The sequence below is a fragment of the Alkalihalobacterium chitinilyticum genome (assembly GCF_029028005.1).
Taxonomy (GTDB): domain Bacteria; phylum Bacillota; class Bacilli; order Bacillales; family Bacillaceae_F; genus Alkalihalobacterium; species Alkalihalobacterium chitinilyticum.
The window spans coordinates 1-45,029 of the sequence record NZ_JAOTPO010000028.1 but is presented as its reverse complement, the minus strand read 5'-3'; the positions used below and the strand labels follow the sequence as shown (position 1 = coordinate 45,029).

The following is a 45,029-nucleotide window of genomic DNA, read 5'->3' as shown; positions in this document are numbered from 1 at the left end:
GACACCATGTGGTGTCACTGATTATCCGGTATTAGCTCCGGTTTCCCGAAGTTATCCCAGTCTACAGGGCAGGTTGCCCACGTGTTACTCACCCGTCCGCCGCTAACCTCATAAGAGCAAGCTCTTAATTGGTCCGCTCGACTTGCATGTATTAGGCACGCCGCCAGCGTTCGTCCTGAGCCAGGATCAAACTCTCCATAAAAGTGTTTGATATAGCTCATTGTCACAAACGTGACGTTTTTAAAACATTGACGAGATATCATGTATCTCATTTATTTCGCTTGGCTTTTTGTTCAGTTTTCAAAGAACTTTTTTCGTCGCTTGTTGTTGGCGACTTTTATAGTATATCAAGTGTCTCTCTTTGTGTCAACAACTTTTTTTAATGTTTTTTTCTTAAAGCTTGTTTCATTGACAACGAATATAAATATACCAAGTTACCGAGCAAAGATCAACAACTTTTTTAAGGAAATCATTTCCTTTATAAGAAGTATCCTCTACTTCATTCAAACCAACAAAACATTAAGTTTTACAAATAAACATCTTCTTTCTATATTACCAGAAACAAAATCAAGGGAGGCCACTAAGCGGCCTCCCTTGATTTTTTATTATTAATGTAAGAAAGCAAAGAATAGAACGAAGATAACGAATAACACGTACATAATCGGATGAACTTCTTTACCCTTACCTTTTACGATCATTGTTATTGGATAGAAGATAAATCCTAACGCAATCCCGTGAGCAATACTATATGTTAACGGCATTGCTACTACCGTTAAAAATGCAGGAACTGCAATCTCAAATCGCTTCCAATCAATTAACCCCAGCGATGATGCCATTAAGATACCAACAATGATTAAAGCCGGCGCTGTAACTTGCGGTGTTACAACTGTAAGTAACGGCGAGAAGAACAATGCTATTAAAAACAAGCCCGCTGTAACAACTGATGTAAATCCTGTACGCCCTCCTGCTGCAACACCTGATGAAGACTCAATGTAAGCTGTCGTTGTTGATGTTCCTAGGATCGCACCAATTGATGTTGCACTTGAGTCAGCAAGTAACGCTCTATTTGCACGTGGAAGTTTATTATCTTTTACAAACCCAGCTTGGTTCGCAACCGCATATAATGTTCCAGCTGTATCGAAGAAATCAACGAATAAGAAAGTTAAAATAACTACTAATAATTGAATAGTTAAGACTTGACCCCAGCCTACTTCACCGATATAAGTAAACGCCTGCCCAAATGTAGGAGCTAAACTCGGAACTGAAGAAACAATTTGTTGTGGCATGTCAATTAACCCAACAATGATCCCAGCAATAGCTGTTAAGATCATTCCGTAGAAAATTCCACCTTTAACACCACGAACCATAAAAATAACTGTAACAACTAATCCAAAGATCGCAAGTAATGTAGTACTTGCTGTCATATCGCCTAGCGTTACTGCTGTAGCTTCATACGGCACAACAATACCCGCACTTTTTAATCCAATAAAAGCAATGAACAAACCGATACCGGCACCAGCTGCATATTTCAATTCAGCCGGAATGGCATTAATAATTATTTCACGAATACCTGATAATGTAATAATAATAAAGATAATACCGGAAACAAATACACCGAACAACGCAATTTGCCAATCAATCCCCATACCAATAACAACGGAAAATGCAAAGAATGCATTTAGACCCATACCTGGTGCTAAAGCAATTGGGTAGTTTGCAACTAGACCCATAATTAAAGTACCGATTGCTGCAGCCAATGCTGTAGCAACAAAGACAGCTCCGATATCCATCCCTGTAGCACTTAAAAGGTCTGGATTAACAAATAAAATGTAAGCCATTGATAAGAACGTTGTTACCCCCGCAATTGTCTCTCGCTTGTAACTCGTTCCGTTTTCCTTAAAACGAAAAAAACGATCCATTGAAAATTACCCTCCTCATTATTGTCTAAAATTATCGTTCCCAGATTTTCAACAAATCATTTGAGACTATCTCAAAGTCAGAAAAGCGCAAGCATCCGTTCGCTACTTATGGACTGGAGTCCTCCGTATGAGATAAAGGAAACACGGTGAACGTTAGTAAACCGATGTTGACTTATCTTAAGGAGGAGACGAAGTCCACTAGCCGCTGGGCGCTGGAGCTAAACAAAAAAGCTCTAGGATTTCTACCTAGAGCTTTAACGACAAAAAATCTGGAAGTCACATACAAGACACTTCATATCTCGCCTGCGTTGACATCCGATCTTTCGTAGTTAAGCTATTTACGGTAGCTTGGTAGAGACTCACGGGCCATATTCCCATGATTATACGATCGATGGTTCTATTGCTATTTCAATAGCATTAGTTTATCAACATAGTAATGAAGTGTCAATATCATTTCCGAACGTTTTTATATATATTTTTTATATTGTTCGTGTTATTCCCATTCAATGGTAGCTGGTGGTTTAGACGTAATATCATAAACAACACGATTCACATGTTTAACCTCATTAACGATACGCGTAGAGATAATTTCTAACACATCATAAGGAATTCTTGCCCAGTCTGATGTCATTCCATCTATTGAAGTAACCGCACGAATACCTACTGTATAGTCATACGTTCTAGCATCACCCATAACACCAACACTTCTCATGTCAGGAAGTGCTGTGAAGTATTGCCAAATTTCACGATCCAACCCAGCTTTTTTAATTTCATCTCTTAAGATTGCATCTGATTCACGAACAATCTCCAATTTTTCTTCTGTAATTTCTCCTAGTACGCGAATTCCTAAGCCCGGTCCTGGGAATGGTTGTCTCCATACGATTTCATCCTTAATCCCTAACTCCGAACCTAACTTACGTACTTCATCTTTAAACAACGTATTTAATGGCTCAATTAACTTGAAGCTCATATCTTCAGGTAATCCACCTACGTTATGGTGAGATTTAATCGTTTGAGCAGTAGCCGTACCACTCTCAATAATGTCGGTGTAAAGTGTACCTTGAGCTAGGAAGTCCATATCAGTTAATTGAGAAGCTTCTTCTTCAAAGACATAAATAAATTCATTTCCGATGATCTTACGCTTTTGTTCAGGATCTTTAACGCCTGCTAGTTTAGAAAGGAAGCGCTCTTGAGCATCGATTTTGATTACGTTCATATTGAAGCCTTCGCTGAAAGTTTCCATAACACTCTCTGCTTCACCTTTACGAAGAAGGCCGTGGTCAATGAACATACACGTTAGTTGGTCACCGATTGCTTTATGAATTAATACTGCAACTACTGATGAGTCTACACCGCCACTAAGCGCACATAGCACTTTTTTATCGCCTACTAGATCACGAATTTTTTGCATTTCTAGTTCAATGAAGTTTTCCATTGACCAGTTTCCTTCACATTCACATACTTTGTAGACAAAGTTTTCTAACAGTTGGTTTCCATACTGCGAATGACGAACTTCTGGGTGGAATTGTACCCCATAGTACTTTCTTGCAACATCACTCATCGCAGCTACAGGACAAGATGGGTTTTGAGCGTCAACTACGAAACCTTCAGGAGGAGCGATAATCTTGTCTCCGTGACTCATCCATACTGTTTGCTCAAGCGGTAGTCCATCATATAACTTTGAAGGATTTTCAATTTTAATCGCAGCTTTACCATATTCACGATGTTCAGCTGCTTCTACTTTTCCACCAAAGTGTTGTGTCATTAATTGCATACCATAACAAATTCCTAAGATTGGAACACCTAAATCATAAATAGCTTCATCACATTTAGGGGCCCCTTCAACATAAGCACTGTTAGGTCCACCTGAGAAAATGATCCCTTTTGGATTCATTTTCTTAATTTCTTCCGCTGTAATTGTATTCGGGTGTAGTTCACTGTATACACCTAAGTCACGAATACGTCTCGCAATAAGTTGGTTATATTGACCACCAAAGTCTAGTACAACAATCATTTCGTTGATGTTCTCCATCATTCATCCACCTTCTATTATGATTTAACTCATAGACAAAATTACGCCTACTCGCCGACTACGAGAATTTCAGTTCTCTTATGTAGTAAAAGTATAGAAAAAGCTAGAATTCCTTCGTTCCTATGCTGCGAAGACAGAATCCTAGCTTATACTCTAATATCCCGCCTTCATAGTCAGATCATTTACGGTAATCTGGTAGAAACACTTAGGCCTTATTCCTAAGAATATATGAAGGATTAAATTAATAAAATCACGGATATATTTTATCAATGACCTGCAGCATGGTCAAGAACCGATCTTTTTAATTAAATTTTCCCACAACTTCTGGTTTTCTTTCCAAACCTCTTTTGCTTGACTGTTACCATAAGATACTTTTTCATAGTTTAACGTAATTTCCGTCATATCATTCATCGAATAAAAAGAATCAATTCGAGCCGCAAATTCACGTAACGTTTCACTACGTCTTTTTACTATGCCATTGTTTCCTAAAAGCCAAATGAGCGAATGAAAGGCTAATTCAAAAGATCGCTGATTGTTAAGTTTTCCGTAACGATAAAGTAAAAATTGAACGAGTATTTTTTTCCGGAACACAAAGGCTATAATCGCTAGCATTAATAACGTTGTGGCCACAACCATCCAAAAGGCAAACTGAAAGACCAATCCATCCCGGTTAAAAGAAACTCCTGCTGCCGCCTCTTCTTCTTGAACTTCAGCTAGTGTCTCTTCTACTTCTGGTTCAACGGTTGGGTTTTCCATCTCACGTTCCCACTGAGCTTCTAATTCAGGTGTTTCAAAAACAAAGTTCGAAGCATTATTAAAGCCTTGAGTCGGCTCAAACGGTATCCATCCATGGCCTGGAAAATAAACTTCAACCCATGAGTGTGCATTGGCATTCGTAATTTGGTATAAACGGTTACCATCTGTTAAATTCTCAATTCTTTCCCCTTGAGTAAAGCCTTTGACCCATCGAGCCGGAATTCCAAGCGTCCGTAACATGACAACCATGGACGTCGAGTAATTATCACAATACCCTTGTTTCGTTTCAAATAAGAACTGATCCACATAGTCTTCATCTGGTCCTGGTACTGCGACATCCTTCGTTTCATAACGGAACCCCGCCATACGATAGTAACGCTCGATCGCTTTTACTTGGTCGTAACGATTACTAAAGTTCGCCGTGATATCTGCAGCAAGCTCTCCTACTCGCTCTGGTAATGTATCCGGAAGCTGTAAATATATATTTTGGATAGCTTCAGGGTCACCACCTGTCACTTGTCTTAACTTCGAAACCGAAAAATGCGGTTCTAAAAACGTTAGATTATACGCCTCAAGATGAATCGGATCATTACCATAATACGTATTTGCTCTACCTGTATGAGCGTCGAAGAAAACGGAAATATCGATAATCGATCCAATCGAAATATCAGTTGGTTCACCAGCATAAAATACATGTTGGAAGTTTTGATACGGTTCAAACGAAATAGAAGCTTCTACTGTTTTCACTTCTACTTCTTGTTCGAATAATGGATAGCGCATCTCGACTTGTTCTTCCGGCGTCGTTACTTCCCAGCCTTTTCCTGTATAGAAATCTTTAGATTCACCGCGCCAATACTGTGCTTGGGGAGTAACAGCTTGGAAGACAGGTGTATCATCATCCTCAAAGCCGCCTCCAAGCCTTCCATCATTCTCACCGTAACCAATTCGTTGCCGGAGCGTACCAGTTCCTTGACCCGTGTCCATTCCAATGGCAGCTTTCATAAACGGTACAGGGTCCGCCCACTGAGGTTCATACTTAGGAGCCGCATAGCCGAAACTGCTTGCTACTAAAAGGACAACACATAATGAGGCGATCAAACGGATCGGCAAGATATTAGAAAATGTCTTTACGTTTTCACGTTCAATCGTCCGATACAAGGTCATTAATCCGAGAAGTAAAAAACCAACCATAAATATACGCACAATGGAATAAGTCGCATCATACGGTGTAAACGTATCAATCACTGTAATATATATAATGGTAAAAAGCAGGAAGAATAGAATTCTCTTCGCATACACTGTCCAAAAAAACAGTAAATAGCTCATGACAGCTAGAAGAATAAAGAACAGTAAACTTCTAAACATATCTGTAAGAGCAACCCAATTTCCAGCAACCATCATCATCACATTCTGTGACAAGTCATTCAGAAACAATTCAAACCAATGCAAGGAAAGAAAAGATCCTTCTAAAAACATTAAATGAAGACCGTATAAAATAATTCCTAATTTTAAAGGTAATGAAATCCAAACTTTCACTTGCATGAAGGTCAATAAGAAGAAAAATAACGTAACTCCTATAAAAAACGTAATATATCCAGTATCTGTTATATATGGTAGAGGCAATAACCATTCTAATAATAGGATATAGCTTAACATATAAAGGAAGAAGTGCCTCCCTTTATGAGCTTTCATATTAGCTGCAACCATAGTCATCACCTGCTTTTCATCAGTTCCGAATTAAACTTTTCATCGGTAAATTGATACACCTTGACTCTTTGCATACGAAGGGACTGTACATACTGTTGATCTTCAACTTGTCCAGAAACCCAGCAAACAATCACTTGAATATTCATAGCTCTTAAATATTGGAGCCATTCGTAATCTTTTTGATTGAGCGAAACAGTTACAAATATAATCGTGCCATTACGGTAAGGTTCTAATAAACTAGTTTCAGTCGGTAAAAACTGTTCTTTTCCTCCTTGAACCTTTGCTAGATGAAAATACAGCATTTGATAATGTTCTAGCGTTGTGTCCGGAATTAATACTTCAGTATCGGTTCCAACACTCACAAAACTTAGAGCATTTTGATTTTCATAACAATGTTCAGCTATGGAAGCCGTAAGTTCAACTGCTCTTTCAAACGTTTCCTCCGCACTCTTTCCAACATACCGATTAAAGAATAAGTGAAACGCTTCTCCTTGTGACGTTTCAAATTCCTTCGTCATCAGTTTCTCACTACGAGCGGAGTGTTTCCAATCAATACTAGTTAAGCGATCACCTGGAATATAGTGACGAACACCTGCTATAGACAACTCTTCTTCTAACGAATGGGCAAAAGAAACACTTTCTCCAAACCCGCCGCCCGAATTCACGCTCCAACTTTTCAAAGATTGATAGTGAGGAAATACGAGAACCGTTGTTTCAACTTTCACCGTCTTCTTCCGCTCAAAGAAACCAAACATATCGCCAATGACGACTTCTATCTCACGAAAGCAATGCTCACCCCTGGGCAGCTTTTCAATCGTATATTTGAAATCAAGCGTTCTTTTAAAAGACAGAAAGAAAAGAGCACTATTATTTACGTCATGACTCGCTTCTAGACCTTGGGGGAGTTGGTCTTTTACTCTGACAAAGCAAAACGGATGTATAAGTTTATTTTTTACAAACACTTCAACCTCAACATCATCATAAGCTCTTAAGGTATCTGCACTTAATGTCCGGTAGGCGTCAATGCGCTGAAATGTAAACAAGAAAACACTAATCGATAACAAACTAATAACGACGATACTATAAAATAAAAACCAACTAACAAAACCACCCTGGAACATTGCATAGGCAAAAAGAGTTATGTTTAACAGTAATAAAAATAAAGGTTTTACACCCTTTTTAAGAGAAGAAAAAATCAGTTTCATCGACGAGCTGCTTCCTTTTTAGCCGTAGGAACCGGAATTTTATCTAACATATTTTTAATGAGCTGTTCTGAGGTCATTTTTGCCATGCTCATATCTGTTTTTAAGAGAATTCGATGTGAGAATGTATATGGCGCTAGTAGTTTAATATCATCAGGAATGACATAATCTCTGCCTTGTAAGAATGCATACGCTTGAGACGCTTTCATGATGGCTATCGAGCCGCGCGGACTCACCCCTAGACGAATCCCGCGGTTCTCACGCGTTTCACTGACTATAGTTAAAATATAATTTTTTACTAATTCATCAACATAGATGTCTTTTACTTTTTGTTGGATCTCAATCACTTCTTCCAGTGATAAAACCGTTTCTAGCTTTTCAATCGGATGCCCTTTTTCAATTCGTTCTAGAACATCAAGCTCTTCTGCAAACGAAGGGTAACCCAGTTTTAATTTAAATAGAAACCGATCTAGTTGTGCTTCTGGCAAAGGATACGTCCCCGCATATTCAATTGGGTTTTGAGTCGCCATTACAAAGAACGGTTGTTTTAAGCGAATCGTTTCCCCATCGATAGTCACATGACCTTCTTCAAGTGACTCAAGCAGGGCTGCTTGAGTTTTCGGCGACGTACGGTTAATTTCATCCGCTAAGACGATATTGGCCATAATTGGACCTGGACGAAACTCAAAACTCATTGTTTTTTGGTTGTATATTGAAACCCCTGTCACATCAGAAGGGAGCAAATCTGGTGTAAATTGGATTCTTTTAAATTCAGCACCTAAAGTTTTGGCGATTGCTTTAACCATCATGGTTTTTCCAACACCAGGAACATCTTCTAATAGAACATGTCCGCCAGAAAGTAAGGCAACCATACTTAATTCAACTTCTTTTCGTTTACCGACTACTACTCTCTCAATATTATCTAATGCTTCCACAAGCCGATCTCTTACGTTAGCCATAACAGAAAACCTCCAATTTTCAATAACAACCTATCAATCTTATCTTAGCATGTTCAAATCCTCACGCTACTATCTTTCATTTCCAATTTTACTATAGTCTTAATCATATAGGCGAATAATATTAGGGAATTTATTATAAATTTAAAATTAAAAAACAACTTAATTATTAAGCGCAGCCTCTGAGAAGCGAAGGAGGAACCTGGCGAGCTGCCACAGAGTGTGGCGACTTTAACATTCCCACAGGACGAGGGACGGCTCATACTCTTTCTTAGTCGAAGGTCCTCTGCCGTCAGCTATTTCGGATTTTTGAATATCCTCTTATAAAGTTTAGAGTATAAGCTTTGTACTGGGAGTACTTGTTCTTCTCATACAAAGAAAAAAAGCCGTTGATACACAACAGCTTACGAAAAGTTAAGAAGAACGGATCCCTGATGAAGCATAACTTTGAATCATCTTTTGTAAATTTTTATGTGACTCTCTTAATTTAACCGTTTCGTCCATTATTCTTTGAAAACCTTCCAAATCTTTATCAGATGCATTTAACACAGACTTTGGAATACCTTCTGCAATTTGTTGTAAAGATAAATCCCGACTCACGACAATGACCACCTTCCTGTTCTTTTCTTGGACCTGTGATTTTGCCCTGTTAATTTATTTATAGATGGCTCATTTTTTTTCCTGCCAACAATGCCTAATATTTATCTACACTTACCACCACAATCACTGAAATATAGTAAAGATCATTCCTCATTTAACAAAAATCGACGGAAATCCATGCATGAAAAAGCTATATGTAGAAAAAAATTTTCTTATGGGGTAGCAGGTACCTTTAATACAATGCAGTATTAAAGGTACCTGCTACCCCGATGACAAAAGCCCCTGCCTTGGATTTGCAAAGCAGGGGCTTTATTGACACTTGATCGGTTTATTAGAATATGAATGATTAATACTAACCCATAAATAGAGAGATGGATAGAACTAGAACCAGTTGATAGGTTGAGGTTTAAGGTTTTGGAATATATGCTTTGTTTCTGTATACTCTTCAATACCTATTCTTCCTAGTTCGCGTCCAATACCAGATTGCTTATATCCACCCCATGGTGCGTGCGGGAAGTAAGTGTTGTAGTCATTAATCCAAACCGTACCCATACGCATTTTTGCTACACAGCGGTCTGCTTTTACAATATCGGTTGTCCAAACCCCACCAGCAAGCCCGTAGATAGAGTCATTAGCAAGCTTAACTGCTTCATCTTCTGTACGGAATTTCTCCACTGTAATAACAGGTCCAAAGGCTTCATCTTGAACAACCTTCATGTCTGTTGTACAGTCTGTAAAAATAGTAGGTAGGTAGAAAAAACCATTTTGTAGTTCTGGATTTTTTGGACGGCTACCACCAACTGCTAGTGTAGCACCTTCTTTAATACCTGTTTCTACATACTTTTCTACTTTTTCAAGGTGCTCAGCTGAAATAAGCGGGCCCATTTGTGTATCTTCGTCAAATCCGTTTCCAAGCTTAAATTTTTTCACTCGTTCAACAAGTGCGTTAACGAACTCATCGTGAATACTTTCTTCTACAATCAGCCTTGTACCTGCTGAACAAATTTGTCCTGCATGGAAGAACACACCGTTTAATGCTTGGTCAACAGCTGTCTCAAAATCAGCATCCGCAAAGATAATATTAGGGTTTTTTCCCCCAAGTTCAAGTGCAAGCTTTTTCACATTTACGCTTGCGGCTTGCATAATCTTCTTTCCTGTTACAAGTCCACCAGTAAAGGAAATAAGGTCAACATCAACGTTGCTAGCAAGCTCAGCACCAACTGTATGGCCCGCACCTAATACTAGGTTAGCAACTCCAGCAGGCACTCCTGCCTCTTCCATTAATTCGAATACTTTAATCGTAGTAAGAGGTGTTATTTCACTTGGCTTCATAATAAGTGTGTTACCTGTAGCTAATGCTGGAGCCAACTTCCACGATGCCTGTAATAATGGGTAATTCCAAGGTGTAATTTGACCACACACTCCAACAGGTTCGTGAATTACCTTACTAATAGAGTTAGGAATTGGAGAATCAATTAGGTCTCCGCCATCTTTATCTGCAAGATCTGCATAATAGCGAAATACTCCAGCGATATCATCCATGTCCGCACGGCTTTCCTCCACTGTCTTACCAGTATCTAAAGATTCCAATGTAGCAAGTTCTTCTTTATCTCTTTCTATTAACTCAGCAATTCTCCTTACGACAGCCCCTCGCTCTATTGCTGGAGTAGATGACCATTCTCCTTTATCAAAAACTTCTCTTGCTGCAGCAACCGCAAGCTTTGTATCCACCTCATTCCCTTCTGTTACTTTAGCAATGACTTCCTGATTAAATGGGTTTATGATCTCTCGAACTTCATTTGTTTGAGATTCAACCCATATCCCATTAATAAACATCTTTTTTACATTCATTTATTTGAACCTCCCCTACAAAGATTAACTTTGTTTTAAAAAAATTTAACGTTTTGAATGGTTTTAACTCTATCACAACCAATTAAAAATTGTAAACTAAAAAACTATTGAGGTTTTCAAACAAACCAATTCTTTCTTAAATATAGAAAGTTTTTTAATAAGCAAGTAAATGTGACAACAAATTGAACCTTTCCATTTGACATAATTTTTATTTACGATATGCTAGTAATTATAAAACAATAAAAACGTTCAGAATAAATTTAACAAATTTAATTAATTAAACAGTTAACCTTGAAGGGATTTGATAAATGTGACAGATAAAAATATAGAAGAAAAACTAGAATATGCAAAAGATTTAGTAATCAATTCTATCTCAGAGACAATGGATTTATATGGCGTAACCCCTTCTGTCGGCAGGTTATATGGAGCAATGTTTTTTCATCAACATCCTATGACACTAGATGAAATGAAGGATGAATTGGGAATGAGTAAGCCGAGTATGAGTACCGCAGTTCGAAACCTGCAGGAAAATGAAATGGTTCAGAAATCCTGGAAAAAAGGTTCAAGAAAAGATATGTATACTGCTGAAAAAGATTTCTTTAAGAACTTTATTCATTTCTTTTGTAAGAAGTGGGAAAAGGAAGTCCATGTAAACGAAGAGGCTTCCTACAAAGCACAAAAACTGCTTATGGAAATCATAGAAGATCCAGAGGCCTCCTTAGAAGCTAGAGAAACGGCACAGTCTTATTATGATTCAGTTGAAGAATCACTAGTTTACTACAAATGGCTCGAACGACTTGTGAATTCCTGCCGCTCAGGTGATATTTTTGAATTTTTACCGAAGGAAGAGACAAACGAGGAAAAAAAATAAAAAGAATTTCATTCTTATAAGGAGGTGGTAGTTAAATACCACATCACCAATGGTTTTTTCTTAATATTGCGACAAGAGACGAGCAGAAAAGAAGAACACAAAGGAGATTATTCTATGAATTTATTAATTAGAAATAGGATTAAAAGAATTTTATTAACATTGATAGTATCAGGTTTATTTATTTTTACTGCAGCATGTGGAATTGAAGAGAGTGGCTCAAATGCTTCTGGCAATAATCAAACGATTACGTTTGCAGATGCAGGTTGGGATAGTATCCGTATTCATAACGCTATCGCTAGTACAATTATAGAAAATGGATTTGGCTATAACACAGAAGTAATTCCAGGATCTGAGACTGGTTCCTTATTAGGAATTAGTAATGGAAGTATCGACGTTTACATGGAAATTTGGACTGGTAATTTCTATGATCAGTACAGAGATGCAATTGATCAAGGGGATATTATAGAGCTTTCCGTTAACTTCAGTGATACAAGTGAAGGTCTCTATGTACCTACCTATGTGATTGAAGGAGATCCTGAAAGAGGTATTGAGCCAATGGCTCCAGACCTAAAGTCTATTCATGACCTTCCAAAATATTGGGAGATATTTGAAGATGAAGAAAACCCGAGTAAAGGAAGAATTTATGGTTCAATTCCTGGTTGGGCAGCAGATACGGTATTAGAGGCAAAAATGGTCAATTATGGTTTAGATGAGTATTTTAATTACTTTCAACCAGGCTCTGATACTGCATTAAATACTTCACTTATCCGTGCGTATGAAAGAGGAGAACCTTGGGTTGGGTATTATTGGGAGCCGACTTGGATTTCTGGCCTGTATGATATTACCCTATTAGAAGATGCGCCGTATAACGAAGAAGAATGGTCAAATGGGTATCGAACAGAATTCCCATCTCAAAGATTAACTATCGCTGTGAATAATGAATTTACAGAACAAACACCAGATGTAACTAATTTCTTAAGTAACTATGAAACTAGCAGTGAGATCACAAGTAATTTGTTAGCACACATGGAACAATATGATGCAACAGATAGAGAGGTTGCTATTTGGTTCCTGGGTGAATATGAAGACTTATGGACGACTTGGGTAGACGAAGAAGTCGTCGAAAAAGTGAAGACAGCAATTCAGTAATCTTGAAATCACCTGACTAATTAAGTTTAGTTAGGTGATCTCATACAACAAAGAGTTATTAATTCTATTGAGGAGGTGCAGGTTGCATCTTTCTACCTTGCAACTATAAAAAATGAACAATTTCCCTGAATTTCTTGAGTTTAGCTTAGGTAAATATATTGAGCTATTTGTTAAATGGTTAGATACTAATTTCTCAGCATTTTTTGATGGCATTGGTGCTCCGTTATTGTGGATAATGGTTAACATCGAAAGCTTTTTATTATGGATGCCATGGTGGTCATTCTTAATTATTATTATTCTTTTAGGATGGCGTTTTACCTCACTTGGTGCAGGTATCATTTATGCACTTTTACTTATCCTTGTGGGCTCGTTTGGTTATTGGGATTTCATGATGATGACCTTAGCTATTGTTCTTGCTTCTGTCTTTATATCGTTACTTATTGGCATTCCAATTGGAATACTCATGGCCTATAGTAAAATAACTGAAACTATTATGAAACCGATTTTAGATGCAATGCAAACCATGCCAAGTTTCGTGTATTTAATTCCAGCCATGATCTTATTTGGTTTAGGAAAGGTTCCCGCCGTGTTTGCCACTATTATCTATGCTATTCCTCCTGTAATCCGATTAACAAACCTAGCCATTAGACATGTATCTAAAGACATGGTCGAAGCAGCATATTCTTTCGGTTCTTCCCCCTGGAAGGTTCTAACAAAGGTTCAATTACCACAAGCACTCCCTACAATTATGACAGGAATAAACCAAACTACAATGATGGCATTAGCAATGGTAGTTATTGCTTCTATGATTGGTGCACAAGGTTTAGGTATGGAAGTTTTAATCTCCATTAACCGAGTCGATATTGCAAGAGGTTTTGAAGCAGGTCTAGGTATTGTTATTTTAGCAATTATAATGGATCGAATTTCACAAGGCATCGCAAAGAATTCAAAGGTACCAGAATAAAATGAAAGTAGGAGTTCGATTATGACTGAAAAGGTAAAAGTTGAAAATTTAACGAAAATATTCGGACGAAATCCGAAATCGGTAATAAAGAAATTAAAACAAGGTGTGTCAAAAGAACAGATATTAAAAGAATCAAACCATACTGTTGGAATTAACGACGTCTCCTTTTCCGTGAATGAGGGAGAAATCTTCGTTATTATGGGGTTGTCCGGAAGTGGTAAATCAACCTTGATAAGATGTTTAAATCTATTAAACAAGCCTACGGATGGGAAGATTTTTGTTGATGGCGAGAATATTATGGATTACTCCAAACAGAAGTTAAGGGAGTTTAGACAATCCAAAATAGCCATGGTATTTCAGCACTTTGGGTTATTTAGTCACCGTAATGTGATTGATAATGTGGAATATGGTTTAGAGATCAAGAACATAAGTAAAGAAGACAGATTGAAGAAGGCAAAACAAGCTCTGGTTAATGTAGGTCTAGCAGGATGGGAAGATAAAATGCCCCATGAGTTAAGTGGAGGAATGCAGCAACGCGTAGGGTTAGCAAGAGCACTAGCTACTGAACCAGACATTCTTTTAATGGATGAACCATTTAGTGCCTTAGATCCTCTTATTAAAAGAGATATGCAGTTAGAATTGATGGAGCTCCAATCAAAATTAAAGAAAACGATTATTTTTATTACGCATGATATTAATGAAGCGTTTAAAATTGGAGACCGCGTTGCCGTAATGAAAGATGGACAAATGGAACAAATCGGTACCCCCGAAGAAATCATTGAGAAGCCAAAGAGTGAGTACATTAAAGATTTCGTAAAAGATATTGACCGTTCCAAGGTTTTACAGGCACAGCATGTAATGTTTAAAACAAACGCTGTCGTGTATCTAAAGGAAGGACTCAAAGCAGCTGTAAACGAAATGCGTACAAATGGTATATCCAGTGTATTTGTTCTTGATAATTCTCGTAAACTCCAAGGACTGATTACGATCGATGATACCATTAAAGCGATTAAGGAAAATAAATTAATAAAAGATATTCTCATCGAAGACTATTTTACAACTAATACAGAAACTTATTTACAAGAACTAATTCCTAAAGCAACTCAATCAAAATACCCTATTGCTGTAGTTGACGATGAAAACCGTTTTGAAGGAATTATATCCCGAGTTTCCGTGTTATCTGCTCTAGTTTAATAGGGATAATAAAATTTCAAACTCAATGTAACTTATAAAAGACAATCAGTTGTTAAAAAAATGTTAACACCTCAAAACGAAGTTATGTTAAGTTAAACTAGAACAACGCCTGTAATTTCTTAATTACAGGCGTTGTTCTAGTTTAGAAAATTATCAAAATGTTAGTTAATATTTTATCTCCAATTGGTTATAATCACATGTTATCCATTGACATTTAGTCTGAACCTATATTATAAAGTTTGTAATGAAGGTTAAACTAATTTTTAACACGCTTTACTTTTAAATTGAAGGAGAAGCTATATGAGTGAATCTACTGAAAATTCTAGAATGAAAATAGAACAAGCACAAGATAAAGTCATTGGTGCCATTGCAGAAACAATGGATTTATATGGTGTAACACCAGCTGTTGCTAATCTGTATGCAACGATGTACTTTAAAGATCAGATGACTCTTGATGAAATGCGTACTGAGCTTGAAATGAGCAAACCTAGTATGAGTACTAGTGTCCGTAAGCTACAAGAAATAGGAATGGTGAAAAAAACTTTTACACGAGGTTCTAGGAAACATACTTATGTTGCTGAGAAAGATTTCTTTCGTTCATTTATGATATTTTATTGTCAAATGTGGGAACGTGAAGTTAAGACAAATTTGAAAGCAATTGAGGAAGCACAAGAAGATTTAACAAATGTCATAAAAGATCCCGCCAGTGCACCAGAGATTGTTACAGAAGCTAACAAATCCTACGATCAATTAGAAGATTCTAAAACATACTATCACTGGTTAGAAGACTTAGTTGTAAATATAAGAAGTGGTAAAATTTATGAGTTTATACCTAAAGATCGTCGAGGTTAATTCGAATAAAATAGGTGAAAAAAATAAAGAAGTTGGTCCCTCCTATTTGGAGAGACTAACTTCTTTTGTATTTAAAAAACAATTAAACAATATTTAAATTCGTTTAGTACATATACATTTAATAGAGATTCTCTTGTGGAAGCATTGCTTAGCCTATACTTTTACTGTCCCTGCCTCAGGTGAATGAACTCCATGACGGTAGAAATCAGCAGTAATAGGCTCTAGCGGTGTACGTCCAAGGATGATGTCGGCTGCCTTTTCTGCTAACATCAATACCGGTGCATGGATATTGCCGTTAGTTACATAAGGCATGGCAGACGCATCAACCACACGTACATTTTCCAGCCCATGAACCTTCATGGTTAGCGGATCTACCACGGCCATTGGATCAGATGCTGGACCCATCTTTGCCGTGCAACTCGGATGAAGTGCAGTCTCAGCATCATTCTTCACCCATTCTAAAATCTCTTCATCTGTACGAACAGAAGGACCAGGTGAGATTTCTCCCGAATTATACGGTGCTATAGCGGGTTGAGACATAATTTCACGTGAGATTTTTACCGCTTCAATCCACTCACGGCGGTCCTGTTCAGTTGAAAGATAGTTGTAGACCATGCTCGGATGTTCTTTAGGATCTTTCGAACGAATTTTTAATGAACCTCTAGCATCCGAGTACATCGGTCCGACGTGTACCTGGAATCCGTGAGCTGTGTCTGCTTTTTGTCCATCATACCGCACAGCTACCGGAAGGAAATGGAACATCAAGTTTGGATATTCAACGTCATCGTTCGAACGAACAAAGCCTCCCCCCTCAAAATGGTTGGTTGCCGCTGGACCTTTGCGACCTAGTAACCATTGTAAACCAATCCATGGCATCTTCAATTTATTTAAGTTAGGCTGCTCAGAAACCGGTAACGGACAAGCGTATTGAATATAGGCTTCAAGATGATCCTGAAGATTTTCACCTACACCTGGTAGGTTCACTACCGGTTCAATGCCAAGTGAGCGCAGGTGATCTGCATCACCTACTCCTGAAAGTTGAAGTAACTGAGGGGTATTGATGGCACCTCCTGAAAGTATTACTTCACCTGCAGTGACTTGATGAGTCTTTCCGTTTCGTTGATATGTCACACCGTTTGCGCGTGTTCCGTCGAAATCAATACTTGTCACAAAAGCTCGTGTTATTACAGTTAGATTTTCACGTTCCATAGCCGGATGAAGATATGCACGAGAAGGCCCAAACCGTCTACCCTTGTACACATGCTTATCAAATGGAGCAAAGCCCTCTTGCCTGAAGCCATTGACATCAGGTGTCTTAGAGTAACCAGCCTCTACAGCTGCGTCGAAGAAAGCTTGGAATAAAGGATTCGTAGCTGGACCTCGCTCCAATTTAAGCGGTCCATCATGACCACGCAATTCATCATTCGGATCCGCAGCTAAAGCATTTTCCATTCGCTTAAAATACGGCAGGCAATGAGCAAAATCCCATGTTTCCATCCCTGGATCTTTTCCCCACCGTTCATAATCTAATGGATTTCCTCTTTGGAAAATCATCCCGTTGATTGAGCCTGAGCCTCCAAGCACTTTTCCACGCGCATGTTTGATACGTCGTCCATTCATATGCGGCTCCGGTTCAGATGCGTATCTCCAATCATACATCGGTTTCCCTGCTGGGAAGGGTAAAGCTGCTGGCATCTGAATCAGTAAATCCCATGAAAAATCCTTACGTCCTGCCTCTAGTACAAGAACATTACGTGTCCCATCTGCACTTAGACGGTCACCAAGTACAGATCCCGCACTACCTCCACCAATGATAACAATGTCATATGTTTTATTCATTTTTTGTACCTCCTTAGATGTTGAGAAATGAATGAATTGTTCGAAATTTTATTAATAGTATTCACTCAAATTCTTCCTTCAGTTATTAAAAACAGTTAATAGTTTTATAGTTTTTTAATAAAATTTACTTAACCCATTTAGTGCCTAAGGGTTGAGATTCAATAATACCCTTAACCTCTAAGTCCTCCACCAATCCAATTTTGCGAAATTTATATCAGTTCCGACATTTTACTCTACCCTTTACCTGAGTAAAATGTAGTTGATGTAATATGGAAATCAACCCCAATTCATTCATGTGGATTTAACATTTCACCTTAGTGTTAATTTTGTTAAATTTTTATTTAACATATTTAATGTTTTTAATTTATCATATTATCATTTTTTTGTAAACTAATGTCTATCCTTAATTACATATCTTTTACATTCACTTATGTATGAAGGAAAATACAATCGTGTAATTTAAGCAGTCGTTCATAAATTATAAGACACCATAACTTAAATATTAGTTCACATAAGTACTAAGTTTTCACCCACGTAAGCTTTATTTGCGGATCCAAGAGGTCATGATAACAAATAGACATTTACCAAAACCAAAGGAATACATGTTGAATAAACTACATGTCATCAAATAGAACACCTGAGTAGGCGTTCACGAAAGTACACAATCACCTATCGTCATATAACAAAAGAAACGAAAAAGAAGCTTCCCAAAAGATTTTTATCCTTTGAGAAGCTTCTAATGTTTTGTACTTGTTAGCAAATTAATTAAAAATCCTTATAAATCAAGGAGTGAAGCGACTTATTACATCATGCCACCCATACCGCCCATGCCAGCCATGTCTGGCATTCCGCCGCCGCCATTTTCGTCTGGTTGGTCAGCGATTACAGCTTCAGTTGTTAAGAACATTGCAGAAACTGATGCAGCGTTTTGTAGCGCAGAACGTGTAACTTTAGCAGGGTCAACGATACCAGCTTCAACCATGTTTACCCACTCGCCAGTTGCAGCGTTAAATCCAACGCCAACACCTTCACCTTTTAGACGCTCAACAACAACAGATCCTTCAAGTCCTGCATTGTGTGCGATTTGGCGAACTGGCTCTTCAAGAGCACGTAGAACAATGTTTACACCTGTTTGCTCATCGCCATCAGCTTGAATAGTAGCTACTGCTTTGTAAACGTTCATTAATGCAGTACCACCACCAGCTACGATACCTTCTTCAACTGCTGCACGAGTTGAGTTAAGAGCATCTTCAATGCGAAGTTTACGCTCTTTCATTTCTGTTTCAGTAGCCGCACCAACTTTAAGAACCGCTACACCACCAGCTAATTTAGCTAGGCGCTCTTGTAATTTTTCTTTATCGAAATCAGAAGTAGTTTCTTCTACTTGTGCTTTAATTTGGTTTACACGAGCAGCAATTCTATCTGACTCGCCAGCACCTTCAACGATTGTAGTTGTTTCTTTCGTTACAACTACTTTCGCAGCGCGACCAAGTTGAGTAATGTCAGCAGATTTAAGATCTAATCCTAAGTCTTCTGTAATTACTTCTCCACCAGTTAAGATTGCGATATCTTCTAACATTGCTTTACGACGGTCACCAAAGCCAGGAGCTTTAACTGCTACCGCGTTAAATGTACCACGAAGTTTGTTAACAACTAATGTTGCTAAAGCTTCACCTTCAACATCTTCAGCAATGATTAAGATCGGACGGCCTTGTTGAACAACTTGCTCAAGTACAGGCAGTACTTCTTGGATGCTTGCAATTTTCTTATCTGTGATAAGAACATAAGGGTTATCTAATACAGCTTCCATTTTATCAGAGTCTGTTACCATGTAAGGAGAAGCATATCCACGGTCGAATTGCATACCTTCAACCACTTCTAGCTCAGTTGTAAATCCTTTAGACTCTTCGATTGTGATAACACCATCGTTACCAACGCGCTCCATTGCTTCAGCAATAATCTTACCTACTTCATCATCAGCAGAAGAAATTGCAGCTACTTGAGCGATAGACTCTTTACCTTCGATCGGTTTAGAGATGTTTTGTAATTCTTCAATAGCCACTCGAGTTGCTTTTTCGATACCTTTACGAATAACCATCGGGTTAGCACCAGATGTTACGTTCTTTAAACCTTCACGGATCATAGCTTGAGCAAGAACCGTTGCAGTTGTCGTACCGTCACCAGCAATATCATTTGTTTTGCTAGCTACTTCAGCAACTAATTTTGCACCCATATTTTCAAATGGATCTTCAAGTTCGATTTCCTTAGCGATTGTTACACCGTCGTTTGTAATTAATGGAGAACCGAATTTCTTTTCAAGAACCACGTTACGTCCTTTTGGACCAAGAGTTACTTTTACAGCATTCGCTAATGCATCTACACCGCGTAACATTGAGCGACGAGCATCTTCACTGAATTTAATATCTTTTGCCATCGTTTCAACCTCCTAAAATTTTGTTCAATATGTTATCGTTTCGTCATTTATTAACCGATTACAGCTAAAATGTCGCTTTCACGTAAAACTAAGTATTCGCTACCTTCGTACTTCACTTCAGTACCTGCATATTTAGAGAAAATTACTGTGTCGCCTTCCTTCACTTCAAGAGCAACACGCTCACCATTCTCAAGTACGCGACCAGTACCAACTGCTACGATTTTTCCTTCTTGTGGTTTTTCCTTCGCAGAATCTGGAAGAACGATACCACTTGCAGTTTTTTCTTCAGTCTCAACTAACTCAATTACAACACGATCACCTAATGGCTTTAACAAGGAAAACAACCTCCTTAAAATATTGTTATTTCTCCCCGAGATTATGTAAAAGTTTAGGGTGAGGAGATTTGTTAGCACTCGATGTGGTTGAGTGCTAATTTCAATTATTATAATAATCACTCACATTTTTTTTTGCAAGTATTTTATAAGAATTTTTTTCTAAAATTAATAATACAACTTGTATTAATGACCAAAAGCCTTCAATAGAATAACCATTTGCGTTATTTTATAAACTATTTGTAAAGAAATTATTATTTGTATTTGTGAGCTAGACTTTCTTCGGGATGGAGGAGGGCCATTCCTTCTAGTTTTTTAAATAAATATGATAGAATGTAAAATACATGTCCGAATTAAAAACATAACATTTAATACAAAGGGGATTTCTATTGTGTCTAAACGCTATTGGTGGGTATTAATAACATATATCGCCATGCACCTTTCCGCTTTTATCGGTGTTCCATTACTCAAGCTATACGATGTACCTTTAGAAAGAATACCTGGCATTTGGAGTACGATTAGCTTTTCTGCAGCATTATTGATCATTATCGTCTTGCTTTTGCCTGATATTCGAAACCGTCATGAAGTACGTGGTCGTTCCTCGAAGGCAGATGCTGCGATGTGGTCGATCCTTGGTGTGTTCCTTGCATTTGTCGCACAGTACATTTCCATTTACATTTCGGTGTTTATTTTAGGTGTAGAACCTGGTTCTGAAAACACGGAGCGAATATCAGAATATGCTCGAATTTTTCCGTTATTCATCATCGTTATGGCTGTAATTGGTCCTATTCTTGAAGAAATTATTTTTAGAAAAGTAATTTTTGGTTCACTCTATAAGAAATACAACTTTATTATTGCTGCGTTAATTAGTTCATTAATATTTGCAGTTGTGCACGCAGATTTAGATTACTTATTAGTTTACACTGCTCTTGCTTTTGTTTTCTCTTATCTATATGTAAAAACCAAGCGAATTCTCGTACCGATCATTGCACATGTTGCGATGAATACATTGGCTGTCTTAGTTCACGTTGTATATGGAGAACGCCTTGATGAATTACGACAACAACTAGATCAAATACAATCATTTATTGGAGGATTTTTAGTATGAGGACGTCTCCTACGTTTATGGCGGTCGTATACGCCTTAATCGGTGTTATGTTCACCTATTTAGCTATTCAAAATGTCCAAGTGGCAGGCTGGAACTTTTGGACTTACTTATTTATCGGTTTAGCTGCTGTCGACTTTATGATGGCGTATCGTTTTTTTCAAATGCGGAAATACATTCGAAAATCAAAATAAAACAGAACACAGTACTTAATCAAACGTTTAATTAAGTACTATGTTCGTTCAATTCAAGAGGCTGGTTCATATAGATGCCCCTACTCCGGGGTAATGTTATGAACCAGCCTCTTTTTGTGTTCTATTCTTTACTTCAGCAAATAACGCATGACGTTTTCATTTTTATTAGAATGTATAGATTGTAAAAGTCCTGTAAGAAAATTGTAAATCGAAAGGAAAGACGAGATAAAGATCGGAATATAATAGAACATTAACTAACTATTATAGGAGCTATTTATGAACAGAAAACATTCATTTTCTTACGGTAAAATTGCAGTAATTGGCAGTGGATTTCTTGCTTTAACGCTCGTTTGGACGATCTATAATACATTTATGCCACTCATTCTTGGAGATTATATTGAAAGCAGTGCGATCCGCGGAGCCATTATGGGGTTTGATAATTTACTCGCCGTTTTATTAATTCCTGTTATTGGGGCCTGGTCTGACCGGGTTAAATCTCCACTTGGGCAACGTCTCCCATTTATCGCTGTCGGGATGCCTCTGGCTGCAATTACTTTCGCCCTGCTGCCGTTTGTTTCAGGCATTGGTCTTTTCATCCTTTTAGCTATTGATATTGTTTTTCTATTAGCAATGACCGTCTACCGTGCACCGGTTATTTCGCTTATGCCTGACCACACACCATCAACGAACCGTTCTACTGCAAATGGGGTTATTAATTTTATGGGCGGTGTTGGTGCGATTATCGCCTTATTTGTACTTTCTCCTCTATTTGACTTAGACCGCATCTTTCCCTTTGTCATTGGTGGTTGCATTTTATTCGTTGCTTTTATCTTATTGTATTTAGTGATTGACCGTAACCCGCCGTTCACAGAGAATACAGCAGCAGACCAAGAGGAAACGCAAGCATTGAAAACATTAAAGGATGGAATTAAAAATTTATTTATCAAAGAAAACCGTGGCAAGCTGTTTATTTTTTATGCTATTTTCTTATACTTTATTGGGTACACAGGTGTTGAAGCACTTTTTTCAATTTGGGCCACTGAGCAATTAGGGCTGACAGGGGGCGAAGCCGGGGTAACACTTGGATTTTTCAGCTTATCATTTGTTTTATTTGCTATTCCCGCTGGTTTACTTGGAACACGTTTTGGTAAAAAGCCCTTAATGTTAATTGGTCTTATCTTTTTACCGCTCTTGTTTGCAGTTATTCCCTTTTTAGAGGGCTTACTATTTATCCGAGTCGTTCTGTTCCTAGCAGGGATCGCTTGGGCATGTATAAATGTGCAAGCTTATGCTTTAGTTAGTGATTTAGGTGGAACATCAAAAATTGGTCTATATACTGGTTTATATTATTTATTTTCGATGTCATCAGCGATTATTGCACCGTTTCTGCTAGGCACCATGATGGATCTCTTCGGAAGAGACAGCTTATTTTTTACAGCAGCCATCACTATGGTCATTGCATTTCTATTTTTAAGAGCGGGTAATGCTCAGAGTGCACATGTCGTGAATGACTCTAAGAAGAGCATGTAAACAATTCCTGTCTGTGCATTGACGAACTAATACTATAAAAAGCACTCCCTATAACAAGGAGTGCTTTATCGTAGAATAAATTAAGATACACTTTTTTCTTGAACAGGTGCTTCTTTTGACGTTTTTCCGAGTAAGTAACCAACCGGTATTGTAATTGCAGTAAGAACAGCTAGAATGATAAAGCCTTCATTAATGGCTTGTAAGTTCGCCATCTCAACTGAACCTTCTACCCCGTAAAGTTGTGCTTTTCTTACTTCATAATAAATAGAAATGAACACAATTCCTAAAGCGGAACTCATTTGCCTCAATACATTATTCATCGCTGAACCTCGAGAAACGATTTGTTCAGGTATCGCGTTCATACCTGCTGTCGTTGCAGGCATACTGCATAGCCCAAAACCAATTCCTCTGATCGCCATAATGATAATAATGAAAGCGAGTGACGTTTCCATCGTCATAATACCTAATAAAAATGTACTTATGGTGGATATAATTAACCCTGCCGTTACAACGCCTGTTGCCCCTCTTTTATCGAGCATTCTTCCGCCGACGGTCATGAAAATCCCAGTTAATAACGCAGCAGGCAAGAATACAAGACCAGTCGTAATGGCGTTGTAGCCATACACATTTTGTAAAAGAAGCGGCAGAAGGAAAATACCTCCAAATAGCCCGATTGACGTAATTCCAGAAATCCATACGCTTAACGAGTACGTCGTAATTTTAAATATAGACAAATCTAATAGTGGAAACTTATGCCTTTTCTCAATCATTACAAATAAAACTAAACTAATCAATCCGACGATAATTAAAACGATATTTGATACGTATGTTAAATGCTCAAGACTAGACGTTCGTCCTAAGGCAAGGAGGATCAATCCAACCCCAAGTGTTACTGTAATAAAACCCCAGCGATCAAACGTAATGGACTTGTTCAATTCCGTTTCTTTTAAATATTTAGATGCAAACCAAATGCCTAATAATCCTACTGGTACATTACATAAAAATAAGTAATGCCAGCTCCCTGTCTCGATAATAATTCCGCCAATCGTCGGCCCAATCGTCGGCGCCATCATCGCTGCTACCCCGTAAACACCTGTTGCAAGACCTCTTTCCTTACGTGGAAAATTAGCAAAGATAAGTGCCATCGATAAAGGCATCATGATGCCCCCGCCAATTCCTTGAAGTCCTCTAAAAAAGATGAGTGACGATAAATTCCACGAAAAAGAACCTAAGATAGAACCTATTACAAAGATACTTAACCCGATGATGTATAACCGTTTTTTCCCCCACTTATCACCTAAAAACCCAGTAACCGGCATAATCATACCCATAGTTACCATAAAAATAGTAATTACCCAACCAGTCGAAACCGCATCTGTATTAAATACGTTCATTAGCTGCGGTACTGCTGGATTGAGCATACTATTATTTAAAATTAACGTGAAGGTCCCGATCAAAACAGCTATTACGACCATCCATTTATCCGATATTTTTCCCATACAACCCACCATTTCGTCTGTCGAAATAAATTACTATAACTATACCACGGATGAAGTTGTTTCGGGTACTAATTTGTTTTCCAGTTGTTAGGGGGCTTGGCTAGGAGACGAGCCTTGTCCGGTAAGAGGATATAACAGGAGTTAAGTGTTCGTGAAGAAGTACCAGCTAATTCCTTTGAAGAAAGACGAAATGGCTTACATGGCCTGAGCCTAATATTTCATTAGTGCAGTGTAGAGGTTATAGGAAAATAAAATCAATAAAAAAAGAAGCTGCCTTCTTTTTGTTAGTCTAATGACTCGCACACATTTTATAAGAAGCAGCTTCCAAGATGTTTATTTTTTTGAGGGGTAAAGCGATAGTCAAGATTGAATATAGATTTGATTATGACCGTTAAGCAACTTTGATGACTTTCTTTTCCTGATCTAACATTGAATTTCCTGACTTTTTCATAAACAGGTGGCGTAAATACGGTAATACCCAACGGTCTCCACCGTAACGGCCTGCATTGGCACCTGCCGCTAAGATAAACATTGAGATTAGTAACATCCAAGGATTAGTTGAAATAGTTCCAGCAAACATAAAGGCAAAGTTCATCATAACTCCAAAGAATGCAGCTGCACTAGTTAAAACTCCAAGAATAAGTCCTAAACCTACGAGAACTTCTCCCCATGCTACCATAAAACTAAATAGTTCAGCATTCGGTATAGCAAACCTCTCTAGAAATGCTACATAATTTGGATAGATCATTGCCTCTCCTTTTAATACAGGATTAGCTACGGAACCTTGCAAATAACCTCCAGCATGAAAATCTCCAGTAACCTTCGACCAGCCAGCTGTTAACCAAGCCCATCCTAGATAAACGCGTAAGAATAAAAGGATCCCCGCTGAAATTGAATGATTTCTAAGAAACTGACCAAACATATTTATTCCTCCTCTAGGCTGTTGATGTACATTTCACCTGGTCGCGACAAGTTTGAATGCTTTAGTTTGTGAAGTGTTTCACATTTTATATGTTAAGGCATTTCTCCACACTTGTCCATAAGTTTGCTCACTATTTCACAAACTGTTCAAAATATAGTCATCTACTAGAGTTCTAATGCTCGCATACTCTTTGGCCCCCTCTGGTACCCTTTCTTCTTCACCTTCCTCCATGACTGTGAAAAAGAAAGGGCATTTTCCTGAACGAAGACCGTATCATTAGCTTTTAGTTCAATAACAAGAGTTTTTATAAGCAAAAAGCAGCTCTAGTATAAATCCGGCACTCTACTTTTAAACACAGGAACATTTTGACGAACGTCTTGCACATCTTTTAATTCCAAGTCTGCTATGATCGTTTCTTCTTTGTCTTGTGAACCTTGAGCAACTAGATCTCCCCACGGGTTAATGACGAGCGATCGACCGCAAAATTCAACATCGTCATACGTTCCGACTCGATTGGATGACACAACGTACATTTGGTTTTCTATCGCTCTGGCTTGTTGTAACGTCGTCCAATGACTTTGACGAGCTTCTGGCCATTCAGCAACAATAAATAACACTTCAGTTCCTGCTAAAGCTAGAGACCGAGCCAGTTCTGGAAAGCGCAGGTCATAACAAATGATGACCGCTGCTTTAACGCCATCAAGCTCAAAGGTTTGAACTTTTTCCTGACCTCCAGCTAAGTATAGATGCTCATTTAACATCGGAACGAGGTGAATTTTATCATACTGATGAACTTGTTCACCTTTTCGATTGAAGACGAGTGCTCGATTGTAGATGTTTTCGCCCTCTTTTGTGGCGATAGAGCCTCCAACGACATTTACTCCGTATTGTTTAGCGAGTTCACTTAACAGGGCAGCTGTTTGTTTCTGATCATTTTCCGCGACTTGATCTAATATAGTTAATGTATAAGCTGTTGTCCACATTTCCGGCAGGACAACGACATCCGGCTTATCTTCTTGGCTTGCTGCTTGCTCGAACCACTGTTTAACTTTTTCGTGGTTTTTTTCAGGCGCACCTGGGACAATATCCATTTGGTAGATCGCAATTTTCATTCGTTAGGCCCTCCGATTCTATTTAAAAAGTTCTAGTTTTTTAATTCGTTCCACCGCTTCTTTTAAACGGTCTTCTTCTTCTAAAAGGCCGACTCGAACGTAGCCTTCTCCACTTTCACCAAATCCTCGACCTGGTGCAACCGCAATATGCGCTTCGTACAGCAGGATGTCGGCAAATTCTTCAGAACTCATTCCTTCAGGACACGGTAACCAAGCAAAGAACGAACCACTGGGTGCCGTTACATTCCAACCAATCGACTGTAATCCTTCAATAAGGACATTGCGACGACCTTCATATTTTTGAGCTAACTCATCGACGCATGTTTGAGGACTAAGAAGTGCGGTAGCGGCTGCCTGTTGAATTGCTCCAAACAAGCTGACATACATATGATCTTGATAAAGGTTAAGCATTTCAATGACTGAAGCATTCCCGACAGCAAAAGCAACACGCCATCCTGCCATATTATATGTCTTCGATAATGTATAAATTTCAATTCCTATGTCTTTTGCACCTTCGGATTGAAGAAAACTTACCGGCTTTTGTCCATCAAAACCGATACCACCGTATGCAAAGTCATGAACAACACAAAAATCATGCTGCTTTGCAAAGGTTACTGTTTCATCGTAGAACTCCTTCGAAGCCGTTGCCCCGGTTGGATTGTTCGGATAGTTTAAGAACATAAGCTTCGCCTGTTTTAATGCCTCTTCTTGAATGGCATTGTAATTTGGAAGGAACTCGTTTTCTTTCTTGAGGGGCATCATTTCCATTCTTCCTCTGGCAAGCGCAACCCCCGACCAATAATCTGGGTAACCTGGATCTGGAACAAGTGCTACATCTCCTGGATTTAACAAGCATTGACTAACTTCAACCAATCCACCTTTGCCTCCAAATAGAATGCACACTTCTTTGTCTGGATCGAGTTCTACATTGTATTCGCGTTTATAAAAGTCAGCGATTGCTTCCTTTAGAAACGGATAGCCCCGAAAAGGTGGATATTTATGATATTGAGGAAGATCGGCTGCTTCTTTTAAACTTGCAACTATATGTTCAGGTGTCGGTTGGTCAGGGTTTCCTTGACCCAGATTAATAATATCTGCCCCCTCTTTAATTAAGGCGCCGACTTTAGCGACTAGACTCGCAAAATATTGTTTCGGTAATTCTGTCATCGTCTGATTCATTTGAAACTCTTTCATCTCTTCACCCCTACATATCATTGCTTTATTAAACTATCCCCATCGTATGAAGCATAACTACTTTTGTCAACGGGTCCTCTTATATTAAAGTGTTGCCAGTGTTAAGGTACCTGGCACCTTCAGTAATGCAGTGCGGTAAAGGTACCTGGCACCCTACAAAGTATGAAGGTGACGGGTTCTTTATGAGATAAGAAAAGGCTGCATTCGTGGAATGCAGCCTAAGCGTGGTTTTCATTTTCAGTTTGTTCTTCTTCTAGGCGTTGTGCTTCAAGGCGTTGTGCTTTTCGATACGAAATTCTTGATATGACAATACTTATTTCATAAAGCATCAGTAACGGAACAGTTACCATTAAATGTGAGATTAATTCAGGTGGTGTAATTAAACCTGCAATTACGAGAAGGCCAAAATACGCAAACTTTCTCACCTTCCCTAGAAATGCGGGTGTTACAATCCCTAATCGTGTTAAGAACATAATAACGACTGGCATTTGGAACAGTAGACCAAACGGTATTGTTAACTGAAAAAGAAATGTAAAATATTCATTAATTCCATACATCTCGTTAATCCCTAATTGCCCTGCTAACGTACCGACAAATTGAATAATAAACGGAAACAAGATGAAATAGGAGAATGAAATACCTGTAAGAAATAATAAAAATGCTATCGGAATATAGGCTAAAGTTACTTTCCTTTCCGTTTCATGCAAACCAGGACTAATAAACGCCCATAGCTGATATAAAATGACTGGGAAAATAATTAAAAATGCACTAAAAAATGCAAACGTCATATATATTCGAAGCGGATCAGTCGGCTTAAAGGCATTCATTGGAATGTCTTGAGCAGTCGGTGCACTTTGAAGAAAGGTAATAATCGGTTTGGCAATAAATAAACCACCAATTAAAGCGATAGCAAAAAAGACGAAAACGATAATTAATCGTCTACGCAATTCACCTATATGGTCATACACAGACATGTCTCTCTGTTCCATTAAATACCCATCCTAACTAGTTTTGGTTCTCTTTTTTCTTAGTGTTATCATCGTCGTCATCAGCTAAACCTTTTGTGGCATTTTTGAACTCACGTAAAGTATTACCTGCTGCTTTCCCTAATGCAGGCAACTTTTTAGGTCCAAAGATTAATAACGCGACTAATCCAATAATAATTAAACTTCCCGGTCCTAATGGCATTATTTACACCTCCTAAATTAATTGTTTACTTTCTATATAGTCATAATAAAAATCATTTATAGGCTTATCCTCTATTATAGCGGATAATGCTTTAAAAAATAAATAAGCGACTGTAACTCAACGGATAAATCGATATGGTGAACCCTAACATTCTCTGGTACTGTTAATCGTGCTGGAGTAAAGTTCAGAATACCACTAATTCCTACTGAAACGAGTCGATCAGCAATTTTTTGAGCCGATTGAGCTGGTACTGTTAAAATCGCCACGGTTACTTCTGGATCTAGATGTTCTTCCAGTTCAGCCAGATTATAAATTTTAACTCCGCCCATTTCTTGTCCAACCTTATCCTCATCAACATCAAATGCCATGACAATCTTTGTATTATTATTTTTTGCAAAATTATAATTTAAAAAGGCTGTACCCAGATTTCCTACTCCTATCAGTAACACTTTTGTCAACTCATCCTGATCTAATGTCTTTCGAAAAAAAGACAGTAAATAATTTACATTATATCCATACCCTTTTTTCCCTAACGCACCAAAATAAGAAAAATCACGGCGGATCGTCGCCGAGTCAACTTTTACAGCTTCACTCAACTCTGACGATGAGACACGTTGCTTTCCTGAGGCATTAAGATTTTCTAAGTAACGATAATACAAGGGCAATCGTTTCGCTGTAGCTTGCGGAATTTTAGGTTGTTCAAATTTCATAGATCGCCTCCAAGGTTTTCACCAATCAGGATGTTACATGTCATATTGTACACTATTTTTGTCTTTCGTGTAATCGTTTTAAACGACTGTTCATGAAGTTGTTGAATAACTTCCGATAAGGTACACTTAGTTTATCATACTTGTTTCATAGCTTTATCTCTTAGTTACCCTATAAGTAGGAAGGATTATTCTTATGATTTTATTACAATGTGTAAATTTAACCAAATCATTCGGTGTAGAACCGATCTTAACCAATATAAAATTTGAAATACAGTCTAAACAACGTATTGCCCTTGTTGGACGAAATGGCGCTGGAAAATCGACGCTATTAAGAATTATCGCTGGACAAATGTCGTATGATTCAGGCGACATTATGATACCAAAAGATGTTAAGCTCGGATATCTCGCTCAGGACACTGGTCTCGAGTCTAATCTTTCCATTTGGGATGAAATGTTATCCGTCTTTGCTGAGCTTCAAAGAAAGGAACGGACGTTAAGAAGACTCGAAGAACAAATGTCTAACCCTGAAAACGACGATTACGAGAAAATTCTCAAGGAATATGACCAACTGCAAGTCAATTTTAAAGACGAAGGCGGCTACCAATACGAAGCCGATATTCGCTCAGTACTCGCTGGATTAAATTTCGCTAATTTCGATTATGATACGAAGATCTCTACTCTAAGCGGGGGTCAAAAAACACGTCTCGCGCTCGGAAAGTTATTATTAACGAAACCAGACTTGCTCATTCTTGATGAGCCGACCAACCACTTGGACATTGCAACACTTTCTTGGCTCGAGCAGTATTTATCTAATTATCCCGGCGCTGTCCTCATTGTCTCACATGACCGATACTTTTTAGATAAAGTCGTTGATCACGTGTACGAGCTCTCGAGAACAAAAGCCACTAAATTTAAAGGAAACTATTCAGACTACCTTGAAGAAAATGCCCTTCGTTACGACCAGGAATTAAAACAGTTTGAAAAACAACAAGAAGAAATTGCAAAGTTAGAAGATTTCGTGCGCCGTAATATTGCTAGAGCATCTACGACGAAAAGAGCGCAAAGCCGCAGAAGAACACTTGAGAGAATGGAACGGTTAGATCGACCGCAAGGCAGTGAAAAATCAGCTAACTTTACTTTTGATATAGAAAAACAAACCGGAAACGAAGTATTGAAAGTACAAGCCCTTTCTGGCGGTTATGATAACGTTGCACTATTTAAAGAGATTACGTTCCAGCTGAATCGCGGTGAGAGTGTTGCCCTAATTGGCCCAAACGGAATTGGGAAATCCACCATGCTTAAAATGATTACAAAAGAATTGCAACCTCTTTCTGGATCCATTACCTATGGAAGCAACGTTGCTATTGGTTATTATGATCAAGAACAAGCAAAATTAACATCAAACAAACAAGTCATTCATGAATTGTGGGATGAATATCCACTGGTGCAAGAAAAAGATATACGCACGGTTCTAGGGAACTTCCTTTTTAGTGGTGATGATGTATTAAAAATCGTCTCTGACTTAAGCGGCGGCGAAAAAGCACGACTTGCCTTAGCAAAGTTAATGTTAAAGAAAGCTAATTTTCTTATCCTGGATGAGCCGACTAACCACCTTGATTTAGACAGCAAGGAAGTTTTAGAGTCTGCTTTAATTGATTATCCAGGAACGATTTTATTTGTGTCTCATGACAGGTATTTCTTAAACCGGATGGCAACACGGATTATCGAACTCTCACAACAAAATATTACGAATTACCTTGGTGATTATGATTATTACTTGCATAAAAAAGATGAAGCTCGTCAATTACATGAACTGGCTAATGAGGAGCAAGCCCACAAAGAAGAACCAAAAAAAGATAAACAAAATTTCCACATGGATAAAGAAGCCAAACGAAAAGAACGTCAAAGACTACGTCGAATCGAAGAAATCGAAGCAACTGTTGATCAGATGGAAACTGAAGTTGCCGAATGGGAACAAGCTTTATGTGAACCATCGGTATATGAAGATCATGAAAAATCTGCACAGCTTCAACAACAAATTGACTCTCATAACGAAACCATCGAACAGTTACTAACCGAGTGGGAAGAACTGCAAGAATAGTTAGGCAAAAGTTAAGTCTGCTTGCCTGCTAACAAGCACTTTAAGGTCCATCCAAACACATTTGGATGGACCTTTTTAATAGACGTGCGACACCGCCTAGTCCAGCAGTACACACCAGCTACTAACTGCGATAAGCCTATCTCCATTAGACTGAAACCACCTGCCACATAAACGAGCACCACAACTTTAATTATATCAACACACTAACCTCTAGTTCCTCTCTCTTCTAACAACCAGTAATAACTAGTGGCTACGATTAAAAACATCGAAGTAGCTGCCGCAACAACCCCTGAATCATTTAGTAACAGTAAGGCAACAGATGTGACGAGCATCGCTTGCAAAATATCTTTTTCCCTTTCGTTCTTGATCCAATTCTTTTGCCGCCACAGGATGATCCCCATTAAAATATAGGAGGTAACAAATAATTGGGTCCAGTTTGAGAACTTAAAAATCTTCCAATTCATTTGCAGCTTTCTTTTAATTACATCGAACATATACGAAAAATCACCGCTCAAAATTCGCTCAAAAGCATATCCAATATGAGTAGGCTTACCACTCATTTGTAATAAAAACAAAAGAATGAGCGAAAAGACTGGGGTTGCAACTAACAAAATAGGCAGCCATACCTTCCATCTTTTCATGAGTGAGCTGTGCTTTACAGCGATAAATCCCCAAGCGATCGCAGCTGATAATGTAGCTCCCGCATTCGTTCCGAGATGACTAGAACCTAACATATAAATGAGGAACCCAAAAAGGATCGTTGTTACAATTAAAAACGTTCGTTTAGATGCTTTCCAAAATGGAATTAGCATCAGTAATCCAGAAATCATATACACGCCTGCATATTCATTTCCTATTCCGTAATACCTCGCTCCGATGATCGGATCATATCCTAAATAGGACCGCTGCATTAAAGGAGAACCTATCCACAAATCAATCGTAATGACCGTAAATTGAATAGCCCCTAGTATAACGAGAGGGTATTTAGTGAATTTTAAAAGAAGCCAGGCCAATACAATAGATAATATAGTTAACAACCAAAAGTAGTAACCGCTATGAACGTACAACAGAACCTTCGACAGAAATAAATACCAAATCGGTGAACTGACCGCAGCTAATAGAATGATTTTTCCCGCATTTATCCACCGAGGGCTTGTCTTCTGCCTCCATAACAAAATTCCTACACTTATTAACATTAAAACTAACAGGGTAATATAGCTAGAAAGGATAACACTTCTAGTACTATATATTTTAAATATCCAATTTACATTATCCACAACATCTTCGTGATCATAATTTGCGTCTAAAATCTCTAGCTGATTTAAAGGTGTCCCCGGTAAACTCGATGGAACTTGTAAGGCAAATGTGGATAGAATGGTCGGAACGATATCAACATTACTGATGATGTATCTTTGTTTTGTCGTTTCTGAGTAAAGCTCAAATGGATGCTGAAGAGATCCCCCCCAATAATAAAAAGGGCTAAGCTGCTTTTTTTCCTTGTACGCCCCAGAATGCATCATCGGGGCGACTAGCATAACATGACGATTACTGTTATCCACAAGAGCTTGAATAAACTGTTCAAATGAAAGCAATGTATGCTCATAGCGCTTCTCAAAGTAGCTGGATATCATCATGTCCTTATTCGAAAATAAACGATGAAAATCCCCCCACTCTACTACAATGAATGATTGGTTACTTTCAGCCTCAACGACGCGAATTTCCTCTAGTAAGTGATTTGAATTCATTCTTACTCCCGCTGGAGCAGCCGGATCTGCCTTTACTACTTTCGTTAACTCTCCTTGAACTTCACCTTTTTTATCGATAGCAAATAAAGACGCATATCGCACTCTTTCTTCTTCTGATAAGTCACTGTTACCGAGTACATATCGTGTAATGCCTTCTTGCTTTAAGGTTTCTCCCAAAAATCCGATCGGTGCGCGGAATGTTGTCGAATTATTTTTTTCAATTAATTTGTGGAGATACGGGTGAAGTAAACTATCCTGTGGATAAGCTCCGGTCCATTGTAAGATATGCTCCTCAACTGACCTTTCATCAATGAATTCTCCTTTTTCAAACGCATTCCATTGATCGACACCGACTCCCCGAATACCGGTACTTAGAGATACTGTATTGCTTAAGTACGAATAACTCCCTTCAGGCCGTACATTTAAAGCAGAAAAACCTGCTCTTCCCCAGACATTTGGGTCACCATTTTCAAGGAGCCATTCCGCTTCTTCAAAAGAAAAATCAGGAACAACGATAAGTATCAGTGACTTTTGTTGTTCATATCCTTTTACGTTAGCTGTTAATAACATCATAAAAAACAAACTAATGATGATGATCCAACTCTTTTTCACACATGCTCTCCTCAACTTATGTATAAATTTTCTGACATATCCACACTATTCACAACGTTATGCACAGGAAAACCATTGATTCTTTAGTTACTTCAAAAGTTATCCCCATTACCCACAAGTTTATCCACATTTTTTTTATAAACAAAATAGAATGCTCTAGAATAAGTTATTCACGCACTTATCCACTTCATACACAGTGTTGTGGATAAGTTTTTTCCACATAAAAAAACACGATTCTTCGTTAAGAATGACGAATTTTGATGTTTTCTTCCCTCAATTTACTCTTAATTAAAGAATTTCAAACAAAAAATCCCTTCTTTCAGCATAGACTGATAAGAAAGGATTTAAACTTTTTATTCACAGGTATCTAGTTCAAGACCTGGGTTTGCATTAAGTGCCCAATCGGAAAATTTGCCTTGCTGTAATAAAATACTGGCAGCTGCCCCTATCATCGCAGCGTTATCTGTACATAGAGAGAGTGGTGGAATAATTAATTCCACTTCAGAGTTTTCAAACTCTTGTTCTAATCTTGCCCGAAGACCGCGGTTGGCCGCAACTCCGCCTGCTAACAGCAACTGCTTTACTTTATACTCTTCTGCAGCTTTCTTTGTCTTTGTCACTAACACATCAATAACACTTTCTTGGAAACTGGCTGCTAAGTCTGCAGGTTCAATCGTTTCTCCCCGCTGTTTCGCATTATGAAGAGTATTAATAACTGCTGATTTTAATCCGCTGAAACTAAATTCATACGCTTGGGGATCAAGCCACGCTCTAGGTAAATCAATCGTTACCTTCCCCTCATGTGCAAGTTTGTCAATATGAGGACCTCCTGGATAAGGTAAATTTAACGTTCTTGCCACCTTATCATAGGCTTCTCCTACTGCATCATCTCTCGTTTCACCAATTACTTTAAACGAACCATGTTCCTTCATATAAATGATCTCTGTATGACCACCAGATACAACTAAAGCCAATAATGGGAACTCCATTTCTTTGACTAAACGATTCGCATAAATGTGCCCGGCGATATGATGTACACCGATTAAAGGAAGGTTATGAGCAAATGCCAGCGCTTTAGCAGCATTTACTCCCATTAACAGGGCACCCACTAACCCGGGTCCTTCTGTGACTGCAATCGCATCTAACTGTGAATATGTTACATCTGCTTCTTCCATTGCCGCTTCAAATATGTATGTCATTTTTTCCACATGATGACGGGAGGCTATTTCCGGGACGACGCCTCCAAACCGCTTGTGGCTTTCTATTTGTGAAGAAACGACGTTTGAGAGTATTTCTGTTCCATTTTTAATAACTGCCGCTGAAGTCTCATCACAGCTTGTCTCAATTGCTAATATCAATTCATCCTTCATCTTTTAACACCGCCCACATGACTAATGCATCCTCTAGATTGTCTGTATAATAATTTTTCCTAATCCCGCCTGCCATAAAACCTAGTTTCTCATATAATCCTTTTGCCGCTACATTTGAAACTCGAACTTCCAGCGTCATTTTTAATGCCCCATACATTTTTGCAAGTTCCATTACATATAAAAGTAACGTTTCCCCATAATTGTTTCCTCTATATTGTGAGAGAATTGCAATATTTGTGATATGTGCTTCATCCATTACGAGCCATACACCACAATAGCCGATGATCACTCCTTCGAGCTCCATAACGACATAATGAGCAAACTGATTGCTCGTTAACTCATTATAAAACGCCGTCCGGCTCCACGGAACAGTAAACGCATCTTTCTCGACAATAAGGACCTGATCAAGGTCATCTACTGTCATGAAGCGAATGCCAGGCTCCGTCATGTGGTTTCCCCTTTATTTTGCGCTTCTAACCATTTCACTTCAGCTTCAGCAAGCTGCAAGTATTGGGGAACAAAATCATGGACATTGCTTTGATGTTCTTTTTTCATACCAAGCTGTGCTAATTCAGATGGTCGAGGATTTTGCATGGATAGATAAGGAAATATCGCACGATCTCCTAGTGCAGCCTCAATCTTCTCTTGATGTAATGCTAAATCATTACTAAGGAATAAAACATTTTCTTTCATTTCTTTGAATTGTTCAAGCCAGTCTTCAAGCAGGACGAGTTGATCTTTTTCTTGATTAACAACATCTTGTCCGTCACTTTTATAAAGACCGGTATACACTTGACCTCGTCTAGCATCAAAAAAAGGACAGATATACCCGTTAAAAAAGCGACCGTTTTGAGCAACGACTTCCAGACTAGAAACACCTGCAATCGGAATATTTAAAGTCCAAGCCAATGTTTTAGCCGTTGTTACACCTATTCTTACACCTGTATACGATCCAGGTCCATGAGCAACAATCACTCTTTCTAAATCTCCAGGCTCCATATCGACTTCTTTCATTAATTGTGAGATGGCAGGCATTAAGCGGACCGAATGATTTTTCTTTAAATTAGTAATCATTTCGCCAACAACTTTATCACCATCAATAACGGCAATGCCCATTACTAAATTGGTTGTATCAATTGCGATTGCTTTCATTTATAATAACTCCTTACACAGCGAAATGAACCGTTCACCTTTTGGGCGTAATTCAAATGTTCGTTCATCATTTCCAGTATGGTATATGTAAATGTCAAGACGTTCTTCTGGTAACATTTCCTCGATCATGCTCGCCCATTCAATGACTGTTACCCCTTCACCTTCAAAATATTCATCAAAACCTAAATCTTCTTCACTATGCTCCAGCCGGTAAACATCCATATGATACAACGGGATATGACCTTTATATTCTTTAATAATCGTAAATGTAGGACTATTAATTACACGTTGGACGCCTAACCCTTTGCCAATTCCCTTAGTAAAACTTGTTTTTCCAGCGCCTAAATCCCCTTCTAACGTAAGGACGTCTCCAGGTGTTAAATGCTTAGCTAATCGTTCTCCGAATTCAAACGTTTCTTCTGGAGAATGACTGTTCCACGTATATTTCTCCATAATTTCACCTGTCTACTTAAAATGATTGTAGCCTTCCTTTTTTAATTCAACCAAATTTTCTTCGGTTTGTAAAAAGACTTTTGCTTCACCTGCAGTAACCTTCCCTATAACAGAAGCAGTAACCCCTTGTTTTTCTAATTGTTTATGTACCATTTCCCAGTTTTCTTCAGACATCGTTCCAATAAGTTGAAAGTCTTCGCCACCAAACAAAGCCCACTTTAACCGTTGCTCGGGATCAATGGCATCAATCACTGGAATAATTGGAATTTTATTTTCTTCTATAACAATCGTTACTCCGCTAGCCTCAGCAATCTCATTGGCTTCACTCGCTAAACCATCACTTACATCATTTAATGCAAGTCTACAATTGGATTGTGCAAGAACACGACCAGCCTTCACTTGCGGTTGTGGCATTTGATGGGATTGAATGAGCTCCATTTCTTCTTTTGAAAATGAACCAGTCCGTGTTTTTTCAAATAATAAGTGCAAACCCGCAGCACTTGAACCGACATTTCCAGTAACAAATACAAGGTCACCTGACTTCGCTTGGCTTCTTAACAAACGACGTCCTTTTTCAATTTTACCAATAACAGTGACCGATATCACGAGCTTATCTTTCGTTGAAACGGTATCACCGCCAATTAAGTCCATCTCATATTGAGAGGCCAGCTTCGACATGCCTTCATAAATCTCATATAATTCTTCATCTTCCCAATCTTTGGGGATGGCAATCGAAACCAAATAAAAGAGCGGCGTTCCTCCCATAGCAGCAATATCACTAATATTGACGGCCAAGGCCTTGTGACCGATGTGAAATGGAGCCATCGTGTCCTTACGGAAGTGGATATCTTCCACCATAGTATCGACACAAATCACTTCATCATAAGCACCTTCAATATGAAATAAAGCAGCATCATCCCCTATCCCATGAATTAATTCACGTTGTTTGACCTGCTTCGGTGTAATCTTAGTAATAAAAGAAAATTCATCCTGCATTAAGTTTCACCCTTTTGGTAATCATAGAAAAAAAACCTTAGGAACTGTACTCCTAAGGTGTTTCTGTTGATTATTATTCGTAACGTTCTTTTATGTAAATCATTAATTAATTTGGTTGCAATCTTCAAGTACTACTTATATTACCTTTCAGGTTGTTTATTCAAGAAAGATGCGGTAATTATTTTGGTTGCGGGGATAGGATTTGAACCTATGACCTTCGGGTTATGAGCCCGACGAGCTACCAGACTGCTCCACCCCGCGACGATATGAAATTAAAGCTGGATACGTATGCGTAAATCTCGGCGACTTTGTGATACCGATGTAAGCTTCGTTACCAACAGTTATTATAGTGTACCATATGTTATTTCTTTATGCAAGAAATTATGATTTTTATTTCTTGGTGAGTTGCTCAACCAACCCTCTATAAATAGCATAGCCAAAATCGTTTCAATCTATACCTAAATTATGAATTAAACGATAAAGAGGCTGACTTGCAGCCTCTTCTACATTATCCTTTAGCCTTTGCAATAGCATTTTCAAATGTTTCGATGATGTCTAACTCATCTTCAATACCGATTGATATACGAACAAGTCCTTCTGTAATTCCAAGTTTCTCACGAGTTGCTTCAGGAATCGTTCGGTGCGATGTTCGAATTGGATAAGAAACCGTTGTTTCTACACCCGCTAATGTTGGTGCAATTTTTATCCATTCTAACGATTTAAAGAAGTGCTCTACATTTACAGTTTGGTCTAATTCTATCGAAACCATTGCCCCATTTCCCTTTGCTGAAAGGTCAGCAGGGTAATACACTTTTAATACGCCTTCATTAGACTTTAACGCATTGGCTAGTGCAAGAGCATTCTTGGACTGCCGTTCCATGCGAATGCTTAACGTTTTTAATCCGCGGCAGGCTAACCAAGCTTCAAAGGGACTTAAATTACACCCTAAACTAACTACTTTGCCTCTAGCTTTTTCAATTAATTCTTTTTTACCTACTAATACTCCAGCTGTTACATCGCTATGACCACCGATGTATTTGGTTGCACTATGAACGACAAGATCTGCTCCAAACGTTGTTGGCTGTAAAAGATAAGGCGTTGCAAATGTATTATCGATCATTGTAATTAAACCAAACTCGTCCGCAATTTCTTTAACCATTTCTAGATTCTCAACACGTAATAATGGATTCGTTACAGATTCTGTATAAATTAACTTCGTTGTAGGTAAGACCGCACTTTTGATCTCTTCGATCGATTCAAACGATACAAAATTTACTTCAATACCTAGATTATGTAATTCAACGGCTAATAGTTGATAAGTGCCTCCATATAAATCTTCTGAAGCCACAATATGCTCTCCAGGTTTAACGACAGCTAAAATGCCCGCCAATATAGCTGACATTCCTGAAGATGTAGCTACACCGTCCTCTGCTTCTTCAATAGCCGCAACACCTTTTCCTAGATCCTCCGTATTTGGATTACCAAATCGAGAATAGAGAAATTCCTTTTCTCCTTGATAAAAACTTTCCATATCTTCTAGATCCTTAAAAGTAAACGCTGATGTTTGATAAATCGGTTGAGCTTTACTCATATTTCTCGCTACATCTTTTGACTGAAAGTGTACAGTTCTCGTATTAAATCGTTGCCCCATCTTATGACTCCACCTTTATTCAATCTTTTCTTTTGTAAATTTTGTTAACTTCATCTTAACAGTTTTAACGATTTCTTAACACAAATTGATATTAGCAAAATAATGGCTTAACAAAGAGACGTTATAGTAATCAGTGTTAAACAAAATCCTAACAAAGCAAACATTATTAAAACATAATTTACGCTTTGTTAATAAAACCCAGGAGGTATTTATATCTATGAAACATTCTTTACGTTTTATCGGCCTTATCATTCTTAGTATTATTCTTTTAGCTGCATGTGGCGGGAAAGACACAGCTGTACCACAAACTGAAACAGCTGGCACAACTACAGACAGTAATTCATCAGAGGGTCAAGATGAGCGTGCGGATTGGCCAGAGAAAGTTCGCTTCGCTGTTACAGGTATTGAAGGTTTAGAAGAGTTACAACGTCAGTTTGGACCATTCAAAGAATTACTAGAAGATTTAACTGAAGTAGAATTTGAATTCTTCGCTTTATCCGATCGTGTTATCTCTGCTACCGCAATGGAATATGGTCAAGTTGACATGATTTTAGCTGGTCCTTCTGAATATGCACAAATTAAAGCTGCTGCACCTGATGCAGAACCACTAGCAGCGTTAGAGCGGGATCAGTACCATACTGTAGTTATTGTACACGAAGAAAGTGATATGAAGGAAGTTGAAGATTTAAAAGGTAAAAAAGTAGCAATGAAAGACATCGGTTCAACAAGCGGTCATATCGGACCAAGTTCAATGTTGCTAGAAATGGGATTAGATCTTGATCGTGATGTAGAAATCATGTTGCTTGGTGATGCACGAATCGATGCATTTAAAAACGGTGATGTGGACGCTTTAGCTACAGGAGTTCGTGACTTTGTAAAGATGGTAGAAGAAGATGGTGAAGGAAAATATCGCATTTTATTAGAAGGCCCACCACTCCCACAAGACCCATTTGTAGCTAGTGGAGAACTACCTGAAAGTTTCCGTGCGGAATTCTCGCGTATTTTACTTGAACATCAAGATGAAATTTTAGGAGCTATCTTAGTCAGTGAAGATAACAAAAAATATAATAAGGCCAAAATTGTCCCTATTACAGATGCGGATTATGACTTAATGCGCGAGACCTATCGTGTACTAGGAATTGAGCTTTAAAAATTAGGAGGGCTAAAATGATTTCATTGGAGGTAAACAACTTAACTAAAGTTTATCCTGATGGCACAAAAGCTCTAGATAATGTTAGCTTTAAAGTGAATCCTGGAGAAGGCGTTGTGCTCTTAGGGCACAACGGCTCTGGGAAATCTACTTTATTCCGTTGCATTACTAGCTTTGAAAAGCCAACATCAGGAAACATAGTCATTGATGAAACCGACATTACTACACTTTCAAAAAGCAAACTTCGTCCCATTAGAAAAAAAGTAGGGATGGTTTTTCAACACTTCAATTTAATTAACAACTTGAGCGTATTTCAAAATGTTCTTTTTGGCGCGCTAGGTCATACGAAGACATCCTTTCATACATTTGCACCATTCGCTTCAGAAGAACTTCGGATGAAAGCGATGGATTGTTTAGACCGTGTAGGTTTATCACATTTTGCTAAACGTCGTGCTGATCAACTTTCTGGAGGGCAGCAACAACGCGTTGCTATTGCTCGCATGTTGATGCAAGATCCAGAAATTGTTTTAGCGGATGAACCGATAGCGAGTCTTGATCCAAAAGCCGGCCGTGAAGTAATGGACTTACTTTGGGAGATTGTCCAAGAACGTGGATTATCTGTCGTTTCGATCCTTCATCAAATGGACATTGCCATGGAATACGGTGAACGAATTATTGCATTAAAAAAGGGAAATATGATTATCGATGAAAGTGTGAAAAAGCTGGATCGAGCCTTCCTTGATACTTTATACCATCAAGAGGATTTTACAGAAACGGAAGGAGAAAAAGCCGGTGCATAATAAAATGAATTCTAACAAAAATCTAAATAAACTTATGCCAAAGCGTTTCAAACGGCCTTCCCTGCTGGCGTGGATCGGCTGGGTCATCTTCTTCTCATTTATCATCATGGGTGTGAATAATGCGAACATTACACTCGACCGTTTAGGTAACGGTGTACTCAATATGGGGAAATTCGTTGGAAATGCTTTTCCTCCAGATGCCTCTCGTATTGGTCCCATTATGCAAAGAATCCTAGAAACGTTTGAGATTGCTTTAGTCGGTACGGCTATTGGAGTTGTACTTAGCTTACCAATTGCGGTATTGGCTGCTACGAACACAAGCCCGCATCCTGTTATCCGCTCTGCGGTTCGCAGTATTGTCTCTACATTACGTACCATTCCTGATTTAATTTGGGCGTTAATTTTTGTTATCTCAGTTGGATTAGGTCCACTTGCTGGAATTTTAACAATTGCTGTCGATACCATCGGCTTCTGCGCTCGCTTTTTCTCAGAACGGATAGAAGAAATAGACAAAGGTCCTTCTCAAGCACTAGAATCAACAGGTGCTTCAAGATTTGGGATCATTGCAGGTTCGGTTATTCCAATAGGCTTCCCTTCCTTTGTCGGTACAAGCTTATATGCTGTTGAAAAAGCCATTCGATCGGCAGTAATCTTAGGTCTCGTCGGTGCTGGTGGTATTGGAGTGGAATTAAATACAGCGATGTCGCTTAGACGTTTTGATGAAGCATTAATGATTATTATATTAATCTTAATCATCGTCATTGCCGTTGAACAAATCTCAACAGCTATCCGGAAAAAGGTCATATAAACCTAAAAAGAGTAAGGCTTCGTTCCTTACTCTTTACTTCGTTTCAGGTCCACCCACTTTTAATTAATAATGGAACCAGACGACTGCCTCCTGCATTTTATAATAATAGGAGGTTTTTCTCATGCGTGTATTTATTATTTTTACTGTTCTTCTCTTTTTGTCTGGTTTTCAAAAAACGAAACTGCAGTCTAATTTTGAGGAATACGGTTTATATAAAAAGCAATCTGACGATGAAAAAGGCTGATCTGTAAACCGAGAAGTTTCCAATATGTAGATAGCCAAGCCTAAAGGAAGACTAGACTAATGAAACTGTATTAAAAAATACTATAAACCCAGTTTAGACCACTCAAATAATGAACCTGGATCAGCTTTTCTTCCAGGGGCGTATTCATCATGCCCAATTACGTGATTTCGATCTCTTACAATAGAAGGGTTTCTCTCGAAAATATCATTCAGTAAAGCATTTAGTGATTCGTATTGTTCGTCGGTATAACCTATCATTGTTGGGTCGATTACATTGTAGACCCGTACTGGTATTGCAGGAAACATTTCTTCTCTCGTACCGATAGCAAGGAGTTCAATACCGATCGAAAATTCATTTAAGCGGTTCGTATAGTCAGGATAATCTTGAAGCTCTCCTGCCCCGGCATGATAAGCGACACGATCTTCTGATACGAGCTGAAAAACGGTCCCATTTCTCCCAATCATATAGTGTGCCGACAAACCATACTCCTCAAAAATGGAATAGACATCATCAGGGTTATAAGGGTCTTCCGGTTTTCTTGCAGCATTGCTTATAAAATGAACCATTACATGAGTGATTGTCTCCAACCGCGGTTTGGAGTTTTCCAGTGGTAAAAGATAATCTACGGCATTAATATTATTTTTTCGTGTCTCCTCAGACTGAATCATTAAGTCCTTCTTCTCCACCTTCGATTGCTCTTCTATTGCTTGTAAAGTGTCATGTCCGATCGTTTGGGAGTTATCAGTTGTTGTGCATCCTATTAAAAGTAAGCTTACAAAGAGTATATTTATTCCTACGCTTCTTACCATATTTACCACCCAACAAAAAATATATAATACCTAAGTATTATATCAAAACTCCTAATATTATCTATATTTGTTTTATAAAATATAAAGGTAACTTAATAATAGTTTTGACCTTCCAAATTTAAAAGGTAATCGTGGTCAGTGGGTTTACTTCCTCAAACTGCAAGCTGCATTTCCCTTATGTTTTTTAAATTAAGTGCTTTTGCTTCTGATGACGTTTCATGTCTTTTATGTTCGTCTATGGTTTCACGGACTGAGAGGCTCTTATTTATACTAAAAACATAAGCATGATTTATCCAAATCTTAATCAATAAAGTCAAGTTAAAAAAGCACAACGCCTAGCGACGTCCCTCTAAACCTTTCTATCCTACGGGGATGTGGTCCATGACGTCTCACCTTCGATCCCCCTCATGTTGTTCTACGAAAAGAAAGGTTTCCTCTCACAGGGGGACATGTTGTCTCGCTTCGAACCTTTCACACGTTGTTTCCATCAGCAGATCCTTCGAAGGGTTACCTCTTCGAGCCAAAGCTCTTCACCGCTTGAAGCCTACTCAACCTTTTTCATACTAAAAAGCACAACCCATTTGGATTGTGCTTTGTGCCTAGCGACGTCCTACTCTCACAGGGGGAAGCCCCCAACTACCATCGGCGCTGAAGAGCTTAACTACCGTGTTCGGCATGGGAACGGGTGTGGCCTCTTCGCTATCGCCACTAGACTTTATGGATTTTGATAAGCTTCGAATTTCTTCGTCAGTTTTGCCCTTCTGGTACTCACGTATTAACATACGATCCGTTCCTCAGGACTTCACTTCCTTGAACTTCTTGCTTCTAAAAATCCTTATTATATTGAGAGTGGTTCTCTCAAAACTGGATAATGGCTAGATGAATTCAACGCTTTATTCATTTGGATAAGTCCTCGACCGATTAGTATCTCTCAGCTCCACGTGTCGCCACGCTTCCACCCGAGACCTATCAACCTCATCATCTCTAAGGGGTCTTACTTACTTAACGTAATGGGAAATCTCATCT

Annotated in this window: 38 protein-coding genes, 1 tRNA gene, 3 rRNA genes and 2 riboswitches; of the genes, 13 read left to right on the top strand and 29 right to left on the bottom strand. The window is 38.5% G+C overall.

The window, feature by feature from the left end:
- The 8 genes from N7Z68_RS23195 to betB form a co-directional block, all read right to left on the bottom strand.
- Positions 1-202, bottom strand: a 16S ribosomal RNA gene (locus tag N7Z68_RS23195); the annotation flags it as partial.
- A 406-nt stretch (positions 203-608) separates the two neighbouring features.
- Positions 609-1,919, bottom strand: coding sequence for an NCS2 family permease (locus N7Z68_RS23190; RefSeq protein WP_275120806.1), 1,311 nt, complete (start codon positions 1,917-1,919; stop codon positions 609-611).
- A gap of 306 nt (positions 1,920-2,225) precedes the next feature.
- Positions 2,226-2,327, bottom strand: a riboswitch (purine riboswitch).
- An 85-nt stretch (positions 2,328-2,412) separates the two neighbouring features.
- Positions 2,413-3,951: a glutamine-hydrolyzing GMP synthase gene (guaA, locus tag N7Z68_RS23185; protein WP_275120805.1), complete on the bottom strand. Its 1,539-nt coding sequence runs from the start codon at positions 3,949-3,951 to the stop codon at positions 2,413-2,415.
- A gap of 150 nt (positions 3,952-4,101) precedes the next feature.
- Positions 4,102-4,203, bottom strand: a riboswitch (purine riboswitch).
- Positions 4,204-4,236: 33 nt separating this feature from the next.
- Positions 4,237-6,414 (bottom strand): transglutaminase TgpA family protein, encoded by a 2,178-nt coding sequence (locus N7Z68_RS23180; protein ID WP_275120804.1) that lies wholly within the window; start codon positions 6,412-6,414, stop codon positions 4,237-4,239.
- A gap of 5 nt (positions 6,415-6,419) precedes the next feature.
- On the bottom strand, positions 6,420-7,619 hold the full coding sequence (locus N7Z68_RS23175; RefSeq protein WP_275120803.1) for a DUF58 domain-containing protein: 1,200 nt from the start codon (positions 7,617-7,619) through the stop codon (positions 6,420-6,422).
- Entirely contained in the window at positions 7,616-8,575 is a 960-nt protein-coding gene (locus tag N7Z68_RS23170) for an AAA family ATPase (protein ID WP_275120802.1), read from the bottom strand. Before N7Z68_RS23170 ends, N7Z68_RS23175 begins: the two co-directional genes overlap by 4 nt.
- A 411-nt stretch (positions 8,576-8,986) precedes the next feature.
- Positions 8,987-9,172 carry a hypothetical protein gene (locus N7Z68_RS23165; protein ID WP_275120801.1) on the bottom strand — a complete coding sequence of 62 codons (186 nt, stop codon included), beginning with the start codon at positions 9,170-9,172 and terminating at the stop codon, positions 8,987-8,989.
- Positions 9,173-9,553: 381 nt separating this feature from the next.
- On the bottom strand, positions 9,554-11,023 hold the full coding sequence (gene betB, locus N7Z68_RS23160; RefSeq protein WP_275120800.1) for a betaine-aldehyde dehydrogenase: 1,470 nt from the start codon (positions 11,021-11,023) through the stop codon (positions 9,554-9,556).
- A gap of 310 nt (positions 11,024-11,333) precedes the next feature.
- On the opposite strand from betB, the gene cudC (N7Z68_RS23155) reads away from it, so the two are divergent.
- The 5 genes from cudC (N7Z68_RS23155) to cudC (N7Z68_RS23135) all read left to right on the top strand — a co-directional run bounded on the left by cudC (N7Z68_RS23155) (position 11,334) and on the right by cudC (N7Z68_RS23135) (position 16,053).
- Positions 11,334-11,894, top strand: a complete 561-nt coding sequence (gene cudC, locus N7Z68_RS23155; protein WP_308447245.1) for a choline uptake/conversion transcriptional regulator CudC — start codon at positions 11,334-11,336, stop codon at positions 11,892-11,894.
- Between the two features lie 114 nt (positions 11,895-12,008).
- Entirely contained in the window at positions 12,009-13,043 is a 1,035-nt protein-coding gene (locus N7Z68_RS23150) for an ABC transporter substrate-binding protein (RefSeq protein ID WP_275120799.1), read from the top strand.
- A gap of 235 nt (positions 13,044-13,278) precedes the next feature.
- On the top strand, positions 13,279-14,007 hold the full coding sequence (locus tag N7Z68_RS23145; RefSeq protein WP_441296791.1) for an ABC transporter permease: 729 nt from the start codon (positions 13,279-13,281) through the stop codon (positions 14,005-14,007).
- A gap of 21 nt (positions 14,008-14,028) precedes the next feature.
- Positions 14,029-15,201, top strand: coding sequence for a quaternary amine ABC transporter ATP-binding protein (locus tag N7Z68_RS23140; RefSeq protein WP_275120797.1), 1,173 nt, complete (start codon positions 14,029-14,031; stop codon positions 15,199-15,201).
- Between the two features lie 300 nt (positions 15,202-15,501).
- Complete coding sequence (cudC, locus tag N7Z68_RS23135) at positions 15,502-16,053, top strand: choline uptake/conversion transcriptional regulator CudC (protein WP_275120796.1); 552 nt, start codon at positions 15,502-15,504, stop codon at positions 16,051-16,053.
- A gap of 153 nt (positions 16,054-16,206) precedes the next feature.
- On the opposite strand, the gene betA is transcribed toward cudC (N7Z68_RS23135), so the two are convergent.
- The 3 genes from betA to groES all read right to left on the bottom strand — a co-directional run bounded on the left by betA (position 16,207) and on the right by groES (position 20,661).
- Positions 16,207-17,892 (bottom strand): choline dehydrogenase, encoded by a 1,686-nt coding sequence (betA, locus tag N7Z68_RS23130; protein ID WP_275120795.1) that lies wholly within the window; start codon positions 17,890-17,892, stop codon positions 16,207-16,209.
- A gap of 802 nt (positions 17,893-18,694) precedes the next feature.
- On the bottom strand, positions 18,695-20,326 hold the full coding sequence (gene groL, locus N7Z68_RS23125; RefSeq protein ID WP_275120794.1) for a chaperonin GroEL: 1,632 nt from the start codon (positions 20,324-20,326) through the stop codon (positions 18,695-18,697).
- A 50-nt stretch (positions 20,327-20,376) separates the two neighbouring features.
- The gene (gene groES, locus N7Z68_RS23120) at positions 20,377-20,661 is read right to left on the bottom strand and encodes a co-chaperone GroES (RefSeq protein WP_275120793.1); all 285 of its coding nucleotides are present in this window, start codon (positions 20,659-20,661) and stop codon (positions 20,377-20,379) included.
- A gap of 388 nt (positions 20,662-21,049) precedes the next feature.
- Between groES and N7Z68_RS23115 the strand changes: the two genes are divergently transcribed.
- The 3 genes from N7Z68_RS23115 (at position 21,050) to N7Z68_RS23105 (ending at position 23,487) form a co-directional block, all read left to right on the top strand.
- Complete coding sequence (locus N7Z68_RS23115) at positions 21,050-21,766, top strand: CPBP family intramembrane glutamic endopeptidase (RefSeq protein WP_275120792.1); 717 nt, start codon at positions 21,050-21,052, stop codon at positions 21,764-21,766.
- Positions 21,763-21,957, top strand: a complete 195-nt coding sequence (locus N7Z68_RS23110) for a YdiK family protein (protein ID WP_275120791.1) — start codon at positions 21,763-21,765, stop codon at positions 21,955-21,957. Before N7Z68_RS23115 ends, N7Z68_RS23110 begins: the two co-directional genes overlap by 4 nt.
- A 276-nt stretch (positions 21,958-22,233) precedes the next feature.
- On the top strand, positions 22,234-23,487 hold the full coding sequence (locus N7Z68_RS23105; RefSeq protein WP_275120790.1) for an MFS transporter: 1,254 nt from the start codon (positions 22,234-22,236) through the stop codon (positions 23,485-23,487).
- An 80-nt stretch (positions 23,488-23,567) separates the two neighbouring features.
- Here N7Z68_RS23105 and N7Z68_RS23100 read toward each other — a convergent pair whose 3' ends face one another.
- The 7 genes from N7Z68_RS23100 to N7Z68_RS23070 form a co-directional block, all read right to left on the bottom strand.
- Positions 23,568-24,986, bottom strand: coding sequence for a DHA2 family efflux MFS transporter permease subunit (locus N7Z68_RS23100; RefSeq protein WP_275120789.1), 1,419 nt, complete (start codon positions 24,984-24,986; stop codon positions 23,568-23,570).
- A 391-nt stretch (positions 24,987-25,377) separates the two neighbouring features.
- Positions 25,378-25,908 carry a DoxX family protein gene (locus N7Z68_RS23095; protein WP_275120788.1) on the bottom strand — a complete coding sequence of 177 codons (531 nt, stop codon included), beginning with the start codon at positions 25,906-25,908 and terminating at the stop codon, positions 25,378-25,380.
- A 323-nt stretch (positions 25,909-26,231) separates the two neighbouring features.
- Positions 26,232-27,020 carry a carbon-nitrogen family hydrolase gene (locus tag N7Z68_RS23090; protein ID WP_275120787.1) on the bottom strand — a complete coding sequence of 263 codons (789 nt, stop codon included), beginning with the start codon at positions 27,018-27,020 and terminating at the stop codon, positions 26,232-26,234.
- An 18-nt stretch (positions 27,021-27,038) separates the two neighbouring features.
- A complete protein-coding gene (locus tag N7Z68_RS23085; RefSeq protein ID WP_275120786.1) occupies positions 27,039-28,214 on the bottom strand; it encodes a pyridoxal phosphate-dependent aminotransferase in 1,176 nt (391 codons plus the stop codon).
- Positions 28,215-28,432: 218 nt separating this feature from the next.
- On the bottom strand, positions 28,433-29,203 hold the full coding sequence (tatC, locus tag N7Z68_RS23080) for a twin-arginine translocase subunit TatC (RefSeq protein WP_275120785.1): 771 nt from the start codon (positions 29,201-29,203) through the stop codon (positions 28,433-28,435).
- A gap of 16 nt (positions 29,204-29,219) precedes the next feature.
- On the bottom strand, positions 29,220-29,402 hold the full coding sequence (tatAY, locus tag N7Z68_RS23075; RefSeq protein ID WP_275120784.1) for a sec-independent protein translocase protein TatAY: 183 nt from the start codon (positions 29,400-29,402) through the stop codon (positions 29,220-29,222).
- Positions 29,403-29,476: 74 nt separating this feature from the next.
- Complete coding sequence (locus N7Z68_RS23070) at positions 29,477-30,112, bottom strand: redox-sensing transcriptional repressor Rex (protein WP_275120783.1); 636 nt, start codon at positions 30,110-30,112, stop codon at positions 29,477-29,479.
- A gap of 193 nt (positions 30,113-30,305) precedes the next feature.
- Here N7Z68_RS23070 and N7Z68_RS23065 point away from each other — a divergent pair, with 193 nt between their 5' ends.
- Positions 30,306-32,213: an ABC-F family ATP-binding cassette domain-containing protein gene (locus N7Z68_RS23065; RefSeq protein ID WP_275120782.1), complete on the top strand. Its 1,908-nt coding sequence runs from the start codon at positions 30,306-30,308 to the stop codon at positions 32,211-32,213.
- Positions 32,214-32,416: 203 nt separating this feature from the next.
- Here N7Z68_RS23065 and N7Z68_RS23060 read toward each other — a convergent pair whose 3' ends face one another.
- The 8 genes from N7Z68_RS23060 to N7Z68_RS23025 all read right to left on the bottom strand — a co-directional run bounded on the left by N7Z68_RS23060 (position 32,417) and on the right by N7Z68_RS23025 (position 40,192).
- Entirely contained in the window at positions 32,417-34,570 is a 2,154-nt protein-coding gene (locus tag N7Z68_RS23060) for a hypothetical protein (RefSeq protein WP_275120781.1), read from the bottom strand.
- A 353-nt stretch (positions 34,571-34,923) separates the two neighbouring features.
- Positions 34,924-35,940 carry a tRNA (adenosine(37)-N6)-threonylcarbamoyltransferase complex transferase subunit TsaD gene (gene tsaD, locus N7Z68_RS23055; protein WP_275120780.1) on the bottom strand — a complete coding sequence of 339 codons (1,017 nt, stop codon included), beginning with the start codon at positions 35,938-35,940 and terminating at the stop codon, positions 34,924-34,926.
- On the bottom strand, positions 35,930-36,388 hold the full coding sequence (rimI, locus tag N7Z68_RS23050) for a ribosomal protein S18-alanine N-acetyltransferase (protein WP_275120779.1): 459 nt from the start codon (positions 36,386-36,388) through the stop codon (positions 35,930-35,932). The genes tsaD and rimI overlap by 11 nt, the downstream gene beginning before the upstream one ends.
- Positions 36,385-37,092, bottom strand: a complete 708-nt coding sequence (gene tsaB / locus N7Z68_RS23045) for a tRNA (adenosine(37)-N6)-threonylcarbamoyltransferase complex dimerization subunit type 1 TsaB (RefSeq protein WP_275120778.1) — start codon at positions 37,090-37,092, stop codon at positions 36,385-36,387. The genes rimI and tsaB overlap by 4 nt, the downstream gene beginning before the upstream one ends.
- Positions 37,093-37,545 carry a tRNA (adenosine(37)-N6)-threonylcarbamoyltransferase complex ATPase subunit type 1 TsaE gene (gene tsaE, locus N7Z68_RS23040; RefSeq protein ID WP_275120777.1) on the bottom strand — a complete coding sequence of 151 codons (453 nt, stop codon included), beginning with the start codon at positions 37,543-37,545 and terminating at the stop codon, positions 37,093-37,095.
- A 12-nt stretch (positions 37,546-37,557) separates the two neighbouring features.
- Entirely contained in the window at positions 37,558-38,541 is a 984-nt protein-coding gene (gene thiL / locus N7Z68_RS23035) for a thiamine-phosphate kinase (RefSeq protein ID WP_275120776.1), read from the bottom strand.
- Between the two features lie 184 nt (positions 38,542-38,725).
- Positions 38,726-38,802: transfer RNA gene (locus N7Z68_RS23030), tRNA-Met, on the bottom strand.
- A 247-nt stretch (positions 38,803-39,049) separates the two neighbouring features.
- Positions 39,050-40,192, bottom strand: a complete 1,143-nt coding sequence (locus N7Z68_RS23025; RefSeq protein WP_275120775.1) for a trans-sulfuration enzyme family protein — start codon at positions 40,190-40,192, stop codon at positions 39,050-39,052.
- 217 nt (positions 40,193-40,409) lie between these two features.
- On the opposite strand from N7Z68_RS23025, the gene phnD reads away from it, so the two are divergent.
- The 4 genes from phnD (at position 40,410) to N7Z68_RS23005 (ending at position 43,194) form a co-directional block, all read left to right on the top strand.
- Positions 40,410-41,342: a phosphate/phosphite/phosphonate ABC transporter substrate-binding protein gene (gene phnD / locus N7Z68_RS23020; protein ID WP_275120774.1), complete on the top strand. Its 933-nt coding sequence runs from the start codon at positions 40,410-40,412 to the stop codon at positions 41,340-41,342.
- 17 nt (positions 41,343-41,359) lie between these two features.
- A complete protein-coding gene (gene phnC / locus N7Z68_RS23015) occupies positions 41,360-42,142 on the top strand; it encodes a phosphonate ABC transporter ATP-binding protein (protein ID WP_275120773.1) in 783 nt (260 codons plus the stop codon).
- On the top strand, positions 42,135-42,950 hold the full coding sequence (gene phnE / locus N7Z68_RS23010) for a phosphonate ABC transporter, permease protein PhnE (protein WP_275120772.1): 816 nt from the start codon (positions 42,135-42,137) through the stop codon (positions 42,948-42,950). The genes phnC and phnE overlap by 8 nt, the downstream gene beginning before the upstream one ends.
- A 121-nt stretch (positions 42,951-43,071) precedes the next feature.
- On the top strand, positions 43,072-43,194 hold the full coding sequence (locus tag N7Z68_RS23005; protein ID WP_275120771.1) for a hypothetical protein: 123 nt from the start codon (positions 43,072-43,074) through the stop codon (positions 43,192-43,194).
- Positions 43,195-43,274: 80 nt separating this feature from the next.
- On the opposite strand, the gene N7Z68_RS23000 is transcribed toward N7Z68_RS23005, so the two are convergent.
- From N7Z68_RS23000 to N7Z68_RS22990, 3 genes are all read right to left on the bottom strand, one after another.
- Positions 43,275-44,003: an N-acetylmuramoyl-L-alanine amidase gene (locus tag N7Z68_RS23000; RefSeq protein WP_275120770.1), complete on the bottom strand. Its 729-nt coding sequence runs from the start codon at positions 44,001-44,003 to the stop codon at positions 43,275-43,277.
- Positions 44,004-44,600: 597 nt separating this feature from the next.
- A 5S ribosomal RNA gene (rrf, locus tag N7Z68_RS22995) occupies positions 44,601-44,716 on the bottom strand.
- A 188-nt stretch (positions 44,717-44,904) separates the two neighbouring features.
- Positions 44,905-45,029, bottom strand: a 23S ribosomal RNA gene (locus N7Z68_RS22990); the annotation flags it as partial.

Bases quoted from the DNA above. Each gene is read 5' to 3' on its own strand.
- N7Z68_RS23190 (WP_275120806.1), bottom strand. From the start codon at position 1,919: ATGGATCGTTTTTTTCGTTTTAAGGAAAACGGAACGAGTTACAAGCGA.
- guaA (WP_275120805.1), bottom strand. From the start codon at position 3,951: ATGGAGAACATCAACGAAATGATTGTTGTACTAGACTTTGGTGGTCAA.
- N7Z68_RS23180 (WP_275120804.1), bottom strand. From the start codon at position 6,414: ATGGTTGCAGCTAATATGAAAGCTCATAAAGGGAGGCACTTCTTCCTT.
- N7Z68_RS23175 (WP_275120803.1), bottom strand. From the start codon at position 7,619: ATGAAACTGATTTTTTCTTCTCTTAAAAAGGGTGTAAAACCTTTATTT.
- N7Z68_RS23170 (WP_275120802.1), bottom strand. From the start codon at position 8,575: ATGGCTAACGTAAGAGATCGGCTTGTGGAAGCATTAGATAATATTGAG.
- betB (WP_275120800.1), bottom strand. From the start codon at position 11,023: ATGAATGTAAAAAAGATGTTTATTAATGGGATATGGGTTGAATCTCAA.
- N7Z68_RS23150 (WP_275120799.1), top strand. From the start codon at position 12,009: ATGAATTTATTAATTAGAAATAGGATTAAAAGAATTTTATTAACATTG.
- N7Z68_RS23145 (WP_441296791.1), top strand. From the start codon at position 13,279: ATGGTTAACATCGAAAGCTTTTTATTATGGATGCCATGGTGGTCATTC.
- N7Z68_RS23140 (WP_275120797.1), top strand. From the start codon at position 14,029: ATGACTGAAAAGGTAAAAGTTGAAAATTTAACGAAAATATTCGGACGA.
- cudC (WP_275120796.1), top strand. From the start codon at position 15,502: ATGAGTGAATCTACTGAAAATTCTAGAATGAAAATAGAACAAGCACAA.
- betA (WP_275120795.1), bottom strand. From the start codon at position 17,892: ATGAATAAAACATATGACATTGTTATCATTGGTGGAGGTAGTGCGGGA.
- groL (WP_275120794.1), bottom strand. From the start codon at position 20,326: ATGGCAAAAGATATTAAATTCAGTGAAGATGCTCGTCGCTCAATGTTA.
- N7Z68_RS23110 (WP_275120791.1), top strand. From the start codon at position 21,763: ATGAGGACGTCTCCTACGTTTATGGCGGTCGTATACGCCTTAATCGGT.
- N7Z68_RS23105 (WP_275120790.1), top strand. From the start codon at position 22,234: ATGAACAGAAAACATTCATTTTCTTACGGTAAAATTGCAGTAATTGGC.
- N7Z68_RS23100 (WP_275120789.1), bottom strand. From the start codon at position 24,986: ATGGGAAAAATATCGGATAAATGGATGGTCGTAATAGCTGTTTTGATC.
- N7Z68_RS23095 (WP_275120788.1), bottom strand. From the start codon at position 25,908: ATGTTTGGTCAGTTTCTTAGAAATCATTCAATTTCAGCGGGGATCCTT.
- N7Z68_RS23090 (WP_275120787.1), bottom strand. From the start codon at position 27,020: ATGAAAATTGCGATCTACCAAATGGATATTGTCCCAGGTGCGCCTGAA.
- N7Z68_RS23085 (WP_275120786.1), bottom strand. From the start codon at position 28,214: ATGAAAGAGTTTCAAATGAATCAGACGATGACAGAATTACCGAAACAA.
- tatC (WP_275120785.1), bottom strand. From the start codon at position 29,203: ATGGAACAGAGAGACATGTCTGTGTATGACCATATAGGTGAATTGCGT.
- tatAY (WP_275120784.1), bottom strand. From the start codon at position 29,402: ATGCCATTAGGACCGGGAAGTTTAATTATTATTGGATTAGTCGCGTTA.
- N7Z68_RS23070 (WP_275120783.1), bottom strand. From the start codon at position 30,112: ATGAAATTTGAACAACCTAAAATTCCGCAAGCTACAGCGAAACGATTG.
- N7Z68_RS23065 (WP_275120782.1), top strand. From the start codon at position 30,306: ATGATTTTATTACAATGTGTAAATTTAACCAAATCATTCGGTGTAGAA.
- tsaD (WP_275120780.1), bottom strand. From the start codon at position 35,940: ATGAAGGATGAATTGATATTAGCAATTGAGACAAGCTGTGATGAGACT.
- rimI (WP_275120779.1), bottom strand. From the start codon at position 36,388: ATGACGGAGCCTGGCATTCGCTTCATGACAGTAGATGACCTTGATCAG.
- tsaB (WP_275120778.1), bottom strand. From the start codon at position 37,092: ATGAAAGCAATCGCAATTGATACAACCAATTTAGTAATGGGCATTGCC.
- tsaE (WP_275120777.1), bottom strand. From the start codon at position 37,545: ATGGAGAAATATACGTGGAACAGTCATTCTCCAGAAGAAACGTTTGAA.
- thiL (WP_275120776.1), bottom strand. From the start codon at position 38,541: ATGCAGGATGAATTTTCTTTTATTACTAAGATTACACCGAAGCAGGTC.
- N7Z68_RS23025 (WP_275120775.1), bottom strand. From the start codon at position 40,192: ATGGGGCAACGATTTAATACGAGAACTGTACACTTTCAGTCAAAAGAT.
- phnD (WP_275120774.1), top strand. From the start codon at position 40,410: ATGAAACATTCTTTACGTTTTATCGGCCTTATCATTCTTAGTATTATT.
- phnC (WP_275120773.1), top strand. From the start codon at position 41,360: ATGATTTCATTGGAGGTAAACAACTTAACTAAAGTTTATCCTGATGGC.
- N7Z68_RS23005 (WP_275120771.1), top strand. From the start codon at position 43,072: ATGCGTGTATTTATTATTTTTACTGTTCTTCTCTTTTTGTCTGGTTTT.
- N7Z68_RS23000 (WP_275120770.1), bottom strand. From the start codon at position 44,003: ATGGTAAGAAGCGTAGGAATAAATATACTCTTTGTAAGCTTACTTTTA.